The 57,671-nt window shown below is 33.2% G+C and carries 44 protein-coding genes, 3 tRNA genes, 18 pseudogenes and 1 riboswitch (1 of these 66 only partly in view); of the genes and pseudogenes, 13 read left to right on the top strand and 52 right to left on the bottom strand.

The window, feature by feature from the left end; genetic code table 11:
• From hpf to JCM7501_RS01940, 5 genes and pseudogenes are all read right to left on the bottom strand, one after another.
• On the bottom strand, positions 1-83 hold the 5' portion of the coding sequence (hpf, locus tag JCM7501_RS01920; protein WP_013149912.1) for a ribosome hibernation-promoting factor, HPF/YfiA family. It extends 463 nt beyond the left edge of the window; only the first 83 of its 546 coding nucleotides appear in the window; its start codon is at positions 81-83; the stop codon falls past the left edge of the window.
• Between the two features lie 105 nt (positions 84-188).
• Positions 189-909: pseudogene (locus JCM7501_RS01925) on the bottom strand (amino acid ABC transporter ATP-binding protein).
• Positions 896-1,557: pseudogene (locus JCM7501_RS01930) on the bottom strand (amino acid ABC transporter permease). The pseudogenes JCM7501_RS01925 and JCM7501_RS01930 overlap by 14 nt, the downstream one beginning before the upstream one ends.
• Before the next feature lie 67 nt (positions 1,558-1,624).
• Positions 1,625-2,406: pseudogene (locus tag JCM7501_RS01935) on the bottom strand (transporter substrate-binding domain-containing protein).
• A 335-nt stretch (positions 2,407-2,741) separates the two neighbouring features.
• Positions 2,742-2,939, bottom strand: coding sequence for a zinc-ribbon domain-containing protein (locus JCM7501_RS01940; RefSeq protein WP_028991802.1), 198 nt, complete (start codon positions 2,937-2,939; stop codon positions 2,742-2,744).
• A 209-nt stretch (positions 2,940-3,148) separates the two neighbouring features.
• Between JCM7501_RS01940 and JCM7501_RS01945 the strand changes: the two genes are divergently transcribed.
• A complete protein-coding gene (locus JCM7501_RS01945) occupies positions 3,149-5,242 on the top strand; it encodes a methyl-accepting chemotaxis protein (RefSeq protein WP_028991803.1) in 2,094 nt (697 codons plus the stop codon).
• Positions 5,243-5,488: 246 nt separating this feature from the next.
• Here the strand turns inward: JCM7501_RS01945 and JCM7501_RS01950 are convergent, their stop codons facing one another.
• The 4 genes from JCM7501_RS01950 to JCM7501_RS13695 are packed head-to-tail and all read right to left on the bottom strand — an operon-like array spanning position 5,489 to position 8,489.
• Positions 5,489-6,796, bottom strand: a complete 1,308-nt coding sequence (locus tag JCM7501_RS01950; protein WP_028991804.1) for a histone deacetylase family protein — start codon at positions 6,794-6,796, stop codon at positions 5,489-5,491.
• An 18-nt stretch (positions 6,797-6,814) separates the two neighbouring features.
• Positions 6,815-7,471: a hydantoinase/oxoprolinase family protein gene (locus JCM7501_RS13685; protein ID WP_256201015.1), complete on the bottom strand. Its 657-nt coding sequence runs from the start codon at positions 7,469-7,471 to the stop codon at positions 6,815-6,817.
• Entirely contained in the window at positions 7,468-8,256 is a 789-nt protein-coding gene (locus JCM7501_RS13690) for a hydantoinase/oxoprolinase family protein (protein ID WP_256201016.1), read from the bottom strand. Before JCM7501_RS13690 ends, JCM7501_RS13685 begins: the two co-directional genes overlap by 4 nt.
• A 2-nt stretch (positions 8,257-8,258) precedes the next feature.
• Complete coding sequence (locus tag JCM7501_RS13695) at positions 8,259-8,489, bottom strand: hydantoinase/oxoprolinase N-terminal domain-containing protein (protein WP_256201017.1); 231 nt, start codon at positions 8,487-8,489, stop codon at positions 8,259-8,261.
• A 258-nt stretch (positions 8,490-8,747) separates the two neighbouring features.
• Between JCM7501_RS13695 and JCM7501_RS01960 the strand changes: the two are divergent.
• Positions 8,748-8,948: pseudogene (locus JCM7501_RS01960) on the top strand (IS481 family transposase); the annotation flags it as partial.
• Between the two features lie 35 nt (positions 8,949-8,983).
• Positions 8,984-9,538, top strand: coding sequence for a helix-turn-helix domain-containing protein (locus JCM7501_RS01965; protein ID WP_051421912.1), 555 nt, complete (start codon positions 8,984-8,986; stop codon positions 9,536-9,538).
• Positions 9,539-9,606: 68 nt separating this feature from the next.
• Here the strand turns inward: JCM7501_RS01965 and JCM7501_RS01970 are convergent, their stop codons facing one another.
• The 15 genes and pseudogenes from JCM7501_RS01970 to JCM7501_RS02030 all read right to left on the bottom strand — a co-directional run bounded on the left by JCM7501_RS01970 (position 9,607) and on the right by JCM7501_RS02030 (position 20,709).
• A complete protein-coding gene (locus JCM7501_RS01970) occupies positions 9,607-10,296 on the bottom strand; it encodes a class II aldolase/adducin family protein (protein ID WP_051421913.1) in 690 nt (229 codons plus the stop codon).
• A 22-nt stretch (positions 10,297-10,318) separates the two neighbouring features.
• Positions 10,319-10,854, bottom strand: a pseudogene (locus JCM7501_RS12500) (1-phosphofructokinase family hexose kinase).
• Positions 10,812-11,249: a PfkB family carbohydrate kinase gene (locus JCM7501_RS01980; protein ID WP_054644774.1), complete on the bottom strand. Its 438-nt coding sequence runs from the start codon at positions 11,247-11,249 to the stop codon at positions 10,812-10,814. Before JCM7501_RS01980 ends, JCM7501_RS12500 begins: the two are co-directional and overlap by 43 nt.
• Positions 11,250-11,372: 123 nt before the next feature.
• Positions 11,373-12,524, bottom strand: coding sequence for a PTS galactitol transporter subunit IIC (locus tag JCM7501_RS01985; protein ID WP_218184422.1), 1,152 nt, complete (start codon positions 12,522-12,524; stop codon positions 11,373-11,375).
• A 2-nt stretch (positions 12,525-12,526) separates the two neighbouring features.
• Positions 12,527-12,748, bottom strand: a complete 222-nt coding sequence (locus tag JCM7501_RS13255; RefSeq protein WP_218184423.1) for a PTS transporter subunit IIC — start codon at positions 12,746-12,748, stop codon at positions 12,527-12,529.
• A gap of 94 nt (positions 12,749-12,842) precedes the next feature.
• Positions 12,843-13,058 carry a PTS sugar transporter subunit IIB gene (locus JCM7501_RS01990; protein ID WP_054644775.1) on the bottom strand — a complete coding sequence of 72 codons (216 nt, stop codon included), beginning with the start codon at positions 13,056-13,058 and terminating at the stop codon, positions 12,843-12,845.
• A gap of 16 nt (positions 13,059-13,074) precedes the next feature.
• Positions 13,075-13,542 carry a PTS sugar transporter subunit IIA gene (locus tag JCM7501_RS01995; protein ID WP_012994625.1) on the bottom strand — a complete coding sequence of 156 codons (468 nt, stop codon included), beginning with the start codon at positions 13,540-13,542 and terminating at the stop codon, positions 13,075-13,077.
• A 179-nt stretch (positions 13,543-13,721) separates the two neighbouring features.
• Positions 13,722-14,300: a PRD domain-containing protein gene (locus tag JCM7501_RS02000; RefSeq protein WP_054644776.1), complete on the bottom strand. Its 579-nt coding sequence runs from the start codon at positions 14,298-14,300 to the stop codon at positions 13,722-13,724.
• Positions 14,301-14,512: 212 nt separating this feature from the next.
• Positions 14,513-16,444, bottom strand: a complete 1,932-nt coding sequence (locus JCM7501_RS02005) for a sigma-54-dependent transcriptional regulator (RefSeq protein ID WP_162199496.1) — start codon at positions 16,442-16,444, stop codon at positions 14,513-14,515.
• Positions 16,445-16,546: 102 nt separating this feature from the next.
• Positions 16,547-16,863 (bottom strand): annotated as a pseudogene (locus tag JCM7501_RS13700) (IS1380-like element ISTps2 family transposase); the annotation flags it as partial.
• Positions 16,864-17,634: 771 nt separating this feature from the next.
• Positions 17,635-18,104: pseudogene (gene flgN, locus JCM7501_RS02010) on the bottom strand (flagellar export chaperone FlgN).
• A 4-nt stretch (positions 18,105-18,108) separates the two neighbouring features.
• Positions 18,109-18,494, bottom strand: a pseudogene (gene fliS, locus JCM7501_RS02015) (flagellar export chaperone FliS).
• Positions 18,495-18,507: 13 nt separating this feature from the next.
• A complete protein-coding gene (fliD, locus tag JCM7501_RS02020; protein ID WP_028991812.1) occupies positions 18,508-20,031 on the bottom strand; it encodes a flagellar filament capping protein FliD in 1,524 nt (507 codons plus the stop codon).
• 12 nt (positions 20,032-20,043) lie between these two features.
• Complete coding sequence (locus tag JCM7501_RS02025) at positions 20,044-20,385, bottom strand: flagellar protein FlaG (RefSeq protein WP_028991813.1); 342 nt, start codon at positions 20,383-20,385, stop codon at positions 20,044-20,046.
• A gap of 138 nt (positions 20,386-20,523) precedes the next feature.
• Positions 20,524-20,709, bottom strand: coding sequence for a Spo0E family sporulation regulatory protein-aspartic acid phosphatase (locus tag JCM7501_RS02030; RefSeq protein WP_013149907.1), 186 nt, complete (start codon positions 20,707-20,709; stop codon positions 20,524-20,526).
• Positions 20,710-20,849: 140 nt separating this feature from the next.
• Between JCM7501_RS02030 and asnB the strand changes: the two genes are divergently transcribed.
• Positions 20,850-22,691 (top strand): asparagine synthase (glutamine-hydrolyzing), encoded by a 1,842-nt coding sequence (gene asnB, locus JCM7501_RS02035; protein WP_028991814.1) that lies wholly within the window; start codon positions 20,850-20,852, stop codon positions 22,689-22,691.
• A 42-nt stretch (positions 22,692-22,733) separates the two neighbouring features.
• Here asnB and JCM7501_RS12505 read toward each other — a convergent pair whose 3' ends face one another.
• The 21 genes and pseudogenes from JCM7501_RS12505 to JCM7501_RS02140 form a co-directional block, all read right to left on the bottom strand.
• Positions 22,734-26,027, bottom strand: coding sequence for a glycosyltransferase (locus tag JCM7501_RS12505; protein ID WP_081723111.1), 3,294 nt, complete (start codon positions 26,025-26,027; stop codon positions 22,734-22,736).
• A 13-nt stretch (positions 26,028-26,040) separates the two neighbouring features.
• Positions 26,041-27,015 carry a CgeB family protein gene (locus JCM7501_RS02045; protein ID WP_028991815.1) on the bottom strand — a complete coding sequence of 325 codons (975 nt, stop codon included), beginning with the start codon at positions 27,013-27,015 and terminating at the stop codon, positions 26,041-26,043.
• Between the two features lie 122 nt (positions 27,016-27,137).
• Entirely contained in the window at positions 27,138-27,968 is an 831-nt protein-coding gene (gene hag, locus JCM7501_RS02050) for a flagellin Hag (RefSeq protein WP_028991816.1), read from the bottom strand.
• A 129-nt stretch (positions 27,969-28,097) separates the two neighbouring features.
• Entirely contained in the window at positions 28,098-28,325 is a 228-nt protein-coding gene (csrA, locus tag JCM7501_RS02055) for a carbon storage regulator CsrA (protein WP_028991817.1), read from the bottom strand.
• Positions 28,306-28,758 carry a flagellar assembly protein FliW gene (gene fliW, locus JCM7501_RS02060; RefSeq protein WP_028991818.1) on the bottom strand — a complete coding sequence of 151 codons (453 nt, stop codon included), beginning with the start codon at positions 28,756-28,758 and terminating at the stop codon, positions 28,306-28,308. Before fliW ends, csrA begins: the two co-directional genes overlap by 20 nt.
• A gap of 89 nt (positions 28,759-28,847) precedes the next feature.
• Positions 28,848-29,405 (bottom strand): DUF6470 family protein, encoded by a 558-nt coding sequence (locus tag JCM7501_RS02065; RefSeq protein WP_028991819.1) that lies wholly within the window; start codon positions 29,403-29,405, stop codon positions 28,848-28,850.
• Between the two features lie 4 nt (positions 29,406-29,409).
• Positions 29,410-30,298, bottom strand: a pseudogene (gene flgL / locus JCM7501_RS02070) (flagellar hook-associated protein FlgL).
• Positions 30,299-30,314: 16 nt separating this feature from the next.
• Positions 30,315-31,756, bottom strand: a pseudogene (flgK, locus tag JCM7501_RS02075) (flagellar hook-associated protein FlgK).
• Positions 31,757-31,766: 10 nt separating this feature from the next.
• Positions 31,767-32,242 (bottom strand): annotated as a pseudogene (locus JCM7501_RS02080) (flagellar protein FlgN).
• A gap of 16 nt (positions 32,243-32,258) precedes the next feature.
• Positions 32,259-32,534, bottom strand: a complete 276-nt coding sequence (locus tag JCM7501_RS02085) for a flagellar biosynthesis anti-sigma factor FlgM (RefSeq protein ID WP_013149897.1) — start codon at positions 32,532-32,534, stop codon at positions 32,259-32,261.
• A gap of 56 nt (positions 32,535-32,590) precedes the next feature.
• Positions 32,591-33,007 carry a TIGR03826 family flagellar region protein gene (locus JCM7501_RS02090; RefSeq protein WP_013149896.1) on the bottom strand — a complete coding sequence of 139 codons (417 nt, stop codon included), beginning with the start codon at positions 33,005-33,007 and terminating at the stop codon, positions 32,591-32,593.
• 38 nt (positions 33,008-33,045) lie between these two features.
• Complete coding sequence (locus tag JCM7501_RS02095; RefSeq protein WP_028991823.1) at positions 33,046-33,735, bottom strand: ComF family protein; 690 nt, start codon at positions 33,733-33,735, stop codon at positions 33,046-33,048.
• A gap of 98 nt (positions 33,736-33,833) precedes the next feature.
• Entirely contained in the window at positions 33,834-36,041 is a 2,208-nt protein-coding gene (gene recD2, locus JCM7501_RS02100; RefSeq protein WP_028991824.1) for an SF1B family DNA helicase RecD2, read from the bottom strand.
• Between the two features lie 203 nt (positions 36,042-36,244).
• Complete coding sequence (gene metK / locus JCM7501_RS02105) at positions 36,245-37,432, bottom strand: methionine adenosyltransferase (protein WP_013149893.1); 1,188 nt, start codon at positions 37,430-37,432, stop codon at positions 36,245-36,247.
• A gap of 60 nt (positions 37,433-37,492) precedes the next feature.
• Positions 37,493-37,597: riboswitch (SAM riboswitch) on the bottom strand.
• Positions 37,598-37,730: 133 nt separating this feature from the next.
• Positions 37,731-38,336, bottom strand: a complete 606-nt coding sequence (thiF, locus tag JCM7501_RS02110; protein WP_028991825.1) for a sulfur carrier protein ThiS adenylyltransferase ThiF — start codon at positions 38,334-38,336, stop codon at positions 37,731-37,733.
• 222 nt (positions 38,337-38,558) lie between these two features.
• Positions 38,559-39,461: a TIGR00269 family protein gene (locus JCM7501_RS02115; RefSeq protein ID WP_028991826.1), complete on the bottom strand. Its 903-nt coding sequence runs from the start codon at positions 39,459-39,461 to the stop codon at positions 38,559-38,561.
• A 19-nt stretch (positions 39,462-39,480) separates the two neighbouring features.
• Positions 39,481-39,675 (bottom strand): MoaD/ThiS family protein, encoded by a 195-nt coding sequence (locus JCM7501_RS02120; protein WP_012994591.1) that lies wholly within the window; start codon positions 39,673-39,675, stop codon positions 39,481-39,483.
• 258 nt (positions 39,676-39,933) lie between these two features.
• Positions 39,934-40,435, bottom strand: a pseudogene (locus JCM7501_RS02125) (rubrerythrin family protein).
• Positions 40,436-40,572: 137 nt separating this feature from the next.
• Positions 40,573-40,658, bottom strand: a tRNA-Tyr gene (locus JCM7501_RS02130).
• 21 nt (positions 40,659-40,679) lie between these two features.
• Positions 40,680-40,755 (bottom strand) — tRNA-Val (locus JCM7501_RS02135).
• A gap of 4 nt (positions 40,756-40,759) precedes the next feature.
• A tRNA-Pro gene (locus tag JCM7501_RS02140) sits at positions 40,760-40,835 on the bottom strand.
• Positions 40,836-41,134: 299 nt separating this feature from the next.
• Here JCM7501_RS02140 and JCM7501_RS02145 point away from each other — a divergent pair.
• Positions 41,135-43,497: pseudogene (locus JCM7501_RS02145) on the top strand (phosphodiester glycosidase family protein).
• Here JCM7501_RS02145 and JCM7501_RS02150 read toward each other — a convergent pair.
• Positions 43,470-44,087: a hypothetical protein gene (locus JCM7501_RS02150; protein WP_256201022.1), complete on the bottom strand. Its 618-nt coding sequence runs from the start codon at positions 44,085-44,087 to the stop codon at positions 43,470-43,472. The pseudogene JCM7501_RS02145 and the gene JCM7501_RS02150 sit on opposite strands and share 28 nt — an antisense overlap.
• A 93-nt stretch (positions 44,088-44,180) precedes the next feature.
• Between JCM7501_RS02150 and yyaC the strand changes: the two are divergent.
• A pseudogene (gene yyaC, locus JCM7501_RS02155) lies at positions 44,181-44,689 on the top strand (spore protease YyaC).
• A 2-nt stretch (positions 44,690-44,691) separates the two neighbouring features.
• Here yyaC and JCM7501_RS02160 read toward each other — a convergent pair.
• The 5 genes and pseudogenes from JCM7501_RS02160 to JCM7501_RS02180 all read right to left on the bottom strand — a co-directional run bounded on the left by JCM7501_RS02160 (position 44,692) and on the right by JCM7501_RS02180 (position 50,497).
• Positions 44,692-46,131, bottom strand: coding sequence for a Gmad2 immunoglobulin-like domain-containing protein (locus tag JCM7501_RS02160; protein WP_028991831.1), 1,440 nt, complete (start codon positions 46,129-46,131; stop codon positions 44,692-44,694).
• An 82-nt stretch (positions 46,132-46,213) separates the two neighbouring features.
• Positions 46,214-47,614: a sensor histidine kinase gene (locus tag JCM7501_RS02165; RefSeq protein ID WP_028991832.1), complete on the bottom strand. Its 1,401-nt coding sequence runs from the start codon at positions 47,612-47,614 to the stop codon at positions 46,214-46,216.
• Between the two features lie 10 nt (positions 47,615-47,624).
• Positions 47,625-48,302 (bottom strand): response regulator transcription factor, encoded by a 678-nt coding sequence (locus JCM7501_RS02170; RefSeq protein WP_028991833.1) that lies wholly within the window; start codon positions 48,300-48,302, stop codon positions 47,625-47,627.
• A 64-nt stretch (positions 48,303-48,366) separates the two neighbouring features.
• Positions 48,367-49,370 (bottom strand): annotated as a pseudogene (locus tag JCM7501_RS02175) (LacI family DNA-binding transcriptional regulator); the annotation flags it as partial.
• 305 nt (positions 49,371-49,675) lie between these two features.
• A complete protein-coding gene (locus tag JCM7501_RS02180) occupies positions 49,676-50,497 on the bottom strand; it encodes a Cof-type HAD-IIB family hydrolase (RefSeq protein ID WP_028991834.1) in 822 nt (273 codons plus the stop codon).
• Positions 50,498-50,719: 222 nt separating this feature from the next.
• Here JCM7501_RS02180 and JCM7501_RS02185 point away from each other — a divergent pair, with 222 nt between their 5' ends.
• From JCM7501_RS02185 to panD, 7 genes and pseudogenes are all read left to right on the top strand, one after another.
• Positions 50,720-51,394, top strand: coding sequence for a YetF domain-containing protein (locus JCM7501_RS02185; RefSeq protein WP_012994581.1), 675 nt, complete (start codon positions 50,720-50,722; stop codon positions 51,392-51,394).
• A gap of 2 nt (positions 51,395-51,396) precedes the next feature.
• A complete protein-coding gene (locus JCM7501_RS02190) occupies positions 51,397-51,780 on the top strand; it encodes a DUF4363 family protein (RefSeq protein WP_012994580.1) in 384 nt (127 codons plus the stop codon).
• 74 nt (positions 51,781-51,854) lie between these two features.
• Positions 51,855-52,619 (top strand): tRNA (adenine-N1)-methyltransferase, encoded by a 765-nt coding sequence (locus JCM7501_RS02195; protein ID WP_013149883.1) that lies wholly within the window; start codon positions 51,855-51,857, stop codon positions 52,617-52,619.
• A gap of 201 nt (positions 52,620-52,820) precedes the next feature.
• Positions 52,821-53,711 (top strand): Rossmann-like and DUF2520 domain-containing protein, encoded by an 891-nt coding sequence (locus tag JCM7501_RS02200; RefSeq protein ID WP_028991835.1) that lies wholly within the window; start codon positions 52,821-52,823, stop codon positions 53,709-53,711.
• A pseudogene (gene panB / locus JCM7501_RS02205) lies at positions 53,671-54,494 on the top strand (3-methyl-2-oxobutanoate hydroxymethyltransferase). The gene JCM7501_RS02200 and the pseudogene panB overlap by 41 nt, the downstream one beginning before the upstream one ends.
• Entirely contained in the window at positions 54,491-55,342 is an 852-nt protein-coding gene (gene panC, locus JCM7501_RS02210) for a pantoate--beta-alanine ligase (RefSeq protein ID WP_028991837.1), read from the top strand. The pseudogene panB and the gene panC overlap by 4 nt, the downstream one beginning before the upstream one ends.
• A pseudogene (gene panD, locus JCM7501_RS02215) lies at positions 55,342-55,694 on the top strand (aspartate 1-decarboxylase). The gene panC and the pseudogene panD overlap by 1 nt, the downstream one beginning before the upstream one ends.
• A gap of 39 nt (positions 55,695-55,733) precedes the next feature.
• Here panD and JCM7501_RS02220 read toward each other — a convergent pair.
• A pseudogene (locus tag JCM7501_RS02220) lies at positions 55,734-57,658 on the bottom strand (aconitate hydratase).
• Positions 57,659-57,671: the final 13 nt, after the last annotated feature.

A 57,671-nucleotide genomic window follows, 5' to 3' on the forward strand; every position in this document is an offset into this window, starting at 1 on the left:
AATTTGCTAACTTTTTTTACAACCGCATCCCTTAGTCCATCTGTAACAGCCATACCATTTTTACCACTTACTGTGATATTCATAGTATCAAACCCCTCTCATTATCCTTCTATTTAATATAATTCTACATAAAAAACAATATTCCTGCAATACGTGGAAACAAAAAAACACTCCTTCTCGGAGTGACTTTACAAAATCTTACTTATAAATTCCTTTGTCCTTTCATTTTTTGTATTGTAGAAAATATCTTCTGGCGTCCCTTCTTCAATTACCATTCCATCGTCCATAAAAATAACTCTATCTCCTACTTCCCTCGCAAAACCCATTTCATGAGTTACAACTACCATAGTCATCCCTTCATTTGCCAACCCTTTCATGACGTTTAAAACTTCTTTTACCATTTCAGGGTCAAGGCTGATGTGGCTCATCAAAAAGCATAATATCTGGCTGCATAGCCAATGCCCTTGCAATTGCAAGTCTCTGTTTTTGACCACCTGACAACTTAATAGGATACTCGTCTTTTTTATCTAAAAGCCCTACTTTTTCAAGTAAACCCAAAGCTATATTTTCAGCAGTTTTTTTGTCCATCCTCTTCACTTTAATAGGAGCTAACGTTACATTTTCAAGAGCCGTCAAGTGAGGAAATAAATTAAAGTGCTGAAAAACCATCCCTACTTTTTGTCTTATTTTATTGATATTTACTTTTCTGTCGTTTATTTTAATTCCTTCAATGTAGATTTCACCTCTAGTAGGCACTTCTAAAAGGTTTATACACCTTAAAAGGGTACTTTTTCCCGAACCGCTTGGTCCTATTATCACAACGACTTCTCCCTTATTTACGCTTAAGCTTACCCCTTTTAACACTTCTAAATTCCCAAAGGTTTTATATACTTCATTAACGCGTATCACCGGCTCTGAGCTCCTTTCAAAAATCCAAAGGAGCCTTGAAAAAATAAAGGTCATTATAAAATATATGGCAGCAATGATGATGTAAGGCTCGAAATACTTATAAGTAACGCTTTGTATAATATCTGCTTGCCTTGTAAGGTCTGCAAAACCTATAACTGATACAATTGCCGATTCTTTCAGCATCACAATAAATTCGTTTCCTAATGCAGGAAGAATATTTTTTATTGCCTGAGGAATTATAACATATCGCATCGCCATAGTATGAGTCATTCCAAGCGATCTAGCTGCCTCGTTTTGACCAGGGTCTACAGCTTGTATGCCTGCCCTTATAATCTCTGCAACATAGGCAGCGCTATTTATAGCAAGAGCAGAAACTCCTGCTATAAAAGCTGGTATATCTATTCCAAATTGCATAAGGCCGTTGTATATCAACAAGAGTTGTACCAAAAGAGGAGTACCTCTTATAATTTCAACATAGCTTGCACCTACAAAGCTTATTGGCTTTATAGAGGACATTTTAATAAGAGCAACAATCAGACCTAATATAACTCCTATAGTCACCGCTAAAAAGGTGAGTTTTAAAGTCATGAGAAGGCCACTTACAAATAAATGACTGTATTTTAGCATGCTCAAAAAATTTATACTCATAAAAATCTTCCTTTCTGCAAAATTTTAGTGGAGAACTATTTTAAAAATTCTCCACTAAATTTCATCATTACTTAAACCATTTATCTACAAGCTTATCATATTCGCCGCTTGCTTTTAAATCTTTTATCACTTCGTTTATTATATTCACTAATTCTTTATTTCCTTTAGCCACTGCAACAGCCATACCACCTTCCTCAGTGTTGAGTTCTTTCATGGAAAGTATCTTCATGTCTTTGTATTCTTTTAAATATGCATTTGCAACAGTATCCTCCAATACTATTGCATCACATCTGCCATTTTTTAAATCCATGAAGGCGTCTCCCACACGATTTAGCTGCTTCAAATTTACATCTGGTATTTTTTTAGCTGCTTCTTCAGAAGTGGTACCTATTTGCACTGCGACAGTTTTACCTTTTAAGTCATCAAACTTTAAAATCGGGCTATCATTTTTTACAACCACAACTTGTTGGCTGTTGTAATAAAGATCTGAAAAGTCAACATTTTCGGCTCTATCCGGGGTTGGAGTCATACCAGCAACTATCATATCTATACGCCCTGATTGAAGAGCTGGAATCAACCCTTTAAAGTCCATGTCCTTTATCTCTAGCTTTACACCTAATTTTTTTGCAATAGCATTTGCTATATCAATGTCAAAACCTACTATTGTATCTTTATTTCCTTCCACCTTATGAAACTCAAAAGGTGGAAAATCCGCACTTGTACCCATTACGATAACACCTTTTTGTTTGATTTTTCTAAGGTATTAGTAGGCTTACTGCCGCAACCAGCCAAAAATAAAGACAAAACGAGTGTTATTATTAAAAGCGCAGTAATTGATTTTTTATTCATTCTCCTTCTCCTCTCCTGTACATAAAAATTTTTTGAAATTATAAGTTATTCACATTACCATCTATAACGTTCAATGCATCATAGAATTCACTTTGATAATTATAATATCATGTGAATAAAATTTCAATAGTTTTTATATTAAAGACATAGTGGAATTTTTTTAGAGTTTTTATAGACGTTGTGAAATAAAAAGTTGTGGATAATGGGGATAAGTCTGTGAATAAGTTTTAAATTCGCTTTTAACAATGTGGAAAAAGTTCTGAAATACAAAAAAGACACCAAAACGGTGTCTTCTGTATAATCCTCTTTACTTTTCTTGCGAAAAAGTAAGGGGATTATCTCTCAATACCAAAAGCTTTCTTGTTTTTTCTAGCATTATATTGATGGTTTCTTCTTTTCTTTGCATCTCTGCAGGCTTTGCACCTTACAGGCTCATTTTGAAAGCCTTTCTCAGCATAAAACTGTTGTTCTCCCGCTGTCCACACAAACTCCTTTCCGCAATCTTTACAAACTATCATTTTGTCTTGATACATAACTAATAATCCCCTCACTTTTAATTTTTGATTTAATATAAGTGTATTATATCATCATAAACCTTAAATAGCAATAAAATTTTAATAAAATTTCTACGATATCAAAATACAAATTCCGACATTTTATTGTAAAATTCATCAAACAGTGGTATAATATATATACAACCGATTGCATAACTTTATTCATCCATTTTGGAGGTGTTTAACGAATGAAAAAGCAAAAAAGCTACTATAAGAAGGAGAAATTCAAACTAAGTTTAAAAATTCCTAAGGCAAACGTTAGACTAAAGTTTTTTAACAGTGCTAGTAGCATATTTGCTAAACTAATGACCTTCATAGCCTTTGTAATAATCGTTCCTCTTGTTTTCACTGGCTATATGTCTACAAGCAAGTCAGTAGAAATTTTACACGATACTATCAACATCTCTAATACAGATACATTAGGACTAATAAATAATTATGTAGACCTTTTCAAAAATGATATTGAAACTCAACTTATTATTCTCTCCACCAATCCTCAAATTCTAAATTTTAGGCAAAGAGATTTTGAAACCGATAAAAAGAATTTACAAGATCTATTTACAACCATTTTGAAGGCAAAAAGTACTAAAATATCTCTTATTTACCTTGCAACTCCAGATAAAAAAATAATTCAATCTCCTGACCTTCCCCTTGACCCCAACTATGACCCTACCAAACAGGAATGGTATAAAAAAGCTATCGAAAATCCAGATGCAATAATATGGACTGGCCCTTACAGTAATGATGGGACAAATGGTGGAGTAGTCACAGTGTCAAAAGCCGTTAGAAGTTCTTTGACTAATGTAGCTTCAGATATCGTGGGAGTTTTGGCATTTGACATAAATTTAGATTCTCTTTCTAATATGATTTCTTCTATAAAAGTAGGAAAAACAGGAAATGTGTACTTACTTTCTAATGAAGGCATTATAATCGCTGATAAAGATAAGAAAAATTTATTCTCCTACATAACAAAATACGATTACGGCAAAAAGATTCTCTCTATGCAAGAAGGAAGTTTTGAGTACAATGACAGTGGAACAAATAAATTTGCATCTGTAAAAACTTTAAATAATTTTGGTTGGAAAGCTGCAATAACCATGGATTCTTCAGAACTTGCTGAAAAAACTTCTCAAATAAAAGACAACACAATAATTTTTAGTTTAATAAGTCTTTTAATAGGAATATTAATAGCGTATTTCTTCTCAAAAAATATCACATCAAAAATAGGAAAAGTCATGACTGCAATGAATAAAGCTGCAAATGGCGATATGACGCAAAAAGTAGAAGTTAAATCAAATGATGAAATAGGTAAATTAGCTTCAAGTTTTAACATTATGATAGATGGTATAAAAAGGCTAGTAGCCGATGTATTATCTGCCGCAAATTCTGTATACGAATATTCTAAAAAAGTATCCTTTGCATCAAATAAAGCTGAGCAAATCACAAATGAAGTAGTTACAGCTATGGAAGAAATTGCAAAAGGTGCGCAGGAACAAGCAAAAGAAGCTGAAAAAGGTGCAACTATTACCAATTTATTAAGTCAAAATTTGGATGTGACAATGGAAAATTCAAAAAATATAAATAAAGAAACTACTTCTGTAATAAAAGCAGCAAATACTGGATTAGAAAATATAAAAGAATTAAGTGAAAAGACTAAAGTCACAGAACAAATGCACAGCAAAGTAAAAGAATCTACCTCCTACCTAAAGAAAAAATCTCATGAAATAGGAAAAATTGTTGAGACAATAACTACAATAGCCGATCAAACCAATCTTTTATCATTAAATGCTGCAATTGAAGCAGCCCGTGCAGGAGAAGCCGGTCGCGGTTTTGCCGTAGTAGCTGATGAAGTTAGAAAATTGGCTAATCAGTCTTCGGAAGCCGCTAAAAATATCGAAGCTATTATAAAAGAAATACAACAAAATATTGACGATACTTATAAAGTAGTAGAAGAAGCAAGTGCTTCTATAGAACAACAAAATGAATCTTTAGCAAAAACAGTTCACACTTTCTACGGCATTCAGCAAGCAGTAAATAGAATCGTAGAAGAACTTAATAAACTTAATGAATCAATGTTGAAAATTTCTCAAAGCAGAAGTGAAATGTTAGATTCGATACAAAATATCGCCGCAGTAACAGAAGAAGCTGCCGCTTCAACCGAAGAAATATCTTCCGCAACAGAAGAGCAAAAAACTGCAATAGAAGAAATATCAAAGTCCGCACAAGATTTGAGCAATATTGCAAACACATTGATGAGTATAATAAGCAAATTTAAAATATAAATGAGAGACTGTAAAAATTTTGTGAAGACTGATTAAAAACCTCTTTCTTGGCAAGAATTAGAATATATACAAAACCAAGAAGGAGGTTTTAAAAATATCACTATGTTGCCATTAGAAAAGATATACACTTTCATATTTATGGATGCCATCCATTTTGCTTGGAGTATTAAATGAGCTAAAAAACAGAGGAATTGGTATCAGCTATTTCGATTTTAACACTGATAGTGGAGAAGAACTATAATGTTTTTACCTAGAATAATATTCATCATTTACTCTATCTTGTAAATACACATTTGTATAATGAGAAGAAGCATTTTTATACAGTTTGTATCCTTCATCAATACAATTAGGGCAGGCATCTCTAGGAATAGTTATAGCAAATATATGATATCCTCTATCACTTTTTGACTCAATTGTATTTACTCCAGAGCATTTGTTACATATTTTAAAATTTTGAACTTGTGTTTCTAATATACCATCTGTATCATAATACACTCGTCTAGGCCTTTTTACATAATTCACATCTTTAAATTCTTTTAATCGCAAGTCATCTTTATTTTTCCAGCGGTTATACACTATTTCTGACAATTTTTTAATATATTCTGTAATATCTTTTGGTTGTTTTAACTTCTCTTTATCATAATTTGGTTCACTCACTCTAGAGTAGTCAATACCTGCCATCGCTAATATTATTCCTAAATTAACATAGGGCAAAGCCCCTTCAATAGAGTAGCCTCCTTCAAGAACTGCAATATTAGGATTTAGTCGTTCATTTAATTTTGCATATCCTTGAGCTGTAAAGTTCATATTGGTAAGCGGGTCTGTATAATGGTTGTCTTGGCCGGCAGAGTTTAGTATTATATCAGGTTTATATTCATCTAAAATAGGTATTACTACATTGTCTAATACGTATAAAAAACCTTCTTCTCCTGTTCCAGGAGGTAAGGGGATATTTATATTGTACCCATAAGCAGCTGGGCCTCCAAATTCCTCTATAAATCCTGTTCCCGGGTAGAGAGTTCTTCCATCTTGATGAAGAGAAATAAACAAAGTATCTTTGTCATTCCAATAGATATCTTGAGTACCATCACCGTGGTGACAATCTGTATCTACAATGGCGACTCTTAAACTTCCATATTCTTGCCTTATTCTTTCTAGCATTACTGCTTCCACATTGATTATGCAAAAACCTCTGTCTCCATAAACTACTCTCTGAGCATGGTGCCCTGGGGGACGAACTAAAGCAAAGGCTTTATCTACTTCTTTTTCCATCACTGCTTGAAGGGCTTTAATAGCTCCACCAGCGGATATGAGGTGAGATTGAGTAACTGTAGATTTTACATCTGGCACTACAAAATGCACTCTGTTAATATCTTTTTCTTCAGCAATGATTGGATTATAAAATTTAATTCCCTCAATGTCTTCAATTCCTTCTTCAAAAATTTGATCTTGAGTGTAGAGGAGCCTTTCTTCTCTTTCTGGATGAGTAGGATTAATAGCCCAGTCAAAAGCAGGAAAGAATACAACGCCCAATCTATTTTTAGCTTTAATCATTCTCATTCACCTCTCAATTTATTGGATAAGTCCTGGTTTTACCTGAGCTTTAATTCGCATGTTCTTTCCGATAGTATAAAATCCTCTCACCATATTGAAGCTACTTTCTTCTACTATTTCAGCTTCTATTTCCTCAATAGAAGCGCCCAGCGATAGAGCAGATTTTTTGACTAATTCCAAAGCTTTTTCTTTTGCTTTATCAAGAGTATAATTTCCACTTATTTTTTCATATAATCCTAATTCAGGTACAAAAAGTGTTTTTTTAGAAGTGTCAACAAACATTGTAATTTCGGTAGTTGGTCGTGCTAAAGCTGCACCTATAGCGTTGGCTACAGAATAGTTTTTAGGGTAATAGCAAGGTAAATTAAACTTTTCTTCAAGTACAGGGGCTAATACTTTAGAAGGACCACCAATTATATTTATCAGCTTAGGTTTGATTCTTTTCCCGTACAATAATTCTTTTACAGTATAAACTGGACGGCTATTTATTTCATGTAAAAGCTCATCTACTTTATTTTTAATAATATCTCCCATAGTGCTGAGAATTAATTTTGCCATATCTTTTGCTGATAAATTTAACTCTTTTCCCAATAAAGTCATTGCTTCATAAGCTTTTTTAACATTCTCGTGAGTGAGGCGAAATGCATTTTCATCTATCAACTCTAAGGTTATCATGGCATCTGTAGGCGTAGGTTTGGTACCACCAAAGCATAAGGTACCCCTTCCCTTTGGGGGCCTATTTTTATCCTGCCATTTCTAACACAAATACTACTATCTCCACCTAAACCTATGGAAACACTATAAATTGCTCTTACTAAAGTTTTATATTTGCCTATTCTTATTCCCCACGGTTCAAATAAAGGAACTCCATCAGCAAGGAAAAATATGTCGGTAGTAGTACCTCCAATATCTAGTAATATTGCATCTTTATCGGTAGGAAGCATGGCATTAATTCCCATAAGGCTGGCAGCAGGACCGGATAGGATAGTTTCTACTGGTTTTTTCTCTGCTGTAGACATATTCATAGTACCGCCATCGGCTTTTAATATAAATACTGATGCATTTATTCCTTCTTTTTCTAAGGATTTCTTAATGTTACTTAAAAATTCATCAAAAATGCTGTGCACTGCTGAATTTAAATAAGAAGTGTATACTCTGCGAGGGAAATTTAACTTGCCTGATATAGTATGTCCCATGGTAATAAAAGAGTTTGGTATGTCATTTTCCAAAATTTCTTTTATCTTCATTTCAATACTGGGATTTCTAATAGAAAATTTAGTGACTACAGCATAAGCTTTAATGTTTTTCTCTTTGAATAATTTAATGGCATTTTTTATTTCAAGCAAATTAAAATCTTTAATTATTTCACCTCTGTGATCAATATATCCAGATATAAATACGTTTCCATCACCACAGGCTAAAAAATCATAAGGCAAACCTGGGCCAGGTTGAACAATCATTCCTACAGGAGAAGTTTATTTTCAACTATGGCGTTGGTAGACACAGTGGTGCTTAAATTTATCCTTTCTATTTTAGTGTTATCATATCCTGAAAGCAGTTCTTTAAGGGCAGTCCAGATGGAGTTGAATAAATTATCTCTATTTGTAGGTTTCTTTATGGTTTTTATAATCTTGCCTTTTTCTACGACAACTCCGTCTATATTAGTTCCTCCTACATCAAGACCGATGATCAATTAAAAACCTCCTTTCTTTGGAATAATATTACTATAAATTTCCACGCCATTTTATATTTTAATGTTTTTTGTATTTTGTATTCTCATAGAGAAAATTTTCCGTCTCTTGCCTTCATTATACTACACATTTACCTATCCATACAATAAAAGATGTTTTAAAGTCTTCAAATAGGTATAAATATATTTACCACTTTGAAAAAGCAGAGAAAGAGAATAAAGAACCATAAACAAATTACCAGGATGGCAGGTCAGCCTTCTATGAATACTATAACATATCATGAGCTTAGAAAAATATCCCCTGAAAAAACTAGAGAAGTCGTTAGAAAAGTTTATGAGCAAAATAATTGTAATATCTCTAAAACTGCAAAAATACTTTGTATCTCAACACACACTGTCCATAGAGCTATCAATGGCCCTCTTCATTATAAATCTCGAAAACCTAAAAATTCTTCTAGAAAATCTTATTATTCTTAAGGAGAAGGGAAGAAATTAATATGACAAAGAGGGAATTACAAAAATTAATTTATCATTCAAAAAACAATCGAAAGGAATTAACAGCAAGGGAAGCTGCGCAGGCTTTAGGCCTAAGTGAACGTCAAATCTTTAGATTGAAAAAGGGGGTTAGTGAACAAGGTGAGTTTTTTGTGATTCATAAAAATAAAGATCACAAGCCTGCTAATGCCACACCTCCAGAGGTTGTCAACAAGGTCATCTATTTGAAACAAAATGTGTACTTTGATGCTAATTTTTCTCACTTTAGAGATCTACTTGAAGAAAGGGAGGGAATTATGCTTAGTCAACCTACTGTGTATAGAATTTTATCCTTAGCTGGTATTGAAAGTCATAGAAAACATAGAAAAACTCATAAAACACAGAGAAGGAGAAAACGTAAACCTCAAGCAGGAATGTTAGTGCAAATTGATTGCAGCCCCTTTAAATGGCTGCTTAACATGGGAAAATTAGCTTTATATGGCGCTATTGATGATGCTACCGGAGGAATACAACAGAGAACTTATAAAGTCTCTGTATGCTCAACCCCCACTTTTTAGGTGTATAAAAGTGGGGGTGCCGTCAATCTGAAGCAAACTTAAATTTTTAATCATATCTTAAATTTTTATTATTCATAGATAACTTTGTTTTCCGCTACAAATGTAGATGGCTGAAATTTTTCTTGAAGTTTTGCTACTTTTAGCACTGGATTATCAACGAGCAATTTGCTATTTAAAACAATATATGCATTCGTCTCTATTCTCTCAAGTGCGTTATATGCCTCTTCAAGAGATTTTCCTGCTATTATAATACCGTGTCTTGCCAACATTACAGCACATGCATGTTTTTCCAACACATTCTTTTTTGTTTTAAAATATTCAACCACTGCATCAGCAAGTTCTTTTGTAGTTGCAGGATGATAAGGTAAACATTCGATATTGCCAAATTTTGCTGTAGCTTCCGTAACTGACGGCATAGGTAACTCAAAAGCAACAAATGTCATTATATTCCTTGGATGGGCATGTATACAGGCTTTAACATCAGGAAATTCTTTCAAAATCCCTAGATGCATATTAGCTTCCCTTGTTAATGATCGTGTACCCTCTAATACATTCATCTCAAGGTCTACAAGCAGTAAATCTTCCGGCTCAAGTCGGCATCTGTCATTTTCCGCCATCTTTGCTGGTGTCAATAAAACTTTATTATCATCAACCCTTAACGATACATTACCACCTGCTGCATTCGTCATCATTCTATCAAACATATCTTTTACTAATTGGCAAATTTTTTTCCTCTCCTCTATATATGACAATCTCATTGATTCCTCATCCCCTTCTTAGTTAAACATCTTTAATTAATACATCATCTAATAATCTCAAAGCCTCATTAATATCAAATTCAGATGTCATTAATTTCATTGCTTTTGATGCGCTAACAGCTGTGGCAAATTTAAATGCTTCTCTCAACGTACTTTTATGATACAACTTAAATATAGAACTTCCGAAGAATACATCTCCACATCCCACAGTATTAATTGCCTTGACTTTGGAGGATAAATTCTAAATGCTTCATTTTCAGAAACAATTAATGAACCATCACTACCCAGTGTAACTGCAACAACCTTAATCCCAGATTTAATGAGTTTTTGGGCATGAAAAATTATTTCTTTTATATTTTCAGGTCTATGTCCTATAATGTCACAAATTTCATCTATATTAGGTTTTATCATAAATGGTCTTGCTTTAATTCCCTCTAGAAGATAATCCCCACTGGCATCTAAGAATGTTTTACAACCATTTTTATTCGCTAACTCTATTAATTTTTTATATATATCTATGTTAAATCCAGGAGAAACTCCTCCTGAAAAACCATAAATTCACATGATGAAGAAAGCTTTATAATCATTTCAACTAACTCATTTATGCTTTTTTCATCAACCTTATTACCTCTCTCTGTAAGCATAAAATGATTGTTCTTATTTTCCTCAATTATAATATAGCTCGTTCTTGTTTCATAATTCGGTGGGTGGATAAATTGGCATTGAATATTTTTTTTACCCAAAAGCGATTCAAGAATACTACCAGTATATCCTCCTAATATTCCTGTGGCAACATTTTTAAGACCAAGGTCTGACAACACAGATGACACATGAGTTCCTTTACCACCTATATCAAGTTTTATTTGTTTTATTTTGTTATTGCTAAAATTTTTAATCTCATCTACTACGATTATCTTATCAATTGCAGGGTTCAATGTAACAGTTGCAATCATCTTAATCACATCCTAAAAAATTTATTTATATTTTTTTCTAATTGTGATATGATTAAAATATAAAGTCATAACACTATTTTACAAATGTTGTAGCAGGAATATACCTGCTACAACACTACACAATTATAAACTTTGGGAAGTCGCACTAATTCTTTCTGCGGCTTCTTTCTCTTTTTTTAACATATACTTAAAATACCACCAGTATAGCAAAGCATAGCCTATTAGCAAAGGAAGACCAGGCAATATATCACCTTTGAACATCTTCGCCGCCACTGAAAAAACATATCTAAACTCTGGTGCCTCCATGCCATTCCATGTTATTAATTGCCCTGCTGGTATTTCAATTGTCTTTACTTGTTTTGCAAGATTTGTTATCATAGGAGCAAAGTATGTTGCTACGTACATATAAAGGGGAGTTGTTATTATTCCAAGAATTAACATTCTTAATAAATTTCCCCCGGTTACTACAACTGCTGTTGCTGCCAAGCATATATTAAGTATGCCTCCAAATGGAAGAACAATATTGCCTGGTAAAATTATGGCCATCAAGAGTATAACTGGAACAAGCAAAATTGTTGTTACCCATAAACTGGGTTGTCCTGCTAAAAATGGCCAATCCAAGCCTATATAAAATTGTCTACCAGGAAACCTTTTCTTCATAAATTCTGCTGCAGCATCTGAAATAGGTAATAAAGCCGTAATAAATAGTGTTGCTACCATTGGAAATAATGTTAAGGCTGCTGCAGATGAAACTCCTAATATCAAAGTATGTTTTAAATCATATCTTGCAAATATTGCAATAAGAACCCCTATTATAAATCCTAAAATATGATTCTCACCAAAAATGCCTAATTTTTCTTTTAGGGCTTCTGAATTTAAATTTATCCTGTTAATTACTGGAATAAAGTCTAATAACCGGTTTAGTGGTGCCAATATTACTGCTGTTAACCCTAAAGCATGTGGCAAACTTATTCCCGGAATTTTGGTTAGCTCATAAATTTGATTGTGCAATAAATCAGCATTTTTTAATTCTAATACTACTTCAATCGCTCCTACTACCAAACCCAAAGTAACACTCCCTGTTACACCTTGAACTAATACAGCAGTTAAAACCTTATTCCAAACATTCCACATATCAATATTCAAACAGTCTGTCCATTTAAAAGCCAACATTATCAAATTAATTATAATTTGAATTGGAAACATTAAAAACGCGTATGGCCATGACCAGGCTATTGCAGCTACAGGTGTCCACCCTAGATCCAATGCATTCAATTTCAGCCTGTTGCTTTAACAAATGCCTGGGCCGCAGGTGAAATTTGGTCAAACATAAAATTAAGTATTACTGACATTCCAGCAAAAGCAACACCAAGCGTTAAAGCAGCTGAAATTGCTTTTGAAGGTTTCATTCTTACAATTAAACCTATTATTATCATTAATATCGGCAGAAAAACGCTTGGTCCCAAATCTAGTATATACTGTATAATTGTTTTTAACATTTAAAAACCCCCTTTTATTTGGCATTTTTCAAAATTTTCTCAATCTCATCCATTGCCTTGTCCATCCCAATGCCTGTCATAAACGGAATCCCACTCACCACTGGAACCCCATAGTCTGTGGATCATAAGGTGCTATAGAGATAAACAAATCAGCATCTTTTAAGTGTGATTTTACCGATCTAAAGTCAACCGCCAGCGTTTCTACATCAATTTTTCTTTGCTTACAAAGTTCTTTAACTCTCTCCGCAACTGACTTCGATGTAGCAACACCAGACCCACATGCTACTACTATCTTTTTCCTTTGTCCCATCAATTATCACCTCCTTTCAATTGCTTTTTGAAATAATATCAATTATCTCTTTTTTTGATTTAGCATTTTTAATTTTCAATAATAAATTTGAATCCATAAATATATCCATAAAGTTTTGCAATACTTTTATTTGCCCGTCAGGATTCTTAATTGCTAACATAAATACAATATCACAGGCAACCTCTCCTTCAAATTTACCCATCTCTCTGAATAGAACAGGTTGTTTTAGCAATGCAACGGCAATACCATCTTTAATTACATGAATTGGATCAGTATGTGGAATAGCAACATTTATCTTTCCTGTTGGCAATCCCGTTGGAAACTTCTTTTCTCTTTCCACAACTGCATTGTAAAAAGAATCATTTACATAACCCTTTCTCAGCAAGTTATCTGCTAAATATTTCAGTACCTCCTGCCAATTAGTTGCTTCAACATCAAAAAAAATTAAATCTTCATTTAATAGTTCATGTAATTTTCGTGCCATGTTACAGCCTCCATCTTTTGTCTTTTTTACTTTAATGTATATCGCAAAATCTATGCCAAAATGTGTTCATATATTATTTATAACTGTGAAATCTACGTTTTTCTTTCGTCAGAAAATTTGTGTTTAAATTATAAAACACTATTACCTTTAAATAAATAAAAAAGGCCTCCCCGGCCACTTTAAACATATAGTTCATCATAATTAATGATATCAATAATAAAGCATATTTCATCATCATTAATATTGATATTAAACATGGTATTAAACACTGTTAGGGCATTTTTTAATATTTGATATAAACCATTATTTTTATTTATGACCTCATTTTTGGCATGATGTTTAATAAAATTATTTGTAAATAGTCTTTCAACAACGCACCCCATATGTATTCCTAGCTTAATTTTTTTCTCTCTTTTTAAAGCTATATTATATTTTTCTATATCTTTAATAAATAACTTATATGCCTCTATGACCTTTGAGGGATTGATATAAGTAAGAAATTCTTCTAATGTCTCTTTTATTTCTTTGTATTCATTTTCAACCAAAAAATTATGCTTCAATTTAATGCCAAAATTTGTTGCCAAATAATTTTTATCTTTTATTATTTTATCAGTAGGTACATAAGGAATACCATTTATCTCAGGATCTAAGGCTCCAATGACACATAATACGTCATTTTCCCGAATAATGTTGTAATATTTCTCTGTCCTTTCAGTGATATCAAAAAAACTTAATGAATAAATTGCTAAATTCTCCAATTCGTAATTTGATTCAATATAATTTTTTAGTTTATCAGCCGTACCTTCTCCAGTAGAACAAATTGTAACTATGCAACGTTTCTTGTTTTCATTTGAAAATGTACGATTACAAATTGAATTATAAATTTCATCTAAATCTTCATCTAAAAAATATGCCTTTCTTGCTGCTTCAAGAACTATAGGAGTGCTTACGTTATCAATAACTCTTGTCCTTATTCCTGTAAATTTTTCAATACTATCTGGTATATTTTTAATGAGCCCATATCAACTAAATACAAGATACCCTTACCTTCATGAATTTCTTTCGAAATATTCATTATTTTTATTAATGCATCGTCAACATTCATATCTAATGGCATATCAAAATATGCAACTTTAGTTATATTTAATAGCTTATTTACTACATTTGCTATATTTTTCGCTACACCGTCACCATGCATTAATACCATTATAGCAACACTTTTTTTCTCGTTTATATCTCTCATACCGGAAACTAAAAACAATGTTATAAAACCACTTTCCTCTGTAGAAACATTAATTTTAAATTTGTCTTGAATCATTTTAACAATTTCTTCTGATATTTTAAACTCGTTTATATATTTATTACGTATCTCATTTAGTCGCAAATTAGTTATTGGTTGCCCATTTTTAATTCTTTTTATCAATGCCTCAAGGTGGAATGAAAATGCATACAAAAAATTATCATTTAATTTTATATTTAATTTTCTTTCAGCAAAATCTTTTACTTCCGCCGAAAAATCAATAATTTCTTTATCAACTAATTTTTCAATTTCTTTTACATTTGGAGATTTGAATTTATTTATTATGTGCTTATAAAGCGAATCTATATACAGCTCAATTCTCTCATTAATGTCATTTTTATCAAATCCTTGCTGCTCTAATATTTTATACCTTTCGATAATGAAATCATACAAATCATATTTTTCAAGCGACTTTTCTTTCCCATCAGGTAATATTATTAAAGGATCTTCATAATATTTTTTATTTTTTGTATTTTCTTCATACATTTTTATTTTCATGTTTTCCGGTAATAATGTAATATCAATTTTTAATTCACCATCTGAATCTGTAGTATTGTAATTTCTTAAAAAAGCTTTAGCACAAAGCAATTGTATGGTTGACTTTAATTCCCCTACGTTACCATTAAAATCACAATTTGCCATAATTGTTATTATTTCTGGAGAAATAATAAATTTTTTTGCTACTTGTTTTGCTTCTTTTTTTAAAAGTTCTTTAATAATTTCTATTTTTTCTTCAAATGGTCTATCGTTCCAAGCTGGCATCTTGATTACGATCGGTATTCTTCTTAAAAATGTTTTCAGAAGTGACGATTCCGGATTTTCGGTTGTCGCCAAAATAATCATTAACTTTGCTTTTCTTATCATTGCATCACCAAGCCTATGATATATTCCCTTATCAATAAGATAAAAAAGCATTTCTTGTCCTTCTGGTGGTAGTCTATGTACCTCATCAAGAAACAATATGCCATTATTCGCTTTTTCTACTAATCCAATATTGTCAGAATCAGCTCCTGTAAATGCCCCTTTTACATGGCCAAAAAGATATGACATTAACAACTGTGGGTTGTTATAATAGTCGGCGCAATTTAGAGTTTCAAAATTACTATACTTACCTATTTGTTTTCCAAATTCATACATTAATTCTGCCAAGTAAGATTTACCGGACCCCGGCGGCCCTATTATTAACGTATGCAAACCATATGGGGGATACAGAATAGCTGCTTTTGCCTGTTCCACTTGCTTTTTAAGACTCCCATTATACCCTATTAAATTTTCAAATATATCGGTACTACTTTTTCTATTCGCTTTTTTAATTAATGCTATGAAATCATTCAAAGAAATACTTTCCCCTATCGACTCTCCGATTAATTCTTCAGCCTTTTCTCTCGTTAAATAATACACTGGTCTTGATACTAATTTTACTAATAATTTGTCTCGTACAAGTTTATTTAATATATGACTAATATTAGCTCTTGAGATTCCAAGAGTTTCTGATAAATCCTCTGCAGTAATGCCAAAATTTCTGCTCTTTAATACATCACTATCAGATATATTTTTCAATTTATCTCTAATATAATTTAAAACTTTTTCTTTATTAGTCATTCTGAAACCTCCTTTTCTTCGCATGTTGTTTATGTGTTTATATTAAACTTGAGTTCGGCAAGTGGCAGACAAAGCAACAAGTCGATTAGCTCTGTCAGTTTTTTTTGGCTGTAGTAGCTTTTTACGTACAAAATAACCCTACATGGCTTATCCCATCTAGGCGTCTTTCCATATATTTCGTTAGCACTAAAAGTTTTATCCACGTGGAGTCCATGTTATAAAGATGTTTTCTTTGATTAACATAATCTATAAAACATTTAATCATACTTAGATTTTTGCTTTCATCACATATTCATAGCCTTTAGTTCCAAAATAAAGCATATTGCCATGGTTAAGCACTCCACGGTCGCTACGTATACATTATTTGTCCAGTTTTTAAGAAGTTGTTCTTCGGAGGATTTTACGAAATCCAAAAAACCTTTTTTACGTTAAACTAAAAATATGTCGTATTTCAGTTGAAAATTCTTAACAACTTTATGATGTATATATAAAATTCTACGTGGAAATGTAAAATCCTTTTTTAAAATAAGCACTTGCAAAATTATTTCCGCAAAAACTCTTAATTTATGGATTTCATTATATAATATTTTGGGAAAAAATATTTATTTAACTTGAATTCGGCAAGTAGCAAGCTTAGAAGATATATGAAGAAAACAAAAAGCGTTATGGAGCTTGTATTTGTCTAGTGAAAAATATTCCAAATTGGAAATTATAGAAAATTTTGTGTAACCTAATTAAACAACTCGGCTGTGAAAGATATGAACAAAAAAGACAAAGATACTCAAAATTCAAGAAATGGCTATACTTAAAAGACGGTAAAAACTCAACATAGAACTATCTGCAGAAATGGTAAGCAAAATAACCGAAAGAATAGTACCAGAAATAAAAGAATGGCAATCAATACCATTAGAAAAGATAAAAACTAGGGTGCGAAGCCAGAAAAAATTTTCTCTAGAACTTTGAATCCCTGGGGCTTCAAAGGTTCTAGAGAAAAGCTTACAGTATCCCTAATTAAATATTTTAACCAAAAATCTTCACTTTCATGCATAAGATGTAGAAAAAAAGGTTATACTAAAGATTGATCAAATAAAAAATGTTAACTGATTCTTGCTGAGAAAGAGGATACAATTAATCTAAATGCACAAAATATTTTTTACCCCTATAAAGGAAGCGGGAAATTCCCGCTTCCTTTAACGCTTTTTATCTAAAAATAACTCTCAGGTGTATAGTATTTAAGATATTCTATATACCCCTCTTTACTTTTTGACAATTCCTCTAATTTGTTTTCTGTTTTTTCGAAAACAGCAGTTATATTTTGAAGATTTTTATCGTCTTTCTCTTTTATTTTTTCCAAAAGGTTTTTTGCCTCTATAAACAGCGCTTTCAATTTACTTATTTCTCTTGTAATTTTCCCTTCCAAAGCAAAAATACTTTCCACTTTATTTTCTTTTTTAAAAATATTATACAAAGGAATAAAATCGGTATCTAATTTATCAATTTCTTCTATAATTTTTTGCTTTGTAGTAAGTAAATTCTTCAATTCTTCTAAATTGTTAGAAGCTATAGAGATACCTATTTTTTCAGTAACCTCACAAAGTTCTTTCAATCTTTGAATTTTATCCTGTACAATTTGAGTAAGTTTTTCTATATTATTATGCATCTCATCAACCCTTCGCATAGACTTTCTCTCTAACTTTATTAAGGGCTACACTCCAAGTATTTCTCAATTCTATAGCAAATCCTTTTACTTCTTCTAAAATTGTCACGTCTTTTTTTACGTTAGCATCAATTAATCTTCTTAGCATATAGTCATATAACTGTACAAGTTTTTAGAAATATCATAATTCATATCCAAAGTAAGCATAAGCTCTGTAATAATGTCTTGTGCCCTTTGTATACTATTATTTGCTGCCATATAATCTTTTTTTTTCTATCGCCCCTTTTGCTTCTTCTATAAACCTTATTATGCCATTGTAAAGCATCAGTACCAGCTCTTCAGACTGGCTGTCAAAATAGTATTTTCTTTGTACTCCTGATATGGATTTACCATAAACGCACCCCCTTTATCCCATCATAACTCCAATCTGCTGACTCAACCACATACTTTGAGAATTCATTTGTCCTACATACATCTCTAGTACTGTAAATTGTGCATAATATCTTTGTTCAAGGTTATTCAGATAATCTTGCATTTGAGCAATTCTCTCATCTATTTCTCTTATTCTGTTTCCTATAAAACTTGTGTCATAAAGCTGGGTGGTACTTCCTGCTTTTCTTGTTATGGCATCTATGCCTTGGTCCAAAGTATCATATAACTTTTGTGCAATACCTGAAGTTTTCAAAGTAGTATTTCCATTAGAATCTGTCTCATAAACACCAGCAAATATCTTCATTACTTTGTCCAGATCATTTGCAATAGCATCTTTTAACTTCGTTTCGTCGATATAAAGTTTTCCACCTTCATACCATTGTCCTGTAGTAATGCCAATTGAACTTAAAGAACCTACACCGGATACTGTCGATGAAACAACATTTCTCATGGAGTAATATACTCGCCTTAAAGTTTCGTCATTGTTTAAATTCCCTGACCTTGCCTTTTCTTCCCATAGTTCTATATCACTGTCTTTCATAGCTTGTTTCTGTTCAGAAGTCAAAGGTGGATAATCGTAATACCTTTTTTCTGTAAGCTTTGCATTAATCTTTGTAATTATATCATTGTAACTGTCAACAAAGCTCTTTATAGCGTTATATATCTTGTCAACGTCTGTTGAAACAGATAAAGTTGTTGTGCCTGTACCTGTGAGGGTAATGTTTAAACCTAATAATGTAAAACTATTGGTACTTTCAGAATATACCGTTGAACCGTTATTTATAGTAAATTGAGCATCTTTACCATACGCTATTGCACCATCAGTAACTGTGTTGGTTGTGGTATCTAGTGTCAAGCCTGATATCTTCATGGTATTAGTTAATATATTGTAACCGCCAGAATCCGAACCACTAAAATCTATCTTAGCAGCACTTCCTGTAGTTGTAGAAACTAAAAATATAGTCTTTAAATTAGTATCATATGTGGCAGTTACTCCTGCTCCAGAGCTATTAATCTTTGAAATTATCGTATTTAAAGAATCAGTTGAAGTTATAGAAATGCTTATACCATTCAATACAATAGTACCCGTTTGATTAAGTGCTGCAGTAGGATCTGTAATGCTAAGCTGCCCTGAGGTTCTGTACGCCGCTTGCGCTAATTGAGTTACACTTAAGGTATATACTCCATTTACTGCACTTGATGTTGCTGTAGCTGTAGCTACCGCAGAATTTGAAGCAACAGTTTTAGCAAGAAAAGTTCCTTGTAATTTAAGTTGGAATACACTATTATCTCGCAGAGATAAAAGCTGTGTATTTATATCCCTTAAATCCTCTTGTTGCCATTGATACCATTGCTTTTGTTGTTCTAACCTATCAAGAGGAATACTGGCAGCTCTTATTAACTGTTGTACAATAGAATCAGTATCGAGTCCAGTTGCAAGACCACTTATTCTCAATAAATTGCTCACATTGTAGCTATTCATACTTATTGGATCCATCCTTTATCCCCCCTATATTTTTCTATCCACAAAAAGTCCCGCTATTTCCCATAATCCTGCCACAAGATCAAGTATTTTTTCGGGAGGAATCTCGTCAATAACTTCATTCGTATAACTATCAACAATTTTTACTACTATTGTATTTGTAGGCTTGTGTACAGAAAATTCAAAATATGTATGATCGTTAATGCTTATTTTTCTGTTTTCTTTATTAAGTACACTGTTAAGTTTGTTATCATCCACAGGTTTACTAAGTATATCTTTTACTGCTTTTATTTCCTCTAATAGCCCACTATCCTTTCTAAAGTGCGAATTCACCTGTCCTGTTCTCGCAGTATTAATCCCCTCCAACATTACCGTTACTACCTCCTAAAATAAAATTTATCATTTGTAACACCTTCTCCTCTTTGTTAATATAAATATCGACATATATTTTAAAAAGTTTAAATTTTTTTATATAACCGCAAAAAGAAAAACAAGTAAAACAGCACTTTATTTTACCTGTTTTACTTGTTTTTCTTTTTTCATATACATCACAATTAATTCGTCTAATTCACGGCTTAACTCCAAAGATTTAGGAAGTTCTAAATTAGATTCATTTAATTTCTTTTTTAGAAACTTTATCCTTTCAGCAATATCATTTTCTTCATAATAATGCTCTTTTATCACTTTCCCCATATAAGCCGCATCCTCCTAAAACATTTATGTTTTTATTATATCATGTAGAAATTAAAAATTCATTAGAAAATTATAACATGTATCAATGGCAAAAAAAGAGAATATATTTACTTATAGATTTAAATTTTAGGAGGATTTTTATGTGTGGAATAACAGGATGGGTTAACTTCGATATGGACTTGTCACTTCAAAATGAAGTAATCGAAAAAATGACAAATACCCTTAAAGAAAGAGGACCTGACGGTTCTGGAATATGGTTGTCAAAACATTGTGCTTTAGGCCATCGTCGATTAATTGTAATAGATCCACAAGGCGGAAGTCAACCAATGATAAAAAAATATGGTGAAAAAAATTTTGTCATTATCCATAATGGAGAACTCTACAATATGGATGAATTAAAAAATGAACTCATATCCTTGGGATATATTTTTAAAACCCGTTCAGATACTGAAATTATCTTGACATCTTATATAGAATGGGGGCCGACCTGTGTTAAAAAATTTAACGGAATATTTGCTTTTGCAATATGGGATGAAGTGCAAAATAGGCTTTTTATTGCCAGGGACCATCTCGGAATAAAGCCATTATTTTATACCATTAAAAATGGGTCTTTGATATTTGGCTCAGAAATCAAAGCAATATTAGCACATCCTAATGTAAAACCAGAGATAGACTCTCAAGGTCTTGCAGAAATATTTGTAATGGGACCTTCAAGAACTCCCGGATGCGGTGTCTTTAAAGACATTAAAGAATTAAAAGCCGGGCATTATCTCATATTTACCAAAAATGGAGTAAACATAAACAAATACTGGTCATTACAAAGTATTCCCCATGAAGATAGCCTTGAGAAAACGGCGGAAAAAATAAGGCATCTCCTTAGAGACTCCTCAGTAAGACAACTTGTTTCAGACGTACCTTTATGTTCATTGCTATCAGGTGGCCTTGATTCAACTGCTGTATCTGCCTTTGCAAATGAAGAATTAAAACAAAAAGGTCAAAAACTTATAACATATTCTGTAGATTATGTGGGTAATGATAAATATTTTACGCCAAACAAGTTTCAGCCAAACTCTGATGCAGATTGGGTAAAATTTGTCGCAAAGAAACTTGACACAAACCATAACTATGTATTTATAGATAATGAAGAACTTGCATATGCTCTAAAACCAGCCTTGTACGCTCGAGACCTGCCTGGTATGGCAGATATAGATTCATCTTTATATCTATTTTTAAAAGAAGTAAAAAAAGGAGCCACAGTCGCTCTATCAGGAGAAGGTGCTGATGAAGTTTTTGGAGGTTATCCCTGGTTTAGAAACAAAGAAGCAATTGAGGCTAATACCTTCCCATGGATAAGAATGATCAATGAACGCATGAAATTGCTTTTGCCAGAAGTTGTAAAATACATAAGACCTATAGAGTATTTAAATGATAGATATAACGAGGCTTTAAATGAAGTGCCAAAGCTCACTGGAGAAGACCCCAAAAATACCAGAATGAGGAAAATGTTTTACCTTAACCTAACAAGATTTATGCCCATGCTTCTTGATAGAATGGATAGAATGAGTATGGCAGTAGGTTTTGAAGCAAGAGTACCTTATTTAGACTACAGGCTTGTAGAATATGTATGGAATATACCGTGGGAAATGAAAAATTTAAATAACAGAGAAAAGGGAATATTGCGATATGCTCTAAAAGGTTACATCCCAAATGAAGTAATTGAAAGAAAAAAGAGTCCCTACCCTAAAACACACAATCCAGTATTTAAAAACATCGTTAAAAAATGGCTAAAACAAATAGTTGATGACAGTACATCGCCTTTATTACAACTTGTAGATAAAAAAGCGATAATAACACTTATAGAAACAGATGCAAAAGCCTATGACCCTGCTTGGTTTTCTCAGCTTATGGGCTCCGCCCAACTCTTCGCTTACCTCGTACAAATAAATATGTGGCTAAAAGATTATAAAATTTCTATAGTGTAATAAAATAAAAATACGTTAAATGGCGGGAAATCCCCGCCGTTTTTAAATAGTTATCCTCTTTTCAAGGTCTATTTCTGGATACATTTCTTTCACAATCACCTCAATCTCTTTAGCCTCTTGATACTTCCCTTCACTTTTGTATATTTTATATGCCAGTACATAATTGTCCAGATCCATTCTACTTAAATTTAAAGCATTTGAAATCAAAGAGAGAGCTTCTTCATACATCCCTTGCTCCAACGCCCTTTCTGCAAGATACCTGTATACTTCAGGATTTTGGCTGTTTAAATTAGCTGATCTTATATACGCTTCAAGAGCTAAATCTTTTAATCCATATTTTATCATGAGTTGGCCGTATCTTTCATAGTCTTCTTTCCCAAAGCTGTTCACATACAATCTAAGTATCTCATTATATAAATCAAATTGTTGCAACTTAATCAGCACATCCAATAAGTTGAAAAAACTATCTTTTATTTCATCAAATTTTGCCTTCATTTCTCCTACTATAGTCATATATAATTTTCTATCAGAAGTATTAGAAATTTCCCATAAGACTTCTTTAGCTTTGTCTATTTCATTTAATATTATATAGCACAAGGCTTTGTAATAATTTGCTTCTTCTTTTGCTTTTCCGTACTCCATATTTAGATGTTTTAGAGCTTTTTCCCAGTCTTTAAGCCCCATATATGCAATTCCTCTTAGAGTGTTTAAACCTTCTAAATCTATGTTTATATTATCAAGATATTTCTTTGCAAATTCAAACTCTCCTCTATTCATATAAAGTCTTGCCAATATGGCATTATTTACAGGGGAGCTACTATCTGTATACTTGTCAAAAAAAGCATATACATCTTCTGGTTTTTCGTTTTTTATAAATAAATCAAAAAGTTTTATGAAAACCTCTTGAAAATTAGGATTTTCTTTCAAAATTTCTATATATTCTTTGACAGCATCATTTAGGCGATTTAATTTCTCATTGCAAAGAGCTATCATGTACCTTGCCCTATAGCTTCCCGTTCCTCCCATTGTAATAAACATTCCATCGTATTCTCCGATAGCAAGACATTCATTAAACACTTCTATAGCTCTTTCATATCTTTTTTGGTCTATATATAACATACCTTCTAAAAATGCAAAATCCGGAACATCAATATAATAATCTTTTGCATCTTTTATAATTTTTAACGCAGTATTGTAGTCCTTTAATGCTATGTAACAACCAATAAGGTATCTTAACAATCTGGTAGCAGTAGGAACTCTGACATCCATCCCTTTTGTTGCGATAAGAAGATGTTTAAGTGCTTTATTATAATCTCCTATGTTAAAATATTCTACTGCCAAATTGGCATGCTGAAACTTGTCATCAGGATGTTTTTCTAAATATTTCGAAATGAGTTTAATATATCTTTTGCTTTTATTTTTCTCTGCTCTTGTTTCCGATAAATATCCATAGTGCAATATAGTAACATCGGCTTTTTTCGCTACAGGAGGCCTGTTATTTTCTACATTTCTTAAATTTTCATGCACAGGATAAATGTATTTAAGTTTGCCATTGTTTTTAAACAACCTATAATTGTAGTTAATTTCTGTAAGACCACTATTCACACTGCTGCCGCTATAATTTACAAACCTAAATAAATAAGCTTCCACTGCATCGTCATTAAGTAAAGGCCTGATTTTATCTACATCATCTTTCTTAATCTCTTCATCAGCATCCAAAAACAATATCCAATCGCCAGTAGCATTTTCTATTGCTATATTTCTCGCCTTGCTAAAATCATCTTCCCACTTCGCGTGTATGACTTTTGCCCCAAAGCTTTTCGCAATCTCTACTGTCTTATCCTTTGAACCAGTATCAACAACAACTATTTCATCGACTATATCCTTAACACTTCCTATACAACGAGCTATGTTTTTCTCTTCGTCTCTAGTAATTAGACAAAGAGAAAGGGTCACTTTTTTCTTTTGAGACGCTACAATAACATACTGGTATGTATTACCTTCTATTTTATAGTTATTTGAGTAACCTAATATTTTTGCAATATTATCTAAATAATTTAATAATGTTACTTCACGGGAAGATTCTATATTCCCCTCTAATCTCGTAACATCTATTATATCGAACCCAGCACTTTTAAATAGATTTTCTATTGTGCTATACGAAAAAAATCTAAGATGGGTTTTATCGAGTAAACCAGAATTTTCATATTCCCAATTACCAGCCAACAAACGTTTTAATATACTGATATGGTTTATGTTAGGAATAGAAGCAATTATTTGTCCATTTTTTTTCAATACTCTTTTAAGTTCATTAATTACTTCCCATGGATTATATAAATGTTCTAAAACATCACCAAAAATTACCACGTCATAGTAATTTTCTGGTAATTCTGTAATCACATCTTCTACAGCACCTGAATATACTTTATCCAATACCTTATCAGCAATTTTTGCTACATCTTTGTTGATTTCGATACCATGAACTTCTATATTATAGCGATTTTTTAATTCAAGTCCCAAAGCTCCCATAGCACATCCTACATCTAATACATGCTTAGCTGTGGTAGGAATTCTTAATAATATATGCGGGTTGTAATTTATATAGTAAAAAACATCAAATCCCCATTTTTTAACAAAATAGTTCCTATTTTGTAACATAATTTTGCCATAATCAAAATTGCTGTTTTTAAATGTGACACTGCCAAAATGATAGATAAACGTAGACTCTAACATATAAAGGTTTTTACCATTTAAAATCGTTCGTAAACACAAATCATCATCTTCATAATTACCTATACCAAAATTCTCGTCAAACAATCCAATTTTTTCTATTAATTGCTTCCTCATAGCCATGCAAAATCCTACTAGCCTCAATACTTTCCTATATTTGGGGGTACTGGTATTATAACTATTAGCAAATTTATGAATATCATCTATCGTCTTTAATTCTACATTAATTTTTTGATGTCCAGAGATATTATTAGTTACTGGACCAACTATGCCCGCATCTTCGTGTGAATTTAAAAAGTCAACCATATTTTTTAGCCAATTTTTTGTTACAATTGTATCATTATTCAGTAATACAATATATTCCCCTTTAGACGCCTTAATGCCTTGATTGCAGCCTGTTGCAAAACCCATATTTCTATCATTTTCTATTAGCAATATATCACGTTGCTTTTTCAACCATTCAACTGTTCCATCCGTAGATGCATTGTCAACAACAATAATCTCATGAGGTACATCCGTATATTGACGTATACTTTCTATGCAAAGTTTGGTATATGCTAATTGATTATGGGTTAAAATTATTATACTACTTAAATTCTTAAGCATGCGCTATCTCCCTCTATTTGCTATTCTTAATTATATCTAAAACAAATGACAATCTATGTACAAAAAGATGCTCTTTTATTGTTCTCAAATAAGCTTTTTTTGCAATCTTACTTCTTATATTTTCATTGCCTAGATAATATTCTATCTTATCAATTAAATCTTTTTCGTCATTAAAAACTACAATTTCTTTATCAATTTCATAAAATTTGTCTAAATCTTCTCGATAATCTACTATTTGGAATCCCCCCGCTAAAGAAATATCAAATATCCTATTATTTGGTGACAAAGCTTTTATTTTATACTTATTTAGTTGTCTTAAAGTATCATCATCGTAAGCCCTATGAATATTTAAATTAATTTTTGCATTACTGTAAAACTTTGCAGCATCTTCATCTGAAACAACTCCCAAAAAAACATTATTTTTTAAAATATTAAATGACCTAAGTCTATCCCATAATATTCCTATAATTTTGGTATTATACTTTAACAACGTATGTGATATTTTATCAATTAGTTCTAGCCTGTTTTTATATCCAGTACCTATTATACAAATATCGCTCTCATATCTCTCATCTTTGCTTATCTTAAACGTGGCCTCATTAGAACCTAATGGCAAATAATAGGTATGATTAACCATTTTTTTATAAATGTCTATTACGTTTTTTTCAGTATTAAAAATATAATCATAATACGGCGCAACTTTCAGAGATTGGTCGATATCATAAGGGTCATCGACAATCCATATCCCTAGTTTGTATCCAAGATTTTTAATTTTTTTAACCGTTTCTATATTTAATCGTACGCCTAATAATGTAAACACAAAATCAGGATTAAACTCTTGTAATATATTATAAAAACCTGGTTCTTTCGTATTTGTGACATCTATTGCAATTACCTGACAATTCAGTTGTAAGAAACCATTGATAATTCCATAATCTAAATTATTGTGTGGCCACCAATGACCAGAATTAATATATAAAATCTTCATAAATTTTTTAATCCTCCATTTTTAAATTAGCACCCATTAAGTATATCAGCATTATTTATGACAAACTTAAGTTAAATACCTTCTCAATTAAACTTCAAGGGAGGCCTTGCCTCCCCTTTAAATTATCTTAGTAATTGCAATACTGTCTGTGGTTGTTGATTTGCCTGCGCTAGCATTGCTGTTGCTGCTTGCTGGAGTATGTTGTTCTTTGTAAATTCCATCATTTCTTTTGCCATGTCTACATCTCTAATACGTGATTCAGCTGCTGTCAAATTCTCTGCTGCAACACCCAAATTGTTAATTGTGTGCTCTAAACGATTCTGAACAGCACCAAGGTCTGCTCTTTGTTGTGATACAGCATTTATCGCGCTATCAATTGTTGTTAACCATGCAGCTATATCTGAAGAAGATAAACCAGACGTTGAGACATCAAGAGCATCAACACCTAAGGTAGTACTATCCATTTTTCCTATTGTCAAAGTTATATTTTGTGCAGCATTAGCTCCTATTTGGAATGTCACTCCGGTTGTAGATAAGCTACCATCTAAGAGCTTTCTAGTATTGAACTCGGTTGTTGAAGCTATTCTATCAATTTCTTTCTTCAACTGATCTATTTCTTTCTGTATATTAGCTCTATCTACATCTGTATTTGTGTCATTTGCTGCCTGTACTACCAGTTCTCGCATTCTCTGGAGTATTGCGTGAGTTTCATTTAATGCACCTTCAGCTGTCTGAATAAGCGATATACCGTCTTGAGCATTTCTTTGAGCTTGATTTAAACCAGCTATTTGCCCTCTCATTTTTTCTGAAATTGCAAGACCTGCTGCGTCGTCACCTGCTCTATTGATTCTGTAACCTGATGAAAGTTTTTCCAATGCTTTTTGGGTATTAATATTGTTAATTGAAAGTGCTCTCCATGCGTTTAACGCACTTAAGTTGTGGTTGATAATCATTTTACCTTCCTCCTTGAACTTTTTTATTTGGCATCCCTGCCATGGTTTTAAAAGATTTCAAGACTCACAGTTGGCCAACTGTTTTATCTTTTGTTTTCACTATATATATCGATATAATTTTCATTTACTTTAGTGTTTTTTAATAAAATTTTCTAATTGGCTCAAAGCCTCTTTGTCTACAGTTGCTGCTTTTAAATTCTCGTCTTTGATTTCTACAAGCTCTTTTCTTAAAACAGATATGTTTTTTGGCGCAGTAATCCCCAGTTTTATTTGGCCATCCTCAATCTCTAATATTTTGATTTCTATATCTTCCCCTATAATTATGGCTTGACCTACTTTACGCGTTAGAATAAGCATTTTTGAGTTCCTCCAATATTGGATGCTTTATTAAGTATTCATCGTTGTCAAGAATAACTTGTTTGCCTTTGTTACTTTTAGCATTTATAATTATAGGAGCTTTTAGGTTTGCTGTCATTTTTTCTATTTCATCGGGGATTACTACGATTACATATATAAGAAGGTGGTTTTCATCCTCTATTTGAAGAGCTTGTATTAATTCTTCATCAATTTCAAAGGCATAATTAGGCTTAAATACTCTCGGGTCAATAATTACAAAAGCTATGTCTGTGTTATCAATAGATTGAAGCCACTTAAAAGGCATATTTTCATTGTTGTCAGTAATTATTAAAAAATTGTGTAAGTCTTCAAAACCTGGTATTCCTTCTTCAAAGTAAATTACGTCTTCAGGATTGTATTCTATGACGCCAAAGTTTTTTGTATTTATCTGCATATTGGTTCCTCGCTTTCATATTGGAGTCTTTATAGAGTCTTTCTTTAGGGTATAGTATCCTCCGGCTTAGGATGACGTATGATATAAGATCATATCCTTCTATCAAGATTATTTCCTACATATTGTATCTTTATTGATGGATATTGCCTCATATATATATTTACATGTGCCGGTATCACAGATATTTGAGGCTTATGAGGTATTGCTTTGATTTTTACACCGCCTAACTCCCAATTTATTTTTAAATATCCTTCAAACCATATTTTGGGTCGTGATTTGGGAATGAGGTCAACATTGAAGTCTATATCCTGAATCAGGGCTTCTTCGCTTAACTTTACAATTGCATCTTGATGGTTTTCTATTGATGCAAGTATGTCTCCATCTTCAGCAATTTTGCCTATTGCCTCAAGAGCTATTTGTTTACTCCTCTGGGCTTCATCATATACAAGGTCAAAAATACTTTTAAGCCCTGCTTCATAAAAACACTGATATTGGTCTATATGTACTTGCGGAAGTTTTCTGTCTATTTCCATTTTTGCAGGTATTTGTTTTATTTCAAGGTCTGCTTTTGGGCTTTGTATAGAAATTTGGGCAGGAGTAGTGTCTATACCTATCCTGCCAAAAGTTTGATTTATCACTATATTCATATTATCACCTTAAAAAGTCTATAAGACTAGGTTGCATAATACGAGCTCCCGCAGCTAGTGATGCTCTATATACATTTTCATCCATTTTGAGATTTGTAATAACTTGTGCCAAATCTGCATCTTCATTTTTCGAAAGAAGAACTGTAAAATTGTAGTTATCATCTTGGAGCCTGTTTTTTATAAGGTCAACCCTGTTTGATTTTGCACCAACTTCTGCTCTTACTGCCAGTACATTTTCTAGTTGTCTATCCACATCAGCTATTAAATTGCTTACAGCCTGATGATCTCCATTTTCTAAAGCAGATTTTAAATCGTCCATCATTTGAAGAAGCCTAGATGCCCCTCCTACTACATCAAAAAGCCTACTGCCTGGCACGTTTACAGCTATTTTATTACCACCGGGCCCTATCTCAAACTCTATAAAATTGTCATCACCGCTGTAGCCATTGGCAGTCTCACTAAAAGGAGCTTTATCGGTTCTAAAGCCTGCAAATATATACCTTCCATTGTATTGTGTATTCCCTACCTGTATCATTTGGGCTTTTAACTGCTTTATCTCTTCAGCTATTTTTTGCATATCTGCCTGTGTTAAAGTACCATTGGCACCCTCAACTGCTAATTCTCTCGTACGCTGTAATAAGTCTCCTAACTGGCCTAAAGCAGTATCAGTTATGTTCAACCAAGACTGGACTTCATCAGCATTTTTAGTATAAGCATCATTTCTTGCCATATCTGTTCGAATGCGCAGGCTTGTAGCTACTGCTACAGGGTCATCAGAAGGCCTTGATATTTTCTTGCCTGTAGATAACATATTTTGATTTTTTTGTAACTTTTCAAGCTATTGTGATAATTGTTCAAAAATTTGTTATAAGCATACCATCAGTAACTCTCACTTTTTACACCCGCCTTTTATCTTCCTACAATCCCCATTTTGTTTATAAGAGTATCTAATAGTTCATCAATGGCTGTGATCATTCTTGCAGAAGCAGCATAGGATTTTTGATACTTTAACATGTTTGTCATCTCTTCGTCTAAGGATACACCAGATATTGATTGTCTGTTTAAATCAATTTGTTTTATCATGAATTCCTGATTTTTTTGCATTAAGTTTGCTTGCTCCGCATCCACTCCAAGATTTGAGATTAAAGACCTTGCAAAGTCGTCAAAAGTAGCACCATCCAGTTCTGAAATGGCTTGGTCTCTTAATGCGATAAGTTTTAAAGCATTTGTATTATCACCCGGAAGGGTAGCATCACTCGATGCTGCAGCAATTTTTTGAAGTCCATCGTCTGCAAGAATATGTGAACTAACTTTAATCAACTGAGCATACTGAACTGTAGAATCATATGGAGTAGTAAAATCAGTGAAAAGTGGAATGCCTGTAGAGCCGTCAAGGCCATAACCTGATTTATGTACTTCATTTATCGCTTGTGCCATACTATATGCTAGTTTATTCCATTCATTTATATAATAGGGAACTCCCTTCACTCCGTTGGTGCCATCTCCATCTCTCATATCAAGTAAGCCTTTTAACACACCACTTGAAGGATTTACAGGCGTCCCTGTTAAATCCCATACTACTTCTCCGGTATTATTAAGACTCATTGTAAAAGCAGTTGACCCAGCCACTAAAGCTTGTCCCGCTATGTCAATTCTGAAATTTCCATTGGAGTCTTCATATGTAGTAATATTGACAAGTTTAGAAAGTTGATCAACAAGAAGATTTCTCTGGTCTCTCAAATCATTTGCTGTTTGTCCGGTAAGTTCGAATCTATATATTTCATTATTTAATTTACTTATTCTCTCAGCATAAGAATTTATCTCTGCAATTCTACTTTGTATGGTGGAATTTAATTCGTTTAATTTATCATAAAGATGCTGATATACAGTATTAAAAGTATCAGCAAGAGCAATAGCTCGCTCTCTGACTTCTGCTCTTACTGTCAAACTTTCTGGATTCTTGGATAGCTCTTGAAGAGAATTAAAAAAGTTATTAAGCACTGTATTTATTCCACTATCCGAAGGTTCGTTAAATATATTTTCAATCGCTGCCAAGACTTGAGCTTTTGTTTCCCATTCACCCAAAAATTTATTTTCCCTTCTGTATTGATTGTCTAAAAATTGGTCACGAATTTGCCTTATATCCTGTATTTTTACCCCTTCTCCTATCGCCTTTCCCCACTGGTCATACATGCCAAAAGTAGTGGTGGGGCAATTGAGACCATGTCTACTACTTGACGAGTATACCCAGGTGTATTAGCATTAGCAATATTGTGTCCAGTAACATCCAAAGCCTTTTGGCTTACAAATAATCCTGTCTTTGCTATTTCTAATCCTTGAAAAGTTGACATTTTCATCCCCCTATGCCTTTTTGTCAATTAGGCTGGTGTATTTTTTCATATTACCATTATTCCCATAAACACCATCATTACTTTCTAAGGCATTTGATATTGTTTGAATAGAATAATTTACATATTCTAACGCTTGCTCAATTAAAGCAGCATTTAATTTATTTCTTTCTTCAAGCTCTTTTAAAATATTAGTCAGATTATATTTGATATCTTTTAAATTTTCTGCTTCTTCTGAAGAAACAGATTCTATGACATCAGTTATTGTCATTTTGCCTTCTATATCAACTTTCTCCAGTATGTCCTCTCTTTGTCCTTCTAATTCCATAAGTTTTTTTACAAGTTGCTTCTCCATCTGTACTATTTTATCTAATTCTTTTATTTTTCCCGCAATTATAACATCAGTTTTTTTATTGCTAAGTCCAATAAAACTTTATAAATTTCCGTTTCTCCCCTCAATACCTCTATAAGCTTTTGGCTGTTAGCCATTGCCAGCACATCCTTTTTAAATTTTTTTATTCAACAATATTCCTTTCAGAATAGCATCAGCTACATCTTCAGCTTTTACATTGTAAGTCCCAGCATTTAGCATTGCCTTTATGTTTTCAATCTTTTGATTCTTTATTTTTTCAAACTCATTTGAGCTTTGTGCAAGTTTAATTGCCTCTTCTGATATCTCAATTTTATCCTTCATCTGCGTTTTTTTATTACTAACTTTTTCAACAGAATCTACTCTATAAATTGACATTACTTTTTCAATGTTATTGTTATAAATTTTCATTTTTAACACCCCCGTACTACTAGTAATATCGACTTAATAATTTAAAAGTTTAATATTCATTTTTTGTTTTTATGATTTTCATAAAGGTACAGCCTTTCTCCTCTCTGTTTTTCTTCTTCTTTATTTTCGGATTGCATTGAATAACCTTTCATTAATTCCTTCGCTAATTTGGTCTTGCATTCGTCACAAAACCTACCTGTAAGTATTGGTTTACCGCACTTTTCACACTTAAGACCTATGTTTACATTATTAGAAGTTAGAATTAACCTGCCTTCTTTTAAAAAGTCCATTATTTTCTTGGGAGAAACCTGTGTGTTTTGAGATATTTCCAGCATGGTAGCAGAGGGATGTGTATCTAAATAATCCCTCACTTTCATAAAATCTTCTTCATCCTGTCTATAGCACACTGGACATAGGTCAATTCCTGTATACGTGTAAAGCCTTCCGCACCGTTTACAATTTCTTATTTCCATTTCCTTTCATCCCCCTTTTTAATACTTCAAACACCCCATCATATATTTTTACCCGTTGCTATGGTAGCCACATATACATCTTTTGCCCCATTTTCTTTTAAGACTTTGGCACACTCATCCAAAGTTGCACCCGTTGTCAATACATCATCTACTAGTAACACATTTCTCCCAATGATTGTATCTTTGTAAGTTACTTTAAAAGCTCCCTTTACGTTTTCCATCCTTTCCTCTTTGTGCAAAGCTGTCTGAGTTGTTGTATTTCGCACTCTTCTTAAAGCCTTAGACATAAAAATATTCAACCGATAAGAAAGTTCTCTTGCCAAAAGTTCTGACTGATTATAACCTCTTTCATCAAGTCTAACTTTGTGAAGAGGGACAGGTACTATAACATCTATAGGCCAGTTCATTTTTTTAACTGCATCAGCCATATAGTCTGCAAAAAAAGATGCTAATTCTCTCTTTTTGAAATATTTAAACTGCCCTATTAAGTCTTTTACAACACCATCGTATTCAAAAGGACTTATATTTTGTTTAAATTCATGTCCATGTTCTAAACAATCAAGGCATGTTCCTTCATAGTCTATTGGCTTACCACATATATTACACCTATCGTCCTCAATAAATTTTAATGCGGTTTTGCATTTGTCACATAAATACCCCGTTTTTATAGCAGCTTTACAAATAATACAGGTTGTTTTTGGTGGAAATAAAAGGTCTAAAAAAATCATCTTTATTGCCCCTTACCGCAATTGCTTTTCTTTTATTTTTTATATCGACATTATTGAATTAAAATTAATTAAAAAATTATCATTTTACAGTAAATTTTCTAGTTTACATACAAAAGCGTTTTTTTAAGTCTTGAAAGAAGCCCTGAATATCTTTTTGAAATTCTATTGTTATCAATCATAAATTTCAAATATTTCTCTTGCCCTACCAAAATAACCAATTTCCTTGCCCTTGTAACAGCAGTATACAAAAGATTTCTTGTAAGTAGCATAGGGGGGCCATAAGTAATTGGTATTATGACAACAGGAAATTCACTGCCTTGGCTTTTGTGGACTGTTATGGCATAAGACAAATTTAGTTCGTCCAAATCAGAAAAGTCATAAGTAACAAATTTTTCGTCATCAAAATACACAGTCAATTCCTGTAATTCTTCGTCTATTGATTGAATTATTCCTATATCTCCGTTAAACACTCCTTCCCCTTCTTCATCGCCTTTTTTCCATTTTATCTTGTAGTTATTTTTTATCTGCATCACTTTATCCCCCACCCTGAAGACAAATTCCTTCATTGTTTTTTCTGGTTTAGTTTTGTCGTGGGGATTTAATGCTTTTTGCAGTTCTAAATTTAAATTATGAACACCAATTATCCCTTTTCTCATAGGAGTGAGTACTTGAATATCATTAATAGGATGAAACCCATAAGCTTTAGGAAGTCGGTTTATGACAAGCTCCAATATAGTCTTTAATATATCCTCTTGTGTGTTGGCATTTATAAAAAAGAAATCGCTATTTTTATCGTTATAGGTTGGATATTCTCCATTATTTATCTTGTGAGCATTTACTACTATCAAACTTTGCTTTTGCTGTCTAAAAATTTCTTTTAAACGTATCACTTTTACTATTCCACTGTCTATTATATCTCTTAGGACATTTCCGGCTCCAACAGATGGAAGCTGATCAGCATCCCCTACTAAAATTAGTTTTGCCCCTATAGGCAAGGCTTTTAATAAAGCATTCATAAGCAATATATCTACCATTGAAGCTTCGTCAATTATTATAACATCGTATTTTAATGGGTCTTTTTCATTTTTGTTAAAGCCCTTCCCTTCTTCTTCCGAATAAGTATATTCTAAAAGCCTATGAATGGTTTTTGCCTCTTTCCCAGTAGCTTCAGTTATCCTTTTTGCGGCTCTTCCTGTAGGGGCTGCAAGAGCCACTTTTTTACCAGCTTTTTCAAAAATACGGATTATACAATTTATTATCGTAGTCTTTCCTGTGCCTGGACCTCCCGTTATGACAACAACAGAATTTTTAACAGCTTCTTCTACAGCCAATTTTTGATTTTCTGCTAACAAAATACCTGTTTCTTTTTCAAAATTTCTAATTTCTTTTTGGACATCTAAACCTAAGTCTTCATTTTCCATTAGTGTCATGTTAAACAATCTCTCTGTTGTGTGTAATTCAGCCATATAATAAGGTATATAGTAGATTCCTACAGTATTATCTTCAAAAGTTTCAATATGTATTTTTTCATTTTGTACTAAAAGCACAAAAGAATCTTCTACTTCTTCTTCGCTTACTTCTAACAAACTTGCTGCTTCTTTTTTTAACAATTCTTTCGGCACATAGGTGTGACCATTTGCCGCATACTGCATCAAAACATATCGAGTACCAGAAGATATGCGATATAGAGAATGAGGGTCAACTCCTAGGTTTTCCGCTATTTTGTCTGCTGTTTTAAATCCTATTCCAAATATATCATCAGCTAATCTGTAAGGGTTTTGTTTAATAATTTCAATCGCGTTGTTTCCGTATTCTTTATAAATCTTTATAGCCATTGCAGTAGAAATACCGTACCCCTGCAAAAACACCATCACTTCTTTTACGCCTTTTTGCATTTCATAAGCTTCACAAATTCTTTTTATCTTCTCATCGCTTAGACCTTTTATTTCTTTTAATCTTTCTGGTGCAGTTTCAATTATATTTAAAGAATCAACGCCAAACTTTTTTACAATTTTTCTTGCTGTAACAGGACCTATTCCAGGAATTAAGCCAGAAGCTAAAAACTTTTCTATTCCTTCTAAAGTGGTGGGAGCCAAGGTTTGATAATTTAAAACCTTAATTTGCTCTCCGTAATCAGGATGTTCTACCCATTCTCCCTCAATTTTAATTCTTTCCCCAATGTTTACAAAAGGCATATAACCTACAGCAGTAACTGCTAAGCCTTGGGTACTTAATTCTAAAACTGTATAACCATTTTGTTCATTTCTAAAAATTATTTCTTCAACTACGCCCTCTATGTCAACCATAATCAATCCACCTGTTTTAATTCTTCTCTTTTATTTAATTTTACCTTATATTTAAAGCAAATTAAAGTTAATTTATTTCTTTTTCTTAATTTTTGTAGTATAATTAAAGTAGCGAAGCGTTTCCAAAACATATATTATATGTCATAAAAAGCATAAAAAGATATATAAAAACGATAAGCCCGGATTTATCCGGGCTTTCAAATTTATATTCCTGCTAATTTTTTTAATATATCTACTTTGTCTGTTTTCTCCCATGGGAGGTCCAAATCGTGTCTTCCAAAGTGGCCATAAGCTGCAACTTGTCTATAAATAGGTCTTCTCAAATCTAAATCCCTAATTATAGCTGCAGGTCTTAAGTCGAAAACTTGTTTTACAATTTCCGAAATCTTTTCATCTGGTATTTTTCCTGTGCCAAAAGTGTCTACACCTATTTCCAGAGGTGTAGCAACACCTATCGCATAAGCCAATTGCACTTCACATTTCTTAGCAAGTCCTGCTGCCACAATATTTTTTGCCACATATCTAGCAGCATAGCTTGCAGATCTATCAACTTTTGTCGGGTCTTTACCTGAAAAAGCTCCGCCCCCGTGCCTTGCATATCCACCATATGTGTCTACAATAATTTTTCTCCCTGTAAGTCCGCTGTCACCTTGAGGTCCACCAATTACAAATCTTCCGGTTGGATTTACAAAAATTTTTGTTTTGTCGTCCAACATATTTTCGGGAATAATTACCTTTATCACATGCTCAATAATATCTCTTTCAATAGTCTTATAATCAATATCTGGTGCATGTTGAGCTGAGACAACAACAGAATCTACTCTGACGGGTCTGTCATCTTCATATTCTACCGTTACTTGAGTCTTTCCGTCTGGCCTTAAATAACTTAATGTTCCATTTTTTCTAACTTCGGCAAGTCTTCTCGCAAGCTTGTGAGCCAGCATTATAGGCATAGGCATAAGTTCTTCTGTTTCATCACAAGCAAAGCCAAACATTAAGCCTTGATCTCCAGCTCCAATAGCTTCAATTTCTGAATTTGAAAGTTCTCCTCTTTTAGCCTCTAAGGCCTTGTCCACACCAAGGGCAATATCCGGAGATTGCTCATCAATAGAAGTGATAACTGCACAAGTATCAGCATCAAAGCCGTATTTTGCTCTTGTGTAACCAATATCTTCTATTACCTTTCTTACTACTTTTGGTATATCTACATAACATTCTGTGGTAATCTCACCCATTACTAAAACTAAGCCAGTAGTTACAGCAGTTTCACAAGCAACTCTGGCATACGGATCTTTTTTCAAAATTTCGTCTAATATTGCGTCCGAAATCTGGTCACAAATTTTATCAGGATGCCCCTCAGTAACCGATTCAGATGTAAACAGTTTACGCATTTTATCTCTTTATTCCTCCTTAAAAGCAAAATAAAACCCCTTCCAAAAGAAGAGGCAAAACCCTCATCTTTCAGAAGCATGCTTCTGAGAGAATTAGCACCTTGTCCTATAGGACAGGTTGCTGGGTTTCATCGGGCTCTTTCCCTCCACCTCTCTTGATAAGAGCGTGTTATTAAATTTTCTGATGTCTACTATAACACACTTTATCTATTATGTCAAATATTTTTGTAATAAAGGTGTCAAAAATCTATAGCATGTTAGGTTAGTTTTTCTCAGAAATAAAATTCTTGACAATATTTTATTCAAGCTCACTCACTATCCTTAATACTTCATCTGCCTGCATTGCAGCAACCGCTATGACCTTGGGTGCAAAAGGTTTTTTTTCATTAATTGATGTCACAAAATCGCCTATAATTGCAAAGCCCTTGCCACGCTTTATTTTAATATTTTCGCAGTCGCCAAACCCCGCAACCCCTGAGGCTAAAACCACTTTCTTACTATGCTCATGTGCTTTTCGAAAAATCAGTGTTTTTGTAAGCTCATTGTCAACAGCTTCAACAATTATATCATGTTGTAAGATTAGCTCATCTAGGTTCGATTCATCAATTTTTACGTTTTTAGCTTTTACATTCACAGATGGGTTTATTTTAGAAAGAATATCTTTAAGTGCTGACACCTTTTCTTCTCCCACTTGATAGAAAAAGTAGTTTTGCCTGTTGAGGTTTAAAATGTCTACCTTGTCAAAATCAACTATTGTGAGGTTTTTAATACCGCTTCTTACAAGCATTACTGCAATATTTGAACCAAGCCCGCCACAACCAATGATAAGAATTTTCACTTTTGAAAGTTTTTCAAGCATTTTTTCATCAAAATAGTTTTTAAGCATCATGTCAAATAAGTTCATGCATTTTCACACCCCTTACCCAGTTTGTAACTTCAACTATGAGTCCTTAAAATCTAATCGAACTTTGGCAGACTTTAATCAAAAATCAATTCTGCCAACTTTCAGTGTGAAATTCTAAAAATTGTAAAAAATCTGTGGTATCTTTCTTTGGGCGCTTGCATGGGAAAAGGGCTGGACTTTTCGGATTTTTAAAGCTACCAGCCCTTTTTGATTCTAAGTCTACTATTGCTGGTTACAAATTCTCACAAATCTACAAAATGAGCACTCCTCAGTTGTTGTGACCTGACCGCAATTTTTACATTCTTTTAGCTCAAGCCTTTCTCTAACGTCCTGAAAATGCTTTTTGCCCTTTTCAAGGAAGCCACTTAAAAACCTTTGCTTTGTGCCAGGGCTTTCCTCTTCAAGTTTGTTTAGCACTTCTTTATAGAGAATTGAACGTGCCCCAACAGAATGAGGACACTCTTCATGCAAAAATTCAATCTTATTCAAAAGCACATAGTACATGTTTTCTCTCTCTGTTAAAGTATAAAGTGGCTTTACTTTCTTTATAAGTTTTGGATGAGTTTGAGGTAGTACTGGCCCTTGTCTTGCAAGGTACCCTTCTTCCCAGTTCAAGACATTGCCAAAAAGTGTTGCCGCCTCGTCGTCCAAATTGTGACCTGTTGCAACAGCTGAAAAACCTCCGTCATATGCCACTTTGTTGAACAAATATCTTTTAATTGACCCGCATACAGAGCAAGGGCTCCGTCTCAAAGTCTTTGAAAGCTTATATATATCAAGCCCAAACTCTTTTTTGATGTTTTTTACAATAAGTGGAAGGTTATTCTCCTTTGCAAATTTCTCAACAACCTCTTGCGACCTGTTTGAATATTCTCCAATTCCAAGATTTATATACATCGCAACCACATTGTAGCCTTCCTTAACTAAAATATCCCAAAGAGCCATGCTGTCTTTACCACCAGAGACTACTACTAAAACCTTTTCGCCTTTTTCAAACATCCTATTTTTTCGGATGTTTTTTAAAACTTGATTCTTGTAATAATGTAAAAAGCAATCAGCACAAAAAGCTGCATTATGTCTCCTTAGAACAATAACAGCCTTTTTTTTGCATCTTACACACTTCAATTATCAAATCCCCTTTCTATTAACCACCAGAGATCACTGATATTACTTCCACTGTATCCTCATCTTGAAGAATTTCATCTGGAGTAACAATCTCTCCATTTTTGACAAAAACATGTGACTCTAAGCTTATATTCAACTCTTTTGCAAGCTTTTCTACACTTTTTGCCCCTTTTATGGTAACTTGATTGTTTTTCCCAACAAATATTATTGTCATTTTCAAAACCCCCTATAAAAAACTAATACTAAAAAGCAAATTAAAGTAAATTACAGTATTATTTATAACATACTTCGATTATGCCATCAAGATTTTTTAAAATAATGAGGGCTGCTGCATTTCTCTCTAGTGAAAATGAAGCAGAACCTTGAAGTTTCCATCTAAAAATATAGGTTAAAACTTGGTGTTGACTTTTATTTTCCTTGGTCTTATTATAAATTAGCATCTAAAAAAAGAGCATGCAAAAAGCACGCTCTTTTAGAATTCCACAAATTTCTCTTTTGGCACGCCGCAAATAGGGCACTTTTCAGGTAACACATCAACTGTTGTATAACCACATACAGGACATATGTAAACTTTTGATATTTTAATGTCTTCTCCTTTTAAGGCAGCTTCTTTTGCCTCAGTATACAATTTTGCGTGTATTTTTTCTGCTTCTATAGCATAATGGATGCTTTTTTTAGCACTAGCCTCTTCCTGCAGCTCTGCAACAGCGTTATAAGCAGGATACATTTCTTCTACTTCAAATGTTTCGCCTTCTATAGCTTTTTCAAGATTTTCAACAGTATTTCCAACTTCTCCAAGAGTCTTGTAGTGATTTGTAGCATGTACCAATCAGCATAAGAAATAGCTCTGAAAAGTCTTGCAATATTAGGTTTTCCTTCTTTTTCGGCCACATCCGCAAAATTTGATACCTCATGTGGGCTTGGCTTTCACCAGCATAGGCTTCTCCAAGATTATGTTTTGTCATTTCTCTCATAAAAGGTTCCTCCTTCATTAAATTTTTATTAATAAATAATAATTTTCTCCTTCAAATAATATTATACTACATTTTTTTACCATGTCAAGACATTTAAAGGAGAAAATAAAAAAAGACCTTTCGGTCTTCTTTTTCCATGGTGGAGGGAGATGGATTCGAACCATCGAAGGCGTCAGCCAACAGATTTACAGTCTGCCCCCTTTGGCCACTTGGGTATCCCTCCACAGTATTGAATTTTTAAAAATGGTGGTCGCAATAGGACTCGAACCTATGACCCCCTGCTTGTAAGGCAGGTGCTCTCCCAGCTGAGCTATACGACCACAATGGTCGGGATGGAGGGACTTGAACCCCCGACCCCATGCTCCCAAAGCACGTGCGCTACCAACTGCGCCACATCCCGACACCAGTGACGAAATAAATTATAATAGAAAAAATGAAATTTCACAATAGGCATAACTCATTAAAAACGACTATTTTGGCTATTTATCCTCTGTATACTTTAATTTTTTTAACTATACTTTCAAAATCTCTATTATACGCTTTAAAAATTAATTGTTTCAACTTTATTCACTCGGTAAATAATAATTGTTAGACGAATATTTATGCTTTTGTAATACACCTGTAATAATACAATGGTACAATTAACTAGTAAAAGAAAACATATGTAAAACATAATAAAAAACAACGGGAGGGATATAATTGAACATTAAAAAAATTCTATCTTTAGGTGTTAGCATTCTTCTACTGCTTTTAACCTTTCCAACTCAAAATGTAAAGGCCAATACATATACAATCCTTGACAGAAAAGAATTTACGCAAAATTTAAGCAAAGGAGTTGTACATAAAAATATAGTCTATTTTACAACTGAAGGATGGATAAATGTAAATGTACTAAAAGTAGATTTAACTGATAAATATACTGATGTATCGGTGATTTTCAATCCTTCGGGCATAAAAAACAGAATGTCTGTGCGAGACATGGCAAATACTTATGGTGCTGTAGCTTCTGTAAATGGTGATTTCTTCGATACAACAACAGGATTTGTAATAGGGGCAACAGTAAAAGATGGAAGGTTAATAACAGACCCTTCAAATATAGGAAAGTTAGCTACTTTTTCTATTGACGCAAATGGCATACCTTCAATAGAATATTGGTCAAAAAGCATGTCCGTTACTCTTCCAAACGGCACAAAACTTCCTCTTGCCGCAATAAATAAAATAAGCAGTACCTTTGAGTATTTAGTGATGTACACAAGGGACTGGTTTTCAACATCTCCAGGAGCAAATGAAAATGTACCTCAGTTAGTAGAAGTCGTCGTGGATGGTAACGACAGGGTATTAGAAGTAAGGCAAGGACAGCTCCTGTCGAAATACCGCAGGACGGATATGTGTTAGCTGGTGCAGGCTATGTAGGACAAAATTTACTCACTTTAAAGCCAGGAGATGTAATACAAAAAGATATAAGGACAAATCCGCCTTTTGAAAATCTTAAAATGGCTGTAAGTGGCGGTACAATTCTTGTAAAAGATGGAAAAATTGCACCTTTTACCCATGAAATAAAAGGCTATACGGCAAGATCGGCAATAGGCTATACTCAAGACAAAAAATATTTGATTATTGCAACTGTTGACGGCTCTTCAACCCGCGGAATGACACAGCAAGAAATGGCAAATTTAATGATATCTTTAGGTGCATATGATGCTTTGAATTTAGATGGCGGCGGGTCCACGCAGATGGCTGTAAGGCCTTTGGGAGATACTGAAGCTAAGCTTGCGAACCATCCTCCTGAAGGCTATGAACGAAAAGTAGCAAACGGAATAGGAATATTTAATACAGCACCTCAAGGTAATCTATATGCCTTAAAATTAGAAGCATCAGATACTAACGTTTTTAAAGGACTTCATAGGACAATTACCGTAAAAGGATACGATAAAAATTACAACCCTGTCACAATTAATCCAGAAGAAGTTTTGTTTTCAGTAAATGGAATCACAGGAGTATTTAGTGGTAATACTTTTATGCCAACAAGCGTAGGAGAAGGTGTTATAACTGCAAGAGTAGGAAATGCTATTGGGACTATCAAGATAACTTCACTTGACAAACCTGTAGACATACGTTTTAATCCAGCTAATATAGTCATTGATAAAAACAAAAGCATACCTATAACAGTCACTGCAAAGAATATAAAAGGCTATAGGGCCTTAATAGAGCCGCAAGATATTACTTGGGAGGTTTATAATAACGTTGGAAATATAGATAAAAATGGAATGTTTGTCTCATCTAATTTAGATGTAACCGGTGCACTTGTCGCAAATGTGCTGGGAGAAAAAGCTATTTTGCCTGTTAAAGTAGGGCAAGGTTCAAAATTTGACACATCAGTGCTTCCTCATGTTACAGAATTTACGCAAATAGACCCATATAACAAAGAAGTAATTGTAAAAAACACTTATGATTCCTTTAAATTCATGGTGTTTGGTGATACTAAATATAACACCCTTTTGAAGTTGCATATATCTTTAAAAGCAGCAGATATTGCAAACGCGGAATACCCATTGGCTATATTCTTAGGAGATGTAAATGAAAAAGTGTTAAAAAACCTAAAAGTTAAATATATCACAACCGGTGATAAATACACAATGTATAATTATAATAATTCTACATTTATTGTGCTTAACAATCGCAGTGGAAGCCTTTTAAATCCGGATAAAAATCAATGGAGTTGGTTTAAAGAACAGCTTAACAACGTAAAAGGAGATAACCTTTTTATCATACTTCCCAAACCAGTATGGGGAAGCGATGGCTTCAAAGACGTTAAAGAAGCTACTTTATTTGAAGAAACTCTAAAAGAGTTCAAAGAAAATACAGGTAAAAATGTGTGGATTATATACAACGGCAAAAGCAAATTTTACACTACTTTAAATGATGAAATAAGATACATCACGACTTATGGAACAGACGTAGAAGGAAACACAAATGATATATACAATGACTTTGGTTTTATTTCTATAATGGTAAATGGCAAAGAAGTAAATTATCAGTTTAAAAATCTTATAAATAAATAAATTTTGTTAAATTTATAAACCTTTCTAAATTCAAGAAAGGGTTTATTTTTTGCAAAATATTCATTTGCTATTTCTACAAGGTAGCTGATCTCTTCCGAGGAAAGCTTATTTTTTAATATTTCCATTATTTTATCACTATCCTCTTGCGTTAAGCCTTTTTGAGCCATTTTCATAATTTCGCTCATATCATCTTTTCCTAATTTAAGGAGAATATTTATTACTCTAGCTTTTTGTGAAGGATCCATCTCATTTCGTACTTGTAAAATCTTTTCTAAAGTAACTATCACTCTATCATCATTACTATTTTCCTTTTGCGTTTTTTTGTTATTTTCTAAATCATAGGCTTCTTCTTTTTGTTGGTTTTCGAGCCTTGCCATTTCTTTTTTTTCTTTGTCTTTTTTTGAATCAATAGGTTGTTCTTCTTTGCAACTATTATTCTCTTCTTTTGTAAGTTGTTCTTTATTTTTTTCCCACAAACTTTGTTGAGAAAAATAAATAGGTTCTTCAAAATTTGTCTTAAACATAAACATAGTAGTGAAAAGAGCGATTACAATAACCACAACTAAATAAAATTTTAGCCTCTTCAACATTAGTCATTCCTTTCACATAATATTACGCATTTTTTATTATTTCTTGTTATAAAAATTTTAATTCAATTTATTTGTAAAGGAGGCTACTTATAGATGGAAGAATTAAGGCTTAAATATGACGACTCAAATGCAATTTATTTCATATCAAATTTTTTAAGTACATGTTTAAGTCCTAATTCGATTTTTTTGTGTATTGGTACAGATAGATTTATAAGTGATTCTTTAGGACCTATCGTAGGAAATCTACTGATAAAATCACTTCCACCAATTTATCATGTTTATGGCACTTTAAAGTCTCCAATCCACGCTATGAACTTAGAAGAAAACATAAAATACATAAAAAAGAAACATCCTAACAGTAAAATTATAGCTATAGATGCTTCCTTGGGAGGAAAAGAAAGTATAGGAAAAATTTCAATAAAAAAAGCCCCACTATACCCTGGAAAAGGCGTGGGGAAAATACTTCCTTCTGTAGGAGATGTATCAATAGTAGCATTGTCGATGTCTACGACTCATTTCTTTTAAACTCAGTAAGATTAGGGTTTGTATTTGAGATAGCCGAAGTAATCGCTAAAAGCATCCAACTTGCCTTGAGATGCTAAATTTACTTAAGTTTTAATGGAACAGAAACGAGGTTTTGTACAGAACCATCTTTAGGGCTTAGAGAGAAAACCTGAAGAATGCCGTTTTGAGGCTCTTTTAAAGCTTTGTAAGAGATTATAGCTTCAAAATCTCCCCAAGAAGGAGCACCAGCCGTAGCTTGCACAACAGTCTCACTTAAAATATTGCCATTGCTGTCAACAAGCCTTATATTTACATTTCCCTCAAATACTCTCGCTTTACCTATTACTTTGAAAGGACTTGTCACTACATCATTTTTAACTGGAGAAACTACTTTGATATTTGGTTCATAAGATATATTGCTTCTATCTGAAACTATTATAGCTCTCGCCTCTTTATCCTTGGTTAATATTATACCTAACTCATCTCCTATTTTTATTTCTGCAAAGTTAATATCTTTTTCTGCATACTTAAATCCACCTTGGCTGTCATAGCCGACTTTTGCCTGAAAATGTATAATAGCATCAGGCAATACTTTTATATCTGGCCCTACTTGATTTTTCATATCCTGAGAATCCTGGTATTCCCTTTCAATTGTTATAATCCTGTTTTCATAATCGATAGCCTTCACTATACCGTATATAAAGGTCTCTCCTTCAGCAGGATTCGTTTCAGGTATTTCAGTAAATTTGGCCTTCACATTGTCAATAACCCAAATATAGTTGTCCCCTTTACCAAGAGGCTGAATTAATGTTATACTGTACATTTTATTGTTGTGTATCGCCTCTACATAAGCTACACCATTGTTTTCATTTTTTAATGTCAATTCATCTTCACTTCCAATTCCTATTATTCCGCCTTCTTGCCTAAGAAGTTGGATAGGGTCAAAACGCCACGTTTCTTTCCCTAAATCTGCTCTTTCTTGTAGTTTCTTTATCCTATCTGGGTTATTGTATACATCCCCTACCAATATCATTCTTTTTAAAGGATCTAAACCTATTTTGTATTTTCCTACTGCATCAATTTTATTTCCTTCCACTAGTATTTGAACGCTTTCGACTCCGGGTATATCAGTCAAAGCATTTACCAATGCAGCAACTCTTAATTTGTCTATCCCTTCATCTTCACTGTCCTGTAAAAATTCCTTAGAAAAGTTTACAAAAGCAATTCCCTCCTGCAATTCTATAGAAATTAGCTTCGTCCCATTAGGAAATACCGGTTTTGCATATTCATCCGTTGGCCCTTTAATCATTTCAGCTACAACTTGTTTTAAAACATCAGCATCTTTAGAAATAAGTCTCCTTTCTAAAATAAGGCCATTCATTTTATCATTTAAAAAATAAAGAGAAATCTCTTTCGACACGTCTTGCACTATAGGCTTGGGATTTATAGGACTATTTTTTTCGCTGTTATTAACTTTCGCAAAGCACCCCGCCAGCGTCAAAACAAACATGACTATCAATACTAAAGCAATTCTTTTCACTTTTATTCCCTCCCTTTGGTTTAATCTTATTATACTTTTGTTACACAAACATTAAATAAACATAAAAAAATAATTAAAAAGTTTAATCCCTTTTCTTTTTAGGAAGGGAAATTTTAAATACGGTTCCTTCTCCAACTTTACTTACCACTGTGACTTTGCCTTCATGAATATCTATTATCTCTTTAGCAATAGCAAGCCCTAAGCCAAAGCCTCCACTTTTTTTAGACCTTGCAGTATCCACTCTTGTAAATCGTTCGAATATCTTTGGAAGATTTTCTTCACTTATACCTATGCCATTATCTGCTACAGCAAGGTAAATATTGTTTTCATCTTCTTCTAGGCTTACCATCACATTTCCACCTTCATTAGTATATTTTATTCCATTTTCTACAATATTATAGACCATCCTATAAAACCTGTCTGGATCAACTTCTGCAAAAACATTATTTTTACCTTCAAATTTAAGATTTATATCTTTTGTCTTTGCAAGAGGAAATAGACTTTCTATTACATCTAATATAATTTCGCTTATCTCACTTTTTCTAACTTTTACTGCTTTAATTTTATCCATTCTCGCCAATTCCAATAAATCATTTACCAATCTTGTCATCCTATCCAGCTCGCCGTTTACATCCTTTAATATTTCTTTATAAAATGTTATGTCCTGGTTTTTGCTATTTATTAAAGATTCTATCAACGCTTTTACAGATGCCAGAGGAGTTTTTAGTTCATGAGAAGCATCCGAAACAAATCTTTTCCGTTCTTCATCTATTTTCACTAAACTAAAACTCATCTTATTAAAAGCATTAGCCAATTTCCCAATTTCATCATTGCTTTTTACCTCGACTTTATAGTCCAATTTACCTTGAGATAAAATATTTGCTGCTTCTGTTAATCGTTTTAAAGGATTGGTAATATAAGAAGCCACCAAAAGGCTTAAAAAGCTTACTAAAAATCCAATACCTGTAAAAGTATATATCATGCGATATTTTATAGATTTCAAAAGGCCTATTATGTTATCTATAGAAGAAGATATAAGTATTGCCCCTACTACATTGTTTTTGGCTATAACAGGGACTGCAGTATACATCGCCCAACCTACACCATTTATATCATGAATACTTGTAGAACCCTTGCCATTTAAAGCCTCTTTTATATCGTTGTAATCCTTTATTACTTTTCCTTCAAATTCTTTAGAGGAAGCAGAATCCACCAATACTTTTCCATTTATATTAGTAAAAAGTATTCTTGAATTTATTTGTTTTGCATACTCCATTATCGTTGGCTCAATCAAATGAGAAGAAGCGGTACCTACAAATCTTGATACAAAATTAGATACCATATTGGCTTGCATTAAATTATTGACTCTGACATTCTCTAAATAACTCCCTTCAATGTAACGGTAAAGATAAAGACCTGTTAATGCCAATGAAATTATTAAAATTGTCAAATATAAAGAGAAAATTTTCCACCTTAAACTCATTTTATCACCTTTACTTCATATAGTATCCTGCACCCCATTTGGTGAAAATATATTGAGGATTTGCAGGGTCATCTTCAATTTTCTCTCTAAGTTTTCTCACATGCACTGTAACAGTATTTGTATCACCGTAAAAATCAAATCCCCATACCAAGTCTAGCAATTTATCTTTTGTATAAACCTTTCCTGGATTAGATGCTAACAACACTAAAATTTCAAATTCTTTATTGGTAAGCTCAATTCTCTTTCCTCTTTTGTAAACTGCCCTTTCGGGAATACTTATATAAAGTTCTCCCCTTTTTATTTCGTCTTTTTTCTTAGTATAAGGATTTGTAGCTCTTCTTAAAAGCGCTCTTATCCTCGCAATAAGTTCTCTCGTGTTAAAAGGCTTCGCCAAATAATCATCGGCTCCTATTTCTATTCCCACAATCCTGTCAACATCCTCTCCCCTTGCAGTAAGCATAATTATTGGTATATTTGAAAAAGTTCTTATCTCTCTACACACAGAAAAACCATCTAACTTAGGAAGCATAATATCTAAAATTACTAGGTCATAATTTCCCAAACGAACCTTGTCAAGACCTTCTTCTCCGTCGTAAGCAGTATCAATTTCAAAGCCTTCTTCTTCTAAAGAAAGTTTTAAACCTTTTACAAACATCTCTTCATCGTCTATAATCAACAATCTTTCCATATAACCTCCCTCCTAACACCAGTATAACATAATAATTTACAAAAAAAATAGCCTTAACGGCTATTTTTTCTTCTCCAAAACCAGTAGATTCTCTTACAATCAACTGATGAGGCAAAATAACGTGCATTTCTTCAATCGGTTCTTTTGCTAAAAGTTTTGTTAAAAGTCTCATGCTAACAGCTCCTATATCATAAGCAGGCTGTTGTATTGTAGTAATTGTCGGCTTAAAAATAGTAGAAATATAAGTATTGTCAAAACCCACTACATGGATATCTTCTGGTACTTTGAGATTTGAGTCAAATATCGCGTTTATAGCAGCAGCAGCCATATCATCTGATGCAGCAAATACTGCATCTACTTTGTATTCCAAAAGCTTTAACATAGCTAAATACGCTTTCCGAGTTTTAAATTCTCCTTCTACTACTAAATCAGGGTCATATTTTATGCCATGTTCTTGGAGAGCTTTTTTGTAACCCTCAATCCTTTGAAGACCTCCTATCGGGTCATTCATAGGCCCTGAAATCATAGCTATTTTTTTGTGTCCTAAAGAAATCAAGTATTTGACTGCATCGTATGCAGCTTTTTCATTGTCAATCATAACACTAGGAAATCTTTTATCTTTGTCTTGAGTACCTGCCAGTACTACCGGTACACCAAATTCGTTAAATGTTTGTATGACACTGTCCCTTACAATATCCCCCATAAATATAATCCCGTCTACCTGCTTTTCTCCCAATATTTCTATATATTTGATTTCCTTTTCCTCTTTTTGGTCAGTGTTACACAAAAATATGTTATAGTTATACATGGCAGCAATATCCTCTATCCCTCTAACTACTTCGGGATAGAAAGTGCTAGAAATATCTGGAATTATAAGCCTATAGTATGAGTCTTTTGGATCTTTAAACTACGAGCCAATGCATTTGGTTTGTATCCAGTCTTTTTTATAGCTTCTAATACTTTTTGCCTTGTCTCGTCCGTAACGACAGCACTGTTATTTAACACTCTCGAAACCGTAGCAATTGATACTTTTGCTTCTCTCGCCACATCTTTTATTGTTGCACTCATCTTAATCACTCCCAGGATTAATCGTTTTCGCTTTATGTTATTTTACTTTTTTATAGGAATTTTGTCAATAGATTTTTTCACTCATTTTCATGTATTTTTTTTGACTGATTCCTCCTTTAACTCAATTTTTTGTACTTTTTCGCAAAATAGAGGCAAAAAAGAGAATAACATATATAAAATCCCAACAAATATAATAACCAAACTGATAAATTTTATAACCATCCCTTCCATGGTCATCACCTAAAATAAAAATATATTACCGCCTCGCGGTAATATATTTTATTCCCTTTCGTTTAAACTGGTTACTACACAGCTACTGACTTTTTATTTAAGAAAAATTTATCTATTACATGCGCAACTCCATCTTCATCATTTGATAAAGTTGTATAATCTGCTTTTATCTTTACAATGTCAGGAGCGTTTCCCATAGCCACTCCTAGTCCTGCATATTCTATCATTGACAAGTCATTTAGATTGTCTCCAACCGCCACTACCTGATCTCTTTTTATGTTGTACATATTGGCAAGAGTTTTTAAAGCATTACCCTTGCTTACTCCTTTTGCATTAATCTCTAAATGTCCTCCTCCAGATGTAGAAATAGTCAACCTTTTTGCAATTTCGTCGTAAACTTGTGCATCAATAGAAATGGGATTTTTAATATCATTTATCGCATAGATTTTAGCTGTTACGCTTCCCGTCTTCTCAAGAAATTCCTCCAAATTGCCCACCGCATTTACAGTAACATTGTTAAAAGAAAGGTACCACTCTACTCTATCAGTTATTTTTTCCACGTATAGCTCATCATCAATATAGAGGTTAATATGATATCCACTTTCTTTTAACAATCTTATCGCAAATATTGCGTCCTCTGTTTGTATCGGATTGTAATAATATACTTTTTTAGTATAAATATCTTTTATTAAAGCGCCATTATAAGAAATTACTGGAGCATTAATATTAAGTTTAAGGGCATAGGGAAGGATAGAAGAAAACATACGACCAGTTGCGATAGTAAAAATTACCCCCTTTGAAATCACCTCTCTAATTGCTTCTTTATTTTTATCAGAAATTTCAGAATTGCTATTTAATAAACTCCCATCAGCATCTGTGACAAAAAGTTTATACATAGTACTTCAACCCCTATATTTTATTTATCCCTCATCTATATTATAACAGTTTGTAAATTTACATACTATATCATAAATTGTTATAAAACGTTATCATTGAAAATTTTACATTCCAAAAAATTCCTTAACAAAGTTTTATGAAAAAGAGCAGAATAAATATAAATGAATATTTTCAAAGTCCTTCAACAATACTATATATGAAGACTTAGAAAGGGTGACATTATGCTAATATTATTTTTCCGTACCCTAATTTTATACGCTCTTATAGTAATATTTATGAGAATTTCAGGAAAACAGCAAATAGGTCAACTTCAGCCCTATGAGTTAGTAGTGGCAATCATGATAGCAGACTTAGTTGCAATTCCTATGCAAAATAAAGGAATTCCTCTTTTATCTGGTATTATACCTATTTTAACCCTTTTAGTTTCGCAACTTTTTTTATCCTACTTGTCAATGAAAAGCTTAAGAGCAAGAGCTATAATTTGCGGTACACCTACTATTTTAATTGAAAAAGGTAAAATCCTAACGTCTCAACTTCAAAAAGAACGCTACAATATAAATGACCTTTTGGAAGAATTAAGAGTAAAAGGTTACCCTAATATAGCCGATGTGGAATATGCAATACTTGAAACAAATGGCAGTTTAAGCGTTATACCAAAGAGCGACAAAAGGCCTGTAACTCCTCAAGACCTAAATTTAACTCCCCAATACGAGGGATTACCACTTCCTATAATAATAGACGGAAGAATTATGCATCAGAATATGCAGAAAGCAGGTATTGATATGGAATGGCTAAATGAACAGCTGAAAATGTGGAAAATACAAAATGTCAAAGAAGTACTCTTTGCCTCTTTAGACACCAATAAAGTTTTAACTGTTTACAGAAAGGAAGATTAAATGTGCGATATGTAGTTCCTTTGATGATATCTGTCGTTATTTTTATAGTGCTTTTAGATATTATATCTTTTAAATACCTTGATAAAACCTCTGAAAATTTAAATAAAATGTTAACAAAAGTGCAGCAAAACATAGAAAAAGAGCATTGGGAAGAAGCACAAAAAAACATAAAAACAGTAGAAAAAGAATGGAAAAATATAAATAAAAAATGGGCAATGCTAATAGAGCATAGAGAAATTGATGAAATAGAAATAAACATGGAAAAACTAAAAAGTTATGTGGATACGAAAAATAAAGACCTAAGCAGTGCACAGCTTAAAGCTATTAAAATGTTAATTAGGCATATACCTCAAAACGAAAAACCTATTCTTGAAAATATCCTTTAAATCTGTAACTTTATAAAACAATGTGTTATAATATATAGGCATAAAAACCTTTTTAAAAGAAAGGGGGAACAACCATGACATCACCAATAACTACAAAACGCGTAATAATAGGACCAGACAATTTTAAAAAAGTAGTGGATCTATCTTCTCCCTCTAAAATTGGGCTTCCAAAAGGTCAAATTGACACAGAATTCTTGTCTCAAATAAAACCTGGAAATAGCTTTGAAGTACAAGGAGTAAAATATTATGTACTTAACTGCGATACATTTGATTATATAATGCACTATTTAAAGCGTCAAACACAAATTATCTATCCAAAAGAAGCAAATTACATTGCGATGCGCCTTGACATTTTTCCAGGCAAAAGAGTAGGTGAAGCTGGAACTGGTTCTGGTGCTTTTACTGTATACCTCTCTCGTATTTTAGGGCCTTATGGAAGAGTATATACATATGAGCAAAGAGAAGAATTTTATAAACTGGCGCAAAAAAATCTCAGGGAGTTTTCGGAATTTGATAATGTCATAATGTACAATAAATCTATAAATGAGGGAATCAAAGAAAGAGACTTGGACGCATTTTTCTTAGATGTTAGAAAACCGTGGGAAGTTTTAGAAGAAGTAAGGAAAGCGCTAAAACCTGCAGGACACCTAGGAATATTAGTTCCCACTACAAATCAAGTATCTGAAAGTTTGGCTGCACTTGAAAAAGCTGGCTTTTATATTTCAGAAGTCAGTGAAATTATACTTAGAAAATATAAATTAAACCCTCAAAGGTTAAGGCCAGAAGATTTAATGGTAGGACACACAGGGTATCTCATTTTTGCAAGGAAGCTAGAATAGTAATTGTCTTTATTGACTACAAAATCCCATTGTGCTATTATTCCAAAAGTGGTGGTATCTTTATAGAACCACACACTTAATAAAAATTCAATAGGCTCATTTCGGCCCCGCCAGGATCACAAGACCGGGACGGGAAATAAAGAAGATTTACCTTCCCATCCGTGGAAGGTTTTTTGTCTTAATTAAAAGGAGGGAAAACTATTGAAAATTGGATTTATCGGGGCTGGTGTTGTAGGAACAAGCCTCGCTTTTTTGTTATCCCAAAAGGGTATTAATATCTCAGGTTTTTTAAGTAGAAATTTAGAATCAGCCAAAAAATCGGCTGAATTTACACAATCTAAAGCCTTTTATAATTATGAAGAGATTATTACAAATGCTGATGTAATCATAATAAGTACAAATGACAGTAGCATACCAGAAGTAGTAAACAATTTAAGTCAACACAAAGAAATACTTAAAGAAAAAATTTTTGCTCACTTAAGTGGAGCTTTAAATTTAGAAGTTTTAAATCCTCTTAAAGATGAAAATAATTTTATCATGGTAATGCATCCTATACAAACGTGCCCCTCTGTATCAGCAGCTTTAGAACTTCTTCCAGAATCCTATTTCACTTTAGAAGGAGATGAAAAAGCAGTTGAAATTGGAAAAGAAATGGTAAATAAAATATCAGGTAAATACATAGTTTTAAACAATGTAGTAAGACCCCTTTATCACGCTGCTTGTGTTGTAGCCTCAAATTACCTTGTAGCACTTTCAAAATTTAGTTTGCTTCTTTTAAAAGAATCAGGCTTTCCTTTTGAAGATTATCCTGAGGCCCTAATTCCTCTAATGGAAGGAACTTTAAAAAATATAAAAGAAAATGGAATACCTAAAGCCTTGACTGGTCCTATAGCAAGAGGAGATATAAATACTATAAAACTTCACCTTGAAAATATAAAAGATCCAAATCTTAAAGAACTCTATAAAAGTTTAGGTAAATTAACTCTTGATATAGCCTATAAAAAAGGAAATTTAAGTGATGAAAAATATTTTAAACTGGAGGGGATATTAAATGGAGGAAAAGGTAACAACTCTCACACTAAAGAAATTTAAGAAAGAAGGAAGAAAGATTGTAGCTTTAACTGCTTATGACTTTCCCACAGCTAAAATCCTCGATAATTGCGGAATTGACATGATTTTAGTAGGAGATTCTCTCGGAATGGTGGTTTTAGGATACCAAAGCACAATACCTGTCACAATGGAGGACATGATACATCACACAAAAGCAGTATCTAAGGCAGTAAATCGTGCCTTTGTAGTTGCCGACATGCCTTTCATGTCATATCACATATCAAAAGAACAGGCTATGACTAATGCTGCAAAGCTTATTGCAGAAGGCGGAGCTCACGCTGTAAAGTTGGAGGGTGGAGAAGAAATAGCTTCAATAGTCAAAGCCATAGTAGATGCAGGAATACCAGTGGTAGGTCATCTCGGTCTCACTCCTCAATCAGTACATCAATTGGGAGGATATAAAGTCCAAGGCAAAGAAAAAGAGAAAGCCAAAAAAATTTTTAACGATGCAAAAATATTAGAACAAGCTGGCATATGTGCCTGGTGCTTGAAAGCATCCCAATGGAGCTTGCAAAAGACATTGCAGAAAATATTTCAGTTCCAACTATTGGAATAGGAGCAGGTCCTTACTGCGATGGCCAAATCCTCGTCACCCACGACATGTTGGGAATAACTCAAGGTCATAGGCCTAAATTTGTAAAACAATACGCTAATATTGAAAAAATAATGATAGAGGGCATAAATGCCTACATTAAAGAAGTACAACAAGGTCTATTCCCAGATGAAGAACATTCTTTTACTTTAGAAAAGAGGGAGAATAAATGATAGTAACAGATAAAATTAGTGATGTAAAAAATATAATTAAAGAACAAAAACTATCAGGTAAAAAAATTGGACTTGTACCTACAATGGGATATTTGCACGAGGGCCATTTGTCCCTCGTAAGAATTGCAAAAAAGCATTCAGATTTTGTAGCTGTAAGCATATTTGTAAATCCAATTCAATTCGGACCTAATGAAGACTTTGATAGATATCCTCGAGACTTGGAAAGGGATTTAAAACTTCTTAAAAAAGAAGGATGTAACCTTGTTTTTGCTCCTTCTGTAGAGGAAATGTATCCTTCTGAACTTCTCACAACAGTAAATGTAGATAAAATTACTGAAAAACTTTGCGGAGCTTTCAGGCCCGGTCATTTTAAAGGCGTCACAACAGTTGTGGCAAAATTATTTAACATTTTCACACCTGACATCGCAGTTTTCGGACAAAAAGACGCCCAACAAGTTGCAGTAATAAAGAAAATGGTAGAAGACTTAAATTTCCCTGTAGAAATAATCAAAGCGCCTATTGTAAGGGAAAGTGACGGTTTAGCAATGAGCTCAAGAAATGTATATCTAAATCCTGAAGAAAGAAAAGCCGCCACAATACTTTCGAAATCTTTAAAAGAAGCTGAAAAATTACTTTTAGATGGCGAAAGAAATGCTAATACTATAATAAAAAAAGTAGAGGAAGTCTTAAACTCAGAACCTTTATGCAAAGTCCAATATGTCTCCTGCGTTCATCCTGATACATTAAAAGACTTAACTTATATAAAAGATAAAGCACTTATTGCAATAGCTTGCTTTATTGGGACAACAAGGCTTATAGATAATCTATTGTGGGGGGAAAATATATAATGCAAAGGTTTATGATGAAATCAAAAATACACAGAGCAATTGTAACGGAGACAAATTTAAATTATCAAGGCTCTATAACCATTGATAAAGATTTAATGGAACTTGCTGATATACTGCCAAATGAAAAAGTACAAGTTTTAAGCATCAACAACGGTGCAAGATTTGACACTTATGCAATAGAAGGCGAAAGAGGCTCAGGTACAATATGCATAAACGGTGCAGCAGCAAGACTATGTCAGGTAGGCGACATAATCATCATAATATCTTACGCAATAATAGATGATGAGGAAGCAAAAATTATAAGCCTAAAGTAATATTTGTAGATGAAAACAATAAACCTGTAAACAAATAATTCATTACAAATTAAGGCACCTACTTTATAGTAAGTGCCTTAATTTGTTTTATTTTTACTTTTTACATAATTTATCATTCCGCCTGCTATGAGTACTTCTCTGTTTCTATCTGAAACATCAAGATTTACTTCAAAAGTTGTGCCTTTCGTTTGGTTTTTTACTGTTATCCTGCCGCCTCTTTTTACTTGTTCTACTGCATTTTCTATCTTTAAAACATCCCCAACCTCAATGTTTCATAATCTTTTTCATCTACAAAAGTAAGAGGAAGAATTCCACTATTTATAAGGTTTGCTTTGTGTATTCTTGCAAATGACTTTGCTATAACAGCCTTTACTCCTAAGTAAAGCGGAGCCAATGCTGCGTGCTCTCGGCTTGAACCTTGTCCGTAATTTACCCCACCGACAATTATACCACCGCCCCATTCAATCGCCCTTTTCGAAAAGTTTTCATCTATTATCTCAAAGCAGTGTTTCGAAAGTTCAGGAATATTAGACCTTAATGGCAACAACTTAGCATTTGAAGGCATTATATGGTCTGTAGTTATGTCATCTCCTACTTTAATTAGCACCCTCTTTTCTATATCAGAAAGAGGAGTGTTAAGAGGAAATGGCTTTATATTAGGACCTTTTATTACTTCAACTTTTTCTCTATCCTCCGGTGGTTTAACAATCATGTTATCATTTATTTCAAACTTTTCTACATAGGGGACTTCAGGGGCTTCTCCTAATTCTCTAGGATCAATTAAATAACCTGTCAAAGCCGCAGCAGCAGCAACTTCAGGGCTTACAAGATACACTGATGCTGACTTAGTACCACTTCTACCATAAAAGTTTCTATTAAAGGTTCTTACAGAAATTGCCCCTGTTGCAGGAGCTTGACCCATGCCAATGCAGGGACCACAAGCACTTTCCAATATTCTCGCACCTGCTGAGATTAAGTCAGAAAGCGCACCATTTTTTGCTAGCATATTAAGAACTTGTCTTGAACCCGGAGCAATTACAAGGCTTACATGTTCTGGAATAACTTTACCTCTCAATATGGAAGCAACTTTCATTAAATCAGCATAAGAGGAATTTGTACATGACCCTATAGCAACTTGGTCAACTTTTGGTCTTCCTGCATCTTTAACTTTTACAACATTATCAGGACTATGAGGGAGTGCTACTAATGGTTCCAGTTCATCAAGGTTTATTTCAATGACCTCATCATATTCTGCATCTTCATCAGCAGCCAAAGGCACAAATGCATTTTCTCTTCCTTGGGCTTTTAAAAATTCATAAGTCCTTTCATCTGAGGGAAAAATTGAAGTAGTAGCTCCTAACTCTGCTCCCATATTGGCAATTGTAGCTCTTTCGGGTACTGATAGAGTTTTTACCCCATCTCCCGAGTATTCGAAAATCTTCCCAACTCCACCTTTTACTGTAAGTCTTCTTAAAAGCTCTAATATTACATCCTTTGCGGATACCCAAGGTCTAAGCTTCCCAGTAAGTCTCACATTTACAATGGAAGGCATAATAATTCTGTAAGGCTCTCCCGCCATAGCCAAAGCAACATCTAATCCTCCTGCTCCTATAGCTAACATTCCTAACCCACCTGCTGTTGGCGTATGGCTATCAGAACCTAAAAGAGTTTTCCCAGGCCTTCCGAATCTTTCGCAATGTACTTGATGGCAGATTCCATTGCCAGGCCTTGAAAAATATATGCCATATTTTGCTGCAACAGTCTGAATATATCTGTGGTCATCCGCGTTTTCAGGACCTTGCTGTAATGTATTGTGGTCAATGTAAGCAACAGAAAGCTCAGTTTTTACTCTATCGATACCGAGAGCCTCTAATTGTAGGTACGCCATGGTACCAGTAGAGTCTTGAGTCAAAGTTTGGTCAATTTTAATTGCTATTTCTCGACCTTTCACCATTTCTCCTTCTACAAGGTGAGAAGATAATATTTTCTGCGTAAGATTCATTGCCTTCACTCCT

This window comes from Thermoanaerobacter thermocopriae JCM 7501 (genome assembly GCF_001310975.1).
In the GTDB taxonomy this organism is placed as follows: domain Bacteria; phylum Bacillota; class Thermoanaerobacteria; order Thermoanaerobacterales; family Thermoanaerobacteraceae; genus Thermoanaerobacter; species Thermoanaerobacter thermocopriae.

What these genes read in the sequence shown, in the direction of transcription:
- JCM7501_RS02195 (WP_013149883.1), top strand. Translation starts at nt 51,855, where the DNA reads ATGACATCACCAATAACTACAAAACGCGTAATAATAGGACCAGACAAT.
- JCM7501_RS01990 (WP_054644775.1), bottom strand. Translation starts at nt 13,058, where the DNA reads ATGGGACAAAGGAAAAAGATAGTAGTAGCATGTGGGTCTGGTGTTGCT.
- JCM7501_RS02065 (WP_028991819.1), bottom strand. Translation starts at nt 29,405, where the DNA reads ATGAATATAGTGATAAATCAAACTTTTGGCAGGATAGGTATAGACACT.
- recD2 (WP_028991824.1), bottom strand. Translation starts at nt 36,041, where the DNA reads ATGGTTGACATAGAGGGCGTAGTTGAAGAAATAATTTTTAGAAATGAA.
- JCM7501_RS13255 (WP_218184423.1), bottom strand. Translation starts at nt 12,748, where the DNA reads ATGTTAAAAACAATTATACAGTATATACTAGATTTGGGACCAAGCGTT.
- csrA (WP_028991817.1), bottom strand. Translation starts at nt 28,325, where the DNA reads ATGCTTATTCTAACGCGTAAAGTAGGTCAAGCCATAATTATAGGGGAA.
- JCM7501_RS02025 (WP_028991813.1), bottom strand. Translation starts at nt 20,385, where the DNA reads ATGTTGGAGGGGATTAATACTGCGAGAACAGGACAGGTGAATTCGCAC.
- JCM7501_RS01965 (WP_051421912.1), top strand. Translation starts at nt 8,984, where the DNA reads ATGACAAAGAGGGAATTACAAAAATTAATTTATCATTCAAAAAACAAT.
- asnB (WP_028991814.1), top strand. Translation starts at nt 20,850, where the DNA reads ATGTGTGGAATAACAGGATGGGTTAACTTCGATATGGACTTGTCACTT.
- JCM7501_RS13690 (WP_256201016.1), bottom strand. Translation starts at nt 8,256, where the DNA reads ATGATTGTTCAACCTGGCCCAGGTTTGCCTTATGATTTTTTAGCCTGT.
- JCM7501_RS02185 (WP_012994581.1), top strand. Translation starts at nt 50,720, where the DNA reads ATGCTAATATTATTTTTCCGTACCCTAATTTTATACGCTCTTATAGTA.
- JCM7501_RS01940 (WP_028991802.1), bottom strand. Translation starts at nt 2,939, where the DNA reads ATGTATCAAGACAAAATGATAGTTTGTAAAGATTGCGGAAAGGAGTTT.
- JCM7501_RS02090 (WP_013149896.1), bottom strand. Translation starts at nt 33,007, where the DNA reads ATGGAAATAAGAAATTGTAAACGGTGCGGAAGGCTTTACACGTATACA.
- JCM7501_RS02095 (WP_028991823.1), bottom strand. Translation starts at nt 33,735, where the DNA reads ATGATTTTTTTAGACCTTTTATTTCCACCAAAAACAACCTGTATTATT.
- JCM7501_RS02005 (WP_162199496.1), bottom strand. Translation starts at nt 16,444, where the DNA reads ATGACTAATAAAGAAAAAGTTTTAAATTATATTAGAGATAAATTGAAA.
- JCM7501_RS02045 (WP_028991815.1), bottom strand. Translation starts at nt 27,015, where the DNA reads ATGAAGATTTTATATATTAATTCTGGTCATTGGTGGCCACACAATAAT.
- JCM7501_RS01950 (WP_028991804.1), bottom strand. Translation starts at nt 6,796, where the DNA reads ATGATTAAAGCTAAAAATAGATTGGGCGTTGTATTCTTTCCTGCTTTT.
- panC (WP_028991837.1), top strand. Translation starts at nt 54,491, where the DNA reads ATGATAGTAACAGATAAAATTAGTGATGTAAAAAATATAATTAAAGAA.
- metK (WP_013149893.1), bottom strand. Translation starts at nt 37,432, where the DNA reads ATGCGTAAACTGTTTACATCTGAATCGGTTACTGAGGGGCATCCTGAT.
- JCM7501_RS02165 (WP_028991832.1), bottom strand. Translation starts at nt 47,614, where the DNA reads ATGAGTTTAAGGTGGAAAATTTTCTCTTTATATTTGACAATTTTAATA.
- JCM7501_RS02180 (WP_028991834.1), bottom strand. Translation starts at nt 50,497, where the DNA reads ATGTATAAACTTTTTGTCACAGATGCTGATGGGAGTTTATTAAATAGC.
- hag (WP_028991816.1), bottom strand. Translation starts at nt 27,968, where the DNA reads ATGATTATCAACCACAACTTAAGTGCGTTAAACGCATGGAGAGCACTT.
- JCM7501_RS12505 (WP_081723111.1), bottom strand. Translation starts at nt 26,027, where the DNA reads ATGCTTAAGAATTTAAGTAGTATAATAATTTTAACCCATAATCAATTA.
- JCM7501_RS01945 (WP_028991803.1), top strand. Translation starts at nt 3,149, where the DNA reads ATGAAAAAGCAAAAAAGCTACTATAAGAAGGAGAAATTCAAACTAAGT.
- JCM7501_RS01970 (WP_051421913.1), bottom strand. Translation starts at nt 10,296, where the DNA reads ATGAGATTGTCATATATAGAGGAGAGGAAAAAAATTTGCCAATTAGTA.
- JCM7501_RS01995 (WP_012994625.1), bottom strand. Translation starts at nt 13,542, where the DNA reads ATGGCACGAAAATTACATGAACTATTAAATGAAGATTTAATTTTTTTT.
- JCM7501_RS02085 (WP_013149897.1), bottom strand. Translation starts at nt 32,534, where the DNA reads ATGAAAATTTATAACAATAACATTGAAAAAGTAATGTCAATTTATAGA.
- JCM7501_RS02150 (WP_256201022.1), bottom strand. Translation starts at nt 44,087, where the DNA reads ATGTTGAAGAGGCTAAAATTTTATTTAGTTGTGGTTATTGTAATCGCT.
- JCM7501_RS02120 (WP_012994591.1), bottom strand. Translation starts at nt 39,675, where the DNA reads ATGACAATAATATTTGTTGGGAAAAACAATCAAGTTACCATAAAAGGG.
- thiF (WP_028991825.1), bottom strand. Translation starts at nt 38,336, where the DNA reads ATGAACTTATTTGACATGATGCTTAAAAACTATTTTGATGAAAAAATG.
- fliD (WP_028991812.1), bottom strand. Translation starts at nt 20,031, where the DNA reads ATGGATCCAATAAGTATGAATAGCTACAATGTGAGCAATTTATTGAGA.
- JCM7501_RS01980 (WP_054644774.1), bottom strand. Translation starts at nt 11,249, where the DNA reads ATGATTGCAACTGTTACATTGAACCCTGCAATTGATAAGATAATCGTA.
- JCM7501_RS02030 (WP_013149907.1), bottom strand. Translation starts at nt 20,709, where the DNA reads ATGGGGAAAGTGATAAAAGAGCATTATTATGAAGAAAATGATATTGCT.
- JCM7501_RS13685 (WP_256201015.1), bottom strand. Translation starts at nt 7,471, where the DNA reads ATGATAACCTTAGAGTTGATAGATGAAAATGCATTTCGCCTCACTCAC.
- JCM7501_RS02170 (WP_028991833.1), bottom strand. Translation starts at nt 48,302, where the DNA reads ATGGAAAGATTGTTGATTATAGACGATGAAGAGATGTTTGTAAAAGGT.
- fliW (WP_028991818.1), bottom strand. Translation starts at nt 28,758, where the DNA reads ATGCAGATAAATACAAAAAACTTTGGCGTCATAGAATACAATCCTGAA.